We start from the raw sequence: 52,829 nt of genomic DNA, 5'->3' as shown, positions 1-52,829 counted from the left end.
GATCCACCGCTTCACCCCGTTGAGCACCCAGTGATCACCATCACGCACCGCCCGCGTCGTCATCGACGCCGCGTCACTGCCCGCCTCCGGCTCCGACAGACAGTACGAGAACATCCCCTCACCGGCGGCCACCGGCGGCAGGTAGCGACGCCGGAGTTCCTCGGAGCCGGCCAGCAGCAGGGGCATCGTGCCGAGCTTGTTGCCGGCCGGGATGAGGGCCGACGAGGCGCAGGCCCGCGCGACCTCCTCGATGACGATCGCGGTGGCCAGGGCGTCCGCGCCGGCACCGCCGTACTCGACGGGGATGTGCGGGGCGTGGAAGTCGGCGGCCCGCAGCGCGTCGTAAGCGGCCTGCGGGAACTCGCTGTTCTCGTCGGCGGTGGCGGCGTGCGGCGCGACCCTGGCGTCGCACACCGCCCGGACGGACTCCCGGACCGCGTCGTGCTCCTCGGGCACCTGGTACGCCTCGAACACCACAAACCCCCTAGTCAACAAGCTGACGTTGATAATACCAGCCGGTCGGTATGTAAAACATCCCTTGAGTTGCCCGGTCCGACAGGGTTAGATACCCACCAGTCGGAATGTGGGAGGCCGGATGACCCGCGCGGTCCGGACAGGCATGGACTTCGTCTCCGCGCTCGACCGGGGCAGCCTCGGTGGCCTCGCCCGGTTGTGCGCCGCCGATGCGACCTGGTGGGTGGACACCGGCCCCGACCGACGCGGCGGCGACCCGGTCCTCGCCCCGCACGGCAGCGGGCGCTTCCCGTTGCACGGCGTCATGCGGATGGACGACAAGCTCGCGTTGATGCGGTCCCTCGGCCCGAAGGCGTTTCCGACCGGCTGCCGGCAGATCCCGCGCCGGGTCATCGCCGGGGACGACACCTGCGTCATCGAGGTCGAGGGGTACGGCGTGCACGCCAGCGGCCTGGAGTACGCCAACCGCTACGGCTTCGTCTTCGACGTGAACCCCGCCGGAGCCGTCGTCGCGGTCCGGGAGTACCTCGACACCAGCCACGCGCAGCACGTCGTGGGCGGCGGCGCGGCCGTCGCCCGCAGCAGCCTGGACGACCGTCCGGCCCGCCGCGCGCCCGACCTTGCCGACGCGCCCACGGCACTGGTGACGGCGCTGGCCCCGTGGCCGGCGCTGGCCCGGGGCGACCTCGACGCGTTCGGTGCCCTCTTCACCGCCGACGCCACCTGGTGGACCGACTCCGGCCGCCGCCGTGACCTCGGCCGGCAGCACCGGTGGGGCGACCTCGACGCCAACGGGCCGTTGCACGGGCGGGTCACCATGACCGGCAAGCTCGCCGCGATGCGGGCGCGGCTGGCCGGCGGGGCGTACCGGTCGGCCGCCGTCGAGGTGACCGCCGAGCGGTGGGTCGTCGACGACACCCTGGTCGCCGTCGAGGCCCGGGGCGAAGCCACTCTCGGGGACGGCTCCCGCTACCAGAACCGCTACCTCTGGGTCGTCGACGTCCAGCCCGGGGGCATCGCCGAGGTCCGTGAGTACTGCGACACCCTGCACGTCGCCGACCTGATGGGCCACGACGCGGAGGTCGGCCGATGAGCCTGCCGTTCACCGACCTCAACCACGTGCTGACCACCACCCGGTCGGTCCGGCTGCGCCTCGACTACGACCGCCCGGTGCCGATCGGCCTGATCGGCGAGTGTCTGCAACTCGCGGTGCAGGCCCCCACCGGCGGCGGCGCCGAGGACTGGCGCTGGCTGGTCGTCGGCGACCCCGCCCGCAAGGCCGAGCTGGCGACGCTCTACCACGCCGCCTACCAGGAGTACGTGCACCAGCCGCTGCACAGCGCGGCGGGCACGGACAGCGACCTCGTCCGGGGCCGCCTCGGCGGTGTCGACGCCGACGGCACGGTCAGTGCCCGGACCGCACGCATCCTCGCCGGTGCCGAACACCTCGCGCGGAACATCGGCCGGGCCCCGTACCTCGTCATCCCCTGCGCGACGCGGCCCGACCCGGCCACCGGCGGCCCCGGCACCAACTCCGCCCTCTACGGGTCGCTCTATCCGGCGATCTGGCAGTTCAACCTGGCGCTACGGGCCCGCGGGCTCGGCACGGTGATCACCACCCTGCACCTGCACCACGCGGCGTCCGTCGCCGCGCTGCTCGGCATACCCGACGGCGCGGTGCAGATCACCATGCTGCCCGTCGCGTACACCGTCGGCACCGACTTCAAGGTCGCGGCCCGGCGGCCCGTCGACGCCGTCAGCTATCTCGACCGGTGGGGGACGCCGTTGCCCTACCGGGACAAGCCCGTCGACCGCCTCACCGGAGAGGACCACGGATGAGCAGCGCAATGATCACCGACATCGACGAGGTGTTGACCACCACCCGGGCGGTGCGCCGCCGGATGGACTTCGACCGGCCCGTCGGCCGGGCCGTCATCGAGGAGTGCCTGCGCCTCGCGCAGCAGGCGCCGATGGGCTCCAACCTGGAGGACTGGCGGATCGTCGCGGTCGACGACCCGACGCTCAAACGGCAGCTCTCCGAGCTGTACACCGAGATCTGGGACGCCACCGTCGTGCAGCCGCTGGCCGACGGCGAGGCGGCCACCACCGCCCGGTTGTCGCCGGGCGTCCGCGCCGACCCGCAGGCCCAGGCACGGCAGCACCGGGTCCTCACCGCCGTGAAGCACCTCGTCGACCACCTGGCGCGGGTACCCGTCCTCGTCGTGCTGTGCAGCACCAAGCCGATCCCACAGCGGCCGGTCGGCGGCACCGCGTCCGGCTACTACGGGTCGATCTTCCCGTTCGCCTGGTCGTTCCAGCTCGCGCTGCGCTCCCGGGGCCTCGGCTCGGTGCTGGCCACCGCCATGGCGCACCGGGCCACCCGGGTACGCGAGGTGCTCGGCCTGCCCGACGACTGGCGACCGGTCACCCTCGTCCCGGTCGCCTACACCCGGGGACTCGACTTCCGTCCCGCCGCCCGGGCCGACCTCGCCGACGTGGCGTTCTGGAACGGCCCCACCGAACCGGCCGGATCGGCGACGCGATGAGAGCCGCCCACGTCCTGACACCCTGCGCCGACGACCCGGTCGGCGCGCTGCGCGTCGGCGACCTCGCCGCCCCGGCGGCACCCCCGGGCTGGGTGGACGTCGACGTCCGGGCCGGCGCGCTCAACATGCACGACCTGTGGACGCTGCGCGGCGTCGGCACCGCACCGCACGACGGGCCCCGGGTCATCGGCAGCGACGCGGCCGGGGTCGCCGGGGGTCGCGACGTGATCGTCTACCCGGTGCTGCCCACCGCGCCGAACGGCCGGACCGTCCCGCACGCCACCCTGCTCCCCGACGCCGGCCACGGTGTCCTCGCCGAGCGGATCGTCGTGCCGGCGGCACACCTCGTCCCCAAGCCGGCCGGGCTGAGCTGGGCCGAGGCGGCCAGCCTCCCGACGGCCTGGCTCACCGCGTACCGCATGTTGTTCACCAGGGCGGCGGTCGCTCCCGGGCGGGTGGTCCTGGTGCAGGGCGCGGGCGGCGGGGTCGCCACCGCCGCGATCAGCCTCGCCGTGGCCGCCGGCGCCACCGTCATGGTCACCTCCCGTTCCCCGGCCAAACGGGAACGGGCACTGGCCCTCGGCGCGGCCGTCGCCCTGGACAGCGGCGCGCGGACGCCGGAACTCGCCGACATCGTCGTCGAGACCGTCGGCCCCGCCACCTTCGCCCACTCGACCCGCTCCACCCGGGCCGGCGGCACCATCGTGGTGTGCGGCGGCACGAGTGGCTTCACCGCCGAACTGGACCTGCCGCGGCTGTTCGCCCGGGAGATCAGCGTGCACGGCGCGACCATGGGCACCCTCGACGAGTTCGTGGCCCTGGTCGGTTTCATCGACACCCACCGCCTCCGGCCCACCGTCGACAGCGTCGTCGACCTCGCCGACATCCGCGTCCAGGCCGGCCGGATGCTCGCCGGCACCGGGTTCGGCAAGCTCTGCGTGAGCCTGACGTGACCTCCGTGGCGCTGACCCGGCGGGGGTTCGCACTCTGGGCGCGGATCGACCGTCCCGGGGCCGGCAACGCCTGCGACAGCACGGTGCTGGCCGGGCTCGAACGGTGGCTCGCCGCCGCGACCGACCCGGGCGTACGGGTGCTCGTGCTCACCGGCACCGGCCGCAGCTTCTGCGCCGGGGCCGACCTCGTCGAGGCCACCGGCCTGCTCGGGGACCTGCCGGCGCTGCTGACCCACCTCGACCGGGGCCGCCGCCTGGTACGCGGCATCCGGGCGGCCCCGGTGCCCACCGTCGCCGCGGTCAACGGGGCGGCCTTCGGCGGCGGTCTCGAACTGCTGCTCGCCTGTGATCTCGCGGTCGCCGCCGACAGTGCCCGCATCGGCGACCGGCACCTCGCCGCCGGGCAGGTCCCCGGCTGGGGGTCCAGCGTCCTGCTGCCCCTCGCCGTCGGCCCGGCGCTCGCCCGCCGCCTGCTGATCACCGGGGAGACCTGGTCGGCCGACGAGTCCGTACGCCGGGGACTGGTCAGCGCGGCGGTGCCCGACGATCACCTCGTCGGGCACGTCGACGCGCTGGCCGACGCGGTGGCCGCCCTCGACGTGACGGCGGCCCGGCGGATGCTGGGCCTCGCCCGCCCGGTGCCCGACGACGCGGCCTGGGACCGGGAGTGGGCGACCCTGACCGCACACGTCACCGCCCAGGCGGCCGCCCGCACCGGGTCGACGCCTCCGGCGGCGACCCCCGACTGACCCGTTCCGCACCGCGCCGGCCCGCCGGAGCAGGGCCGACACCCGTACCCACCACCCGAATTGGAGCACCCGGATGCGCACCACGAGGCGAACCACCATCGACACCCCCGACGAGCTGCTGGCACTGGTCGGCGCGGAGCTGGGGGTCAGCGCGCCGCAGGTGGTGACCCAGCAGCAGGTCGACCAGTTCGCCGACGTGACCGGGGACCACCAGTGGATCCACGTCGACGTCGAGCGGGCCCGGTCCGGGCCGTTCGGCAGCACCGTCGTGCACGGGTTCCTGACCCTGGCCCTCGTCCCCCGGCTGCTCGCCGACATCCTGGAGGTGCGGACCTTCTCGATGGGGGTCAACTACGGCCTGGACCGGGTCCGGTTCGTCCGGCCGTTGCCACCGGGTGTCGAGATCCAGGGCACCGCGACGCTGGTCTCGGCGACGCCGGTCGCCCCGGCGGGGGAGGGCTCGGCCGCCGGGGTCCAGGCCAAGGCGTCGATCGTGGTGGAGTTCGCCGAGACGTCGCAGCCCTGCTGCGTGGCGGAGATCCTGTTCCGCTACCACGCCTGAGGCCGCCGACCGACCCGCACCCGGGCTGACCGGGTGAGGGCGTTCACCCGGTCGCCGGCCGGCGCTCCTCCGGTTGGGCCGCCGGCCGGGGCTGACCCGGAAGGCCGCCGGCCGGGCTCACTCGGAAGGCCGGCGGCCGGGGCTCACTCGGTCGCCGGCCGGGACGGCGTGACGAACCGGCCCCGGTAGAACGACAGCGCCGGCACGTCGGTCGGCTTCAGGTGCACCTGGTCCACGTCGAGCAGGATGATCACGTGGTCGCCGCTGGCGATCACCTCGTCGCGCCGGCCGGCGAGGATCGCCGGGGTGTCGGGCAGCAGCGGGACCCCGTCGGGGCCGGGCACCCAGGAGACCCCGGCGAGCCGCTGCGCCCCGGTCAGGCCGGAGGTGGCGAACCGGCGGGCCACGTCCTGCTGGTCCTGACTGAGGATGTGGATGGCGATCCGGTCGGAGCCCATCAGCACCGGGAAGCTCGACGAGAAGGTGGTGACGCAGAACAGCACCTTCGCCGGCTCCAGGGAGACCGAGGTGAACGAGTTGACGGTCAGCGCGGCGACGGCGCCCTCGGCGGTCACCGCGGTCACCGCCGTCACGCCGGTGGGGAAGTGTCCGCACACCTGGCGGAACTCGGCGGAGTCGAACAGGGGCTCGGCCATCATCGGTTCACCGCCGGGTCGCTGGAGTCGTGGTCGGGGCGGAGCCCGTCTTCGAGCTGGATGAGGCACAGGGTGTGGCCGCCGGGGTCCTTCACCAGGTGCAGCCGCCCGTGCGGGGTGTCGACCGGCCCGACCGTCGGTGATCCACCGAGGGCGGTCACCCGGGCCAGCGCGTCGTCCAGGGACGCGACGGCGAAGTAGGTGATCCACCTCGACGGGATGAGGTTCGGCCAGGCGTTGTCGAGTTCGAGGACCCCGGCGACCGGCACGTCCCCGAGCGTCAGGAGCGTGTAGGGCCGGGCGGTCGGGGAGTCGTCGCGCTGCCGGGTGGTGTAGCCGAACAGGGCGCGGTAGTAGGCCACCGACGCGGCGGGTTCACCGGTGTCCAGTTCGTTCCAGCACAGCGCGCCGACCGAGTTGACCGCCTGGACGCCGACGCGTGACTCACCCTGGTAGAGGCCGAAGGCCGCGCCGAACGGGTCGACGACCGCCGCGCCGGTACCGGCCGCCGGCAGGTAGCGGGGTGGCGAGACCAGCTCGCCGCCGAGCGTCACCGCCTGCCGTGCGGACGCGGCGACGTCGTCGACGGCGAAGTAGGTGAGCCAGCCCCGGGGCCGGTCGCCGTGCAGTGCGGCGGCGTCGGAGATCCCGGCGACGTCCCGCCCGTCGCGGCTGCACATCCGGTAGGTGGTGGCGCCGAGGCGTTCGGCCCGTACGGTCCAGCCGAGCAGCGCGCCGTAGAACGCCTCGGCCTGCTCCGGGTCGGGGGTGCACAGCTCCACCCAGACCGCCTCGCCGGGTTGGAATCGTGGTCTCATCCGGCTGCTCCCTGGGTGGCCGGGCCCGCGACGATCGTGCGTGCCGAGATGTCGTACGCCTGGTCGGCGGTGCCGGTGGTCAGGCTCGACTCGATCACCTCGACCACCGCCCGCAGGGTGGACCCCGGCACGGCCAGCAGGGTGTCGACGAGGTCGTCGACCGCCCGGTCCAGCTCGTCGGTGGCGACCACCCGGGCCACCAGGCCCCAGTCGAGGAGTTGGTCGGCGGTCGCCGTCGCCGCGCCGGTCAGCAGGTGGTAGGCGTGTGGCCGGGGCACCGACCGGGCGATCGTGTGGCCGACGCCGGCCGGCGCGAAGCCGTACCGGGCCTCCGGCAGGGACAGTTGGGCGTCGGCGGCGGCGACCGGCAGGTGTACGGCGCCGAGCAGGCCGACGCCGAACCCGATGATCCGCCCCCGGACGGCGGCGACGACGGGCACCGGCAGTTGCCGGATGCGCTGTAGTGCGGCGTCGCTGGCGCGCAGGTCGGCGGCGACGGTCTCCCGGGTGGCACCGGCCAGCGCGGCGAAGGAGGAGGTGTCCCAGCCGGCGCAGAAGTGCCGGCCGGCCAGGTCGAGGCGGATGAGCACGCAGCGCGCGTCGGCGGCGGCGGTCTCCAGGGTGTCGACGAGGTCGTGCAGCGTCGCGGTGTCGAAGCAGTTGCCGCGTGCCGCGTTGTCGTAGCGGATCCGGGCGAGGCGGCCGTCGTGCCCGGAGGTGCGGGTGATGGTCACCGCGGTATCATACATACCGGTCGGTATGAATACAACGGTGCTGGCCGGCGGCCCTATGTCACGTGAATGTCACGAGCGGGATACCCGGCCGACCCGTTGACTTGATACCGGCTGGTCGGTACTTTGTGGCGAACGTCACCGCCGCCTCACGCGGAGACATGACGGGTCCATCGCAGTGAAGGACACCCATGATGATCATGAAATCCCTGCGCTCCCGGCGCTTCCTGGCATTGGCCGCCGCGCTGACCGTCGTGGGCGCCGGCCTCACCGGGTGCGGCGGCTCCGACTCCGACGACTCCGGCGCGTCGGGCACCGCCCCGATCCGGGCGCTGCTCGCCGCCCAACCGGCGACCCTCGACCCGATCGTCGGCGCGCGCTCCGCCCAGATCGTCTGGGCGACGATGCTCGAACCCCTGATCAACACCGGTAGCGACCTCGCGCCGACCAACACCGGCCTGGTCACGAGCTGGACCCGTACCGACGCCACGACCTGGACGTTCAAGGTCCGACCCGACGTCAGCTTCAGCAACGGCGAGAAGGCCGACGCGGCGGCGGTGGCCAACACCATCACGCTCACCCGCGACAGCGCGGCCTCGCAGCTCAAGTCGTACTTCGGCAACGTCACCGCGATCGAGGCACCCGACGCCACCACCGTCGTGGTCAAGACCAAGACCCCGCAGTACGACATCCCCGACCTGCTCACCACCGTCTACCTGGTGCCGCCGAAGTACTACCAGGAGAAGGGCTCGGAAGGCTTCGCCGCCGCACCCGTCGGCACCGGCCCGTACGTCTGGTCCGGCGCGAACGCCGGCCGGGACATCTCGGTCAAGCGCAACCCCGACTACTGGGGCACCAAGGCGACCAACGAGGGTGTCACCTTCACCTGGGCCAACGAGGCCGCCCAGCGGCTCGCGCTGATCCAGAGCAAGAGCGTGGACGTCTCCTTCGACCTGCCGCCGGCCCAGGCCAGCGCCGCCAAGTCCGCCGGCGTGGAGGTGGTCAGCACCGAGACCGCCATGAAGATCATCGCCTTCCTCGACTCCACGAAGGCGCCGTTCGACGACCCCAAGCTGCGCGAGGCGGCGGCCCTGGCCATCGACCGCGACGCCATCGTCAAGGGCATCTTCGACGGCCAGGCGGTCGCCGACGCCGGCCTGCTCAACGTCAAGCCCGGTCAGCAGCCGACGCAGAGCGTCACCGCCGACGCCGCCAAGGCCAAGGAACTCCTCGGCGGGGCCACCCCGACCGTGCAGATCACCTACCCGGCGGCCCAGTACACCAACATCGAGGAGGTCTCCCAGGCCGTCGGTGGCAGCCTGGAGAAGGCCGGCTTCAAGGTCAGTTACGTGCCGCTGGACTACGGCACGCTGGTCAAGCGGATCGTCGGCCGCCAGGTGCCCGGCCTGTCGATCTTCGCCGGGGTGCCGAACGTCGCCGTGCCCGACTACTTCGTCAGCGGCTTCATGAAGACCAAGTCGATCACCGGCAACTGCCCCGACCCGCAGATCGACACCCTGGCCCAGCAGGCGCTGGAACAGAACGACGCCCAGCAGGCCGCCCCGCTCTACGAGCAGCTCAACACGATCGGCGTGGTCCAGAAGCACTGCTACGTGCCGCTGTACCGGCAGGTGTTCAACTACGCGACCGGCCCCGGCGTCTCCGGCGTGGTGTTCGGTCCGCTGAACACCGTGGACTTCACGAAGGCGACCCGCTGACGATGTCCGAGGCAGCGGAGACGGGGGTGCCGGGCGACCTCGCCCGGCACCCCCGCACCCCGGAGTCGGACACCCCCGTGCTGGAGGTCGACGACCTCGTCGTCGAGCACCGCGACGGCGGCACCGGCGCGCTCTTCCGCGCCGTCGACCAGGTGTCACTGCGGATCGGGGCCGGCGAGAGCGTCGCCGTCGTCGGCGAGTCCGGCTCCGGCAAGACCACCCTCGCGATGGCCGCCACCGGGCTCGGCCCGCGCGGCCGGGGCGACATCCGGCTGCTCGGCCACTCGCTCGCAGCGGTCAGCCGCACCCAGCTGCGTCGGCTGCGCCCCGAGGTGCAGGTGGTCTTCCAGGACCCGCACGGCTCGCTCGACCCCCGCCAGTCGGTCCGCTCCGGGCTGCGGGAACTGCGGGCGCTGCAACCCGAACGGACCTCCTGGATCGACGACGCCGACCTGCTCGGCCGGGTCCGGCTCGCCCCGGACCTGCTCGACCGCTACCCCCACCAGCTCTCCGGGGGCCAGGCGCAGCGGGTCTGCATCGCCCGCGCGCTGCTGATGCGCCCCCGCCTCATCGTCGCCGACGAACCGACCTCCGGCCTCGACGTCTCCGTGCAGGCCGACGTGCTGGCCCTGCTACGGCAGATCCGGGCCACCACCGGCGCGGCGCTGCTGATGATCAGCCACGACCTGGCCGTGGTCCGTTCGCTCTGCGACGTCGTGCACGTGATGTACCGGGGCCGGGTCGTCGAGGCGGGACCCTGCGACCGGGTCTTCGGCACCCCCGAGAACGACTACACCCGCGAACTGCTCGCCGCGATGCCCGGCGCGCGCTGGAGGTCCCGCCGATGAAGGCCAGCACCGTACGCCGCGTCGGCGGCCGGCTCGCATCGCTGTTCGCCTCGCTACTCATCGCGCTCAGCCTGGCGTTCCTGCTCGGCCGGCTCTCCGGCGACCCGACCGCCACCATCCTCGGCCCGATGGCCCCGCCCGAGCAACGCGAGGCGCTGCGCCACGAGCTCGGCCTGGACCTGCCCGTCGTCGTGCAGTACCTCGACTACCTCAAGGGCGTGTTCACCGGCGACCTCGGCCAGTCGTTGCAGTTCTACCAGTCCAACACCTCGATGATCGCCGACCGGCTGCCGTTCACCCTGCAACTGGTCGGTGCCGGCATGGCCCTCGCCCTGCTGGTCGGCATCCCGCTCGGGGTGCTCGCGGCCACCCGGGAGGGCACCTGGTGGGACCGGGGGGCCTCCACCCTCGCCCTGCTCGGCCAGTCCGTGCCGGTCTTCTGGTTCGGCATGATGCTGGTGGTGCTGTTCGCCGTCAAACTCGGCTGGCTGCCCGCCGGCCAGTCCGGCAGCCCGAAACACCTGATTTTGCCCGCGCTGACCATGTCGGTCTACCCGATGGCGCACATCGCCCGGCTCACCCGCGCGTCGATGAGCGACGCGCTGGCCGAGCCCTACATCGACTCCGCCCGCGCCCGGGGCATCAGCACCCGCCGGGTGGTGTGGCGGCACGCCTTCACCAACGCGATGATGCCGATCCTCACGATCGTGGTGCTCCAGACCGGCATCCTGCTCTCCGGCGCGGTCGCCGTCGAGTACGTCTACTCCTGGCCCGGTCTCGGCCAGCTCGCGTTGCAGGCCATCCAGTTCCGCGACTTCCCGCTGGTGCAGGCGATCGTGGTGTTCGGCGCGCTGGTGTTCGTGCTGCTGAACCTGCTCGTCGACGTCCTGCACTCGATCGTCGACCCGAGGGTGCGGTGAGCATGAGCCAACTCGAACTCGACCCGGTCACCGCCCCGGTGTCGCCACCGCGCCGGGCCGGCCGCCGGGCGCGTACCTCGGTGTTCTGGCTGGCCCTGCCGCTGGCGGTGACCGCCGTCGCGGTGTTCGTGCTGCCGCTGACCGGGCTGCTGCCCGACGGCGGCCAGGACCTCGACGCGACCCGCCGGCCACCCGCGTTCCTTTCCGGCGGCAGCTGGGCGCACCCCCTCGGCACCGACAAGCTCGGCCAGGACCTGCTCACCCAGTTCGTCTCCGCCGGCCGGCTGACCATCGTGATCGGCCTGGTCGGCGCGCTCGTCGCGATCGGCCCCGGCACGCTGCTCGGCCTGCTGGCCGGCTACTTCCGGGGCTGGGTCGACCGGGTCATCTCGATCCTCATCGACGCCCAGCTCGCCCTGCCGTTCATCCTGGTCGCCCTCGCCATCATCGCCAACCGGGGCAGCTCCCTGCCGGTGCTGTTCCTGGTGCTGGCGCTCACCGGCTGGGCGGTGTGCGCCCGGGTCACCCGCGCGGCGACCATGGCCATCCGGGAACGCCAGTTCGTCGTCGGCCTGCGCGCCGCCGGCGCGTCCGAACCCCGGATCGTCTTCCGGCACATCCTGCCCAACCTCGCCGGCACCATCGTCGCGCTCGGCACCCTCCAGGTCGGCACCGCGATCCTGGTCGAGAGCGCGCTGAGCTTCCTCGGCCTGGGCGTGGTGCCGCCGATGAACAGCTGGGGCTCGATGCTCGCCTCCGGCCAGGACGAACTGAGCCAGGCCTGGTGGATCGCCTTCTTCCCCGGGCTCGCCATCACCGTGCTGGTGCTGCTGGTCAACCTGCTCGGCGACGCGCTGCTCACCCACCACGACCCGCGGAAGAGGCGGCGATGAGCGCACTGCTGACACTCTCCGGACTGTCCATCACCGCCCGGCTCGCCGACGGTGAGCTGCGCCTGCTCGACGACGTCGACCTGGAGATCCGCCGGGGCCAGATCGTCGGCGTCGTCGGCGAGTCCGGCAGCGGCAAGACCACCCTCGCCCGCGCCGTCGTCGGGCTGCTCGACCGCAACGTCCGGGTCGACCAGGGCACCATCGCGGTCGCCGGTGAGCAGGTGGTGGCCCCCGGCGTCGACCGCACCGGCCGGGTCCGGGGCAGCGCCGTCGGCATGGTCTTCCAGGACGCGTCCCGGTCGCTGAACCCGCTGCTGAAGGTCCGCACCCAGCTCGCCGAGGTGCTGCGCCGCCACGTCCGGGACATCACCCGCGCCGAGGTGGAACGCCGCTCGGTGGAGGTGCTGGCCCAGATGCGCATCGACGACCCCGGCCGGGTGCTGGCCAGCTACCCCCACCAGCTCTCCGGCGGCCTGCGCCAGCGGGTCGCCATCGGGCTCGCCGTCGTCACCCGCCCCGCGCTGGTGATCGCCGACGAGTGCACCACCGCCCTGGACGTCACCACCCAGACCAAGGTCGTCGACCTGTTCCGCACCCTGGTCGACGAACTCGGCATCGGCCTGCTCTTCGTCACCCACGACCTGATGCTCGCCAGCGACCTGTGCGACCGGATCGCGGTGATGAGCGGCGGGCGGGTCGTCGAACAGGGCGACGCGCTGACCGTGCTGGACCACCCGCAGCAGGAGTACACCCGACGCCTGCTCGCCGCCATCCCCTCGTGGAGCTGAAGGAGAACCCGCGACCCATGCCCGACCAACCCGGCATCGACGCCTACGCGGCCTACCTCCCGGCGTACGCGCTCGACGACACCAGGCTCGATCCGACCGCGCCGGCCCGTGCCGGCGGCCGTGCCCGCAGCGTCGCCGGCTACGACGAGGACGCCGTGACCATGGCCGTCGAGGCGCTGCGGCACGTCGCCGCCGACACCCCGGCCGGGCGGCACCTGCTGCTGGCCACCACCAGCGCCCCGTACGAGACGAAGACGTCCGCCGGGGTGGTCCACGAGGCGCTGGGCCTCGACCCCGGCGTCACCGCCCTCGACCTGCGCGGCCACCGGGCCGGCGCGTCCGCCCTCGACCTGGTCCTGCGGGGTGTCGCCACCGCGGCCCTGGCCGACGTGCGCACCACCCGCCCCGGGGCCCCCGACGAGCTGGCCCAGGGCGACGCCGCCGCCGCGTTCGTCGGCGGCGGCCAGGCCGCCGTGCTCCTCGCCCGCGCCGGCCACACCACCGAACTGCTGGACCGCTGGCGGCTGCCCGGGGAACGGCACGACCGGGTCTGGGACGAACGGTTCACCGCCGAGATCCTCGTCGCCGCCGGCCTCGACACCGCCCGCCGGGCCCTGGCGCAGGCGTCCCTCGACACCGTCGACCAGGTCGTCGTGTCGTCGTCGAACCCGCGTGCGGCGGCGGCGCTACGCAAGGCGCTCGGCGGCACCGGGCAGGACGCGACCGTCGAACGGGCCACCGGCTTCACCGGCGTCGCCCACCCCGGGCTGCTGCTCGCGGACGCCCTCGACGAGGCCGAACCCGGGCAGACCATCCTGCTGCTGTCGGCCACCGAGGGTGCCGACGCGTTCGTGCTGCGGGTCGGCGACGGGGTCCGCGCCGCCCGGGGCGGGCCGACCGTCCGCGCCCAGCTCGCCGCCCGGCAGCGCCTCGGCTACGGCCGATACCTGCGCTGGCGGGGACTGCTCGACGTGCAGGGCCCGGCCCGACCGGCCGCCCCGGCCCCGGCCGCCCCGCCCATGCACCGCCGGGCCGGCTGGAAGTACCGGCTGGAGGGCAGCCGCTGCGACGCCTGCGGCCGGGTCACCACACCCCCCGGCCGGGTCTGCGCCTCCTGCGGCACCGCCGGGTCCGGCACCGCCCCGGTGTCGCTGCGCGACCGCACCGCCAGGGTGGTCTCGGTGACCCGCGACCACCTGACGACCATGCCGGAACCGGAGGTCGCGATCGTCGTCGCCGACGTCGACGGCGGCGGCCGGCTCAGCGCGTACGCCACCGACGTGGCACCCGGCGACGTGGCGGTGGGGATGGCGATGGACCCCACCTTCCGCCGGCTCTGGACCACCGACTCGATCCACAACTACTTCTGGAAGCTCCGCCCGGCACCCGCCGACGCCGCGCCAGGGAAGGACACCGCCGATGGCCAGTAGGCGCACCACCCACGACGTCGCGATCGTCGCGATGGGCTGCACCCCGTTCCGGGACCACTGGAACTCCTCCGCCGACGACCTGCTCGTCGACGCCGTGCAGGAGTGCGTCGGGTCGCTGCCCGACGTCACCCTCGGCGACGTCGACGCGTTCTGGGTCGGCACCCAGGGTTCCGGCCTGTCCGGGCAGACCCTGGCCCGCCCGCTACGGCTGACCGGTAAGCCGGTGACCCGGGTGGAGAACTACTGCGCCACCGGCTCGGAGGCGTTGCGCAACGCGGCCTTCGCGGTCGCCTCCGGCGCGTACGACATGGTGATGGCGACCGGGGTGGAGAAGCTGAAGGACTCCTCGTACTCCGGGCTGTCGGCGGTGTTCCCACCCGCCGACGGCACCGACGTCGACTGGACCGCCCCGGCCGGCTTCTCCCTGCTCGCCCCCGCCTATCAGGCGGCGTACGGGATCGACGAGCGACAGATGCGCGCCGCGATGACCCGGGTCGCGGTGAAGAACCACGCCAACGGCGCCCGCAACGACCGCGCCCAGTTCCGTCGGGCCGTGACCGCCGAGACGGTGGAGCGGTCCCCGCGCATCGCCGGGCAGCTCGGCGTCATGGACTGCTCGGGCGTCTCCGACGGCGCTGCGGCGGCGATCCTGGTCCGCGCCGAGGACGCCCACCGGTACACCGACAAACCGGTCTACCTGCGCGGGATGAGCTTCGTCGCCGGCTCCGGGGCCGGGCTGGCCGCCGACGGCTACGACTTCACCACCTTCCCCGAGGTGGTCACCGCCGCCCGTGAGGCGTACGAGCAGGCCGGGGTGACCGACCCGGCGACGCAGATCTCGTTGGCCGAGGTGCACGACTGTTTCACCCCGACGGAGGTGGTGCTGATGGAGGACCTCGGCTTCTCCGCCCGCGGCAAGGCGTGGCGGGACATCCTCGACGGCCGCTACGACGCCGACGGGGCGTTGCCGGTCAACACCGACGGCGGGCTCAAGTCGTTCGGCCACCCGATCGGCGCGACCGGGCTGCGGATGATGTTCGAGTGCTTCACCCAGCTGCGCGGGGAGGCCGGGCCCCGACAGGTGCCCGACGCCCGGCTGGCGGTGGCCCAGAACCTCGGCGGGCAGCCCGGTTCCTGCGTCGCGTTCGTGGCGGTCCTGGGGAACGAGCGATGAGCGCCCGGGTCACCCTCGACGGCCGGGTCGTCGTCGTCACCGGCGCGGGCAACGGCATCGGCCGGGCGCACGCGACGACCCTCGCCGCCCGGGGCGCGTCGGTGGTCGTCAACGACCTCGGCGGAACGGTCGACGGCTCCGGTTCCTCAGGCGCCGCCGAACAGGTCGTCGCCGAGATCCGCGCGGCCGGCGGCGCCGCCGTCGCCTCCACCGACTCGGTGGCCACCGCCGCCGGTGGTGCGGACCTGGTCGGCCGGGCCATCGACACGTACGGCCGGCTCGACGCGGTCATCCACAACGCCGGCATCCTGCGGGACCGGACGCTTGCCAAGATGTCCGACGAGGACGTCAGCGCGGTGCTCGACGTGCACCTGGCCGGGGCGTTCCACGTGCTGCGGCCCGCCTGGCCGCACCTGGTCGCCCAGGGCTACGGCCGGATCGTGCTGACCAGTTCGTCGTCCGGCCTGTTCGGCAACTTCGGTCAGGCCAACTACGGCGCCGCCAAGACCGGCCTGATCGGGCTGATGAACGTGCTCGCCCTGGAGGGTGCCCGCCGGGGCATCCTGGTCAACGCGATCGCGCCGACGGCGGCGACCCGGATGACCGAGAACCTGCTCGGCGAGTTGACCGACCGGTTCGACCCGCAGCACGTGGCCGCCGTGGCGACCTTCCTCGCCTCGGAGCAGTGCCAGCTCAACCGGCACATCCTCACCGTGGGCGGCGGCCGGGTCGGGCGGATCTTCCTGGGCGTCACCCCCGGCTGGTACGGCGGGCCCACCCCGGCCTCGCCCGACGACATCCTCGACGCGGTCGACGAGATCTGCCGACTCGACGACTTCATCGTGCCGGACAGCGGCGCCGACGAGGTCACCCTGATCCAACGGGTCCTCGGCGGGCCGTCCGGACCGTCCGCCTGAACCGCGAACCCCATCGGAAGGCAGGCATCATGCCGGTCAGCGAAGTGCACCACGTGGCGATGACCGTCTCGGACGTCGACCGCGCCGCGGACTTCTACGAACGCGCCCTGGGCTACCGCCGGACGCTGCGTACCGACGTCGGCGGGCCGGGGATCGAGGTGTCGCTGGGGTTGCCCGCCGGCACCACCGGCCGGGTCCAGTACCTCCAGGGCCCCAGCCGGGTCGGCCAGCTCGAACTCATCGAGTGGAACGGCGTGAAGACCCGCACCGCCACCGCCGGTCACCTGGAGCTGGGCACCTTCCTGCTCAGCTTCGAGGTGCCCCTGGACGAGCTGGACGACCTGCACCGGCGGCTGACCGAGTTGGGCGCGCAGTGCCTGAGCGCGCCGAATCGGGTGCTGCTGGACAACTACGGGTACATCACCGCGTTCGCCGCCCGCGACCTCGACGGCAACCTGCTGGAGTTCGTGTCGCTGCCGTCCCGGGAGGAGATCCTGGCCCGGCGGCGGGGGAGCGGCGACTGATGGGCGGCAGCAACTTCACCGAGACCCTGCGCCGCCAGGCGTTGCGCCGCGCCGACGCCGAGGCCCTGGTCGACGGGACCACCCGCTGGTCGTACGCCGAGCTGGACGCCGACGTGGACCGGCACGCCGCCGCCCTGCGCGACGCCGGCATCGCCGACGGCGACCTGGTCGGGGTGCTGGGGCGCAACACCGCCACCTACGTCATCGAGTTGTTGGCGCTGAGCCGGCTCGGCGCGGTCTCGGTGCCGCTGAACTGGCGGCTGCACGCCAACGAGCAGGCGTACGTCATCGACCAGGCCGGCGTCGCCGGGCTGCTCTACGACGACGACTTCGCCGCCGACGCCGCCCGGCTGGCGGCCACGACCGGGCTGCGGACGCTGGTCGCCAACGGCGACACGGTCGTCGGCGACGCCCGACGGCTGGCCGACCTGCTCGCCGGTCAGCCGCCGGGCGTCCGGGTCGCCGACGCCGACAAGGGCCCCACCGACGTGCACCGGCTGCTCTACACCTCGGGCACCACCGCCCGCCCCAAGGGGGTGGTGCACACCTGCGGGAACCTCACCGCGAACCACTTCGCGCAGGTCCTCGAACTGGAGTTGACCGCCGCCGACCGGATCCTCGTCTCCGCGCCGTTGTTCCACGTCAGCGGGCTGGAGGCGCCGGGCCTGGCGACGTTCGTCGCCGGGGCGACGATGGTGCTCACCCCGACGTTCAAGCCGACCGACATCGCCCGGATCGCCGCGCAGGAGCGGATCACCGGCCTGGTGCTGGCCGCCCAGATCCTGTTCGGGCTGCTCGACCTGGACGACCCGCCGGACCTCGGTGCGCTGCGCTACCTGCTGTTCGCCGGGGTCGCGCCGAGCGTGCGGCAGGAGGTGAAGCGCCGGCTGCCGCACGTCCGCCTGATCGACACCTTCGGCATGACCGAGCTGTGCAACGGCGTCTGTTACCTCGACGCCGCCCACGAGCAGAGCAAGCTGGGCGCGCTCGGGGCACCGTTCCCCGGGGTGCAGATCCGCATCGTCGACGAGCACTTCCGGCCGGTCGGCCCGGACATCGAGGGGGAGATCATCGTCCGGGGGGAGAAGGTGTCGCCCGGCTACTGGAACGACGACGAGGCCAACCGGCGCAGCCGGCGCGACGGCTGGTTCCGCACCGGCGACGTGGGGCGGATCGACGCCGACGGCTACCTGTGGTTCGTCGACCGCCGGGCCGACCTGATCAAGTCCGGTGGGGAGAACATCGCCAGCGCCGAGATCGAACGGGTCCTCGCCCAGCACCCCGACGTCGCCGAGGTCGCCGTGATCGGAGTGCCCGACCCGCAGTGGGACGAGGTGCCCAAGGCGTTCGTCATCCTCCGTGGCGGCGCGAGCGCCACCGCCGAGGAGTTGCGCGCGCACTGCCTGGCCGAACTGGCCCGCTTCAAGGTCCCCCGGCATGTGCAGCTGGTGACGTCGTTGCCGCGCAACGACTCCGGCAAGGTGCTGAAGAAGGCGCTGCGTGAGGCGGCGGTGTCCGGGTGAGCACCGCGAACCTCGCTGCGATGCTGGCCGGTAACGCCCGCCGGTTCGCCGACGCCGACGCGCTCGTCTTCGCCGACCGCCGGTGGACCCACCGGCAGCTCGACGACGACGTCAACGCCCTGGCCGCCGGTCTGGCCACCGAGGGGGTACGCCGGGACGCCCGGGTGGCGGTCGTCGCGGACAACGTCCCCGAGTTCCTCATTCTCTGCCTGGCCCTGGCGAAACTCGGCGCGGTCGTGGTCCCGCTGAACTACCGGCTCACCGCGGGGGAGCTGGCCCGGTTGCTGGCGCACGCGCGGGTCGGGGCGGTCGCCACCGTGCCGGAGTTCGCCGCGCTCACCGCCGCCGCCCTCGCCGACCTGCCGCAGGTACGCCGGTTGGCGTTGGAGCCGATCGACGGCTGGACCGACGTGCGGGCGCTCGTCGCGGCGCACCGGGGCGCGCGGGTCGCCGACGCCGACCTCGACGACGCGGCCCTGCAGCGGATCGTCTACACCTCCGGCACCACCAGCCTGCCCAAGGGGGTGCTGCTCACCCACGGCAACGTGAACCGGAACATGCACGCCCAGATCGTCGAGCTGGGGCTGCGGCCGACGGACCGGATCCTCAACGTCGCGCCGCTCTACCACGTCGGCGGCACCGACCTGCCCGGCTTCGGTATCTGGCACGTCGGGGGCGCCATGGTGCTGCACCGCCGGTTCGTGCCGGCGGCGGTGCTGCGGGCGATCGAGACGGAACGGATCACCGGCATGGTGGTCGCGGCGACCATGCTGGACCTGGTCCGCCGCGAGCCCACCGCCGCGGCCGCCGACCTGTCGTCGGTCCGCTGGCTGATCTTCTCGCAGGTCACCTCGGCGCTGTTCGGGGTGGCCCGAGGGCTGTTCCCGAACGCCCGGCTGATCGAGGGGTACGGCCTCACCGAGACGTGCAGCGGGCTGACCTACCTCGACGCCGCGCACCAGGAGTCCAAGCAGGGGTCGGTGGGGCTGCCGGTGCCGTGGGTCCAGGTCCGGGTGGTCGACCCGGACGGTGCGGACGTGCCGGTCGGCGTGCCCGGTGAGGTGGTCGCACGCGGGCCGAAGGTGAGCCCCGGCTACCTCGACGATCCGGCGGCGACCGCCGCCGCGTTCCGGGACGGCTGGTTCCACACCGGTGACATCGGCTGTTTCGACGCCGACGGCTACCTCTACATCCGTGACCGGCTCAAGGACATGATCCGCAGTGGTGGGGAGAACATGTCCAGCGCCGAGATCGAGAACGTGCTGGCCGACCATCCGCTGGTGCTGGCCGCCTCGGTGGTGGCCGCCCCGCACCCGGTGTGGCAGGAGGTGCCGGCCGCGTTCGTGGTGGCCCGGCCGGGGTTGACGCCCGAGGCGCTGATCGCGCACGCCGGGCAGCGGTTGGGTCGGTTCAAGGTGCCCAAGGAGGTCTACCTGGTGCCGGAGTTCCCCACCAACCCGTCCGGCAAGGTGCTCAAGCGTTCCCTGCGGGAGCTGCGCTCGACCCTGCGCCCGGACTGGACGTACGACGACGCCCGGCGCGACTGAGCCGGTCGTCGGGTCGGGCGGGCCGCCCCGGCGTCACCTGTCGGTGGCGGCGTGGCGGAGCAGGGCGAGGGTGTGCACCAGGGCGAACCGTCGGGTGCCCCGGCCCAGCTCGTCCCACGGCTTCTTCCAGGTCATCCGCCGGGCGACGTCCCACGCGGTGTCACCGTCGCGGGCCAGGCCCCGGACCGTCGCGACCTCGTCGCGGTGGAACGCGGCGAGGGCCTGCGCGCGGGCGGCGACGTCGCGGTAGGGGAACTGGTGGGCGGGGCAGGCGATGGCGGCCCCGAGGTCGCCGATGCGGGCCAGCGTGCCGAACAGGTCGGCGGCCGGGTCGTCGTCGGGGCGACTGACGATGGCGAGTTGGGTGGGCCCCTCGGCCATCATCGTGTCACCGGTGAAGACCAGCCCCCGGGAGTCGACGTAGACGGTGTGGCCGTAGGTGTGCCCGGGAGCGGGCAGGGCGCGGACGGTCACGTCGCCGAAGCGGAATTCGGTGTCGTGGTCCACGGCCACGTCGAGCCGCAGGTCCTCCCGGTGCACGGCGACGGCGACCGCGTCGGCGTACATGGCGGCGACGACGTCGGGCGGGGCGCCGGTCAGGTCGAGTGCGGTGCGTACCTGCTGCAGGAAGGTGCCGCGCCGTCGGTGCATGGTGGCGAAGTCGTCGGCCGCGCCCATCACCACCCGCGCGCCGGAGGCGGCGCGTACCCGGTCGGCGAAGCCGACGTGGTCGGGGTGGTTGTGGGTGAGCAGGACCGCCGTGATGGTGTCGACCCGCTGGCCGATGGCGGCCAGCGACCGTTGGAACGACGCCCAGCAGCTCGGGTGGTCGTAGCCGGCGTCGACGAGGACGGGGCCGTCGCCGGTGGTGATCAGGAAGACGGTGATGGACCGCAGCGCGCTGCCGTGCAGGGGGACCGGGATGGCCCAGACACCGTCGACGACCTGGGCGGGGACCGGCACCTGGCGGGCCCGCCAACTGGCGGCGTGGGCGTCGATCGCGGGTCTGGACATCGTCGGGAGGCTCCCTTACTGTGGGACACCAACATACCGGATGGTCGGAATCTAGCTCAAGGAGTCCGATGAGCGAGGAGCGGACCGGGTTCCGGCTCTGGGCAGCCGCGGAACCGGACCTGTGCGCGATCGTGACCGCCGATGACCGGCGGATCTCCTACGGTGACCTGTTCGCCGAGGTCAACCGGATCTCGCACGGGCTGCGTACCCACGCGGGCCTGCGGCCCGGCGACACCGTCGCGGCGGTGATGACCAACAGCCCCGGCCTGGTCGCGCTCTATCTCGCGGCCATGCAGTCCGGGCTCTACCTGGTCACCCTCAACTACCACCTCACCGCGCCCGAGGTCGGCTACATCCTCGCCGACAGCGCCGCCCGGGTGGTGGTGGGCTCCGAGCGGGTCGAGGACGTGGTGGTCGACGCCGCCGGTGCCGCGCCCGACATCCAGGTCTTCGTCGACGGCGCGCCCCGCACCGACCGGGCCCGACCGCTCTCGGCGCTCACCGCCGACATGCCCGCCACCAGCCCGGCGCAGACCCCGGCCGGGTCGCTGATGATGTACACCTCCGGCACCACCGGCCGGCCCAAGGGGGTCAAGCGTCCGCTCAGCGGCGTCGACGCGGACACCGGCGCGCTGACCTACGTCTGGTTGTTCCGGGAGTTCGGCATGGAGCGCGACGCGTTCGCGTCCTGGCTGGTGTCGGCCCCGATGTACCACTCGGCCAACATCACCCCGGCGATGGGCGCGCTGCACGCCGGCGGCACGATGGTGCTGATGGACGGCTGGACGCCGGAGGGCTTCCTGCGCCGGGTCCAGGAGCGGCGGGTCACCGGCACCAGCATGGTGCCGACCCACTTCTACCGGTTGCTGCAGCTGCCCGAGGTGGTCCGCGACCGCTACGACGTCTCCTCGCTGCGCTACGTGCTGCACGGCGCGGCACCCTGCCCGCGCGAGGTCAAGCAGCGCATCCTCGACTGGTTCGGCCCGGTGGTCTACGAGTACTACGGCTCGACCGAGGTCGGCACCACCGTCGCGCGACCCCACGAGTGGCTGGCCCACCCGGGCACGGTCGGCCGGCCGGCCTCGATCTCCACCCTGCGCATCCTCGACGAGCTGGGCAACGAGGTGCCCGTCGGGCAGACCGGCATCGTCTACATGCGCCAGGGCGACGACCGGGTCGAATACCACAACGATCCCGGCAAGACCGACGGCGCGCGCCGCGACGGCCTGCTGACCGTCTGGGACGTCGGCCACGTCGACGCCGACGGGTTCCTCTACATCACCGGCCGCGCGGCCGAGCTGATCCTGGTCGGCGGCGTCAACGTCTACCCGGCCGAGATCGAGGCGGCGTTGATCGGCCACGACTGGGTGGCCGACGTCGGGGTCGTCGGCACGCCCGATCCGGAGTTCGGCGAGGTTCCCCAGGCCCATGTCGTGCTGGCCGACACCGCGCCCGACCCGGAGGAGGCACTGGCGGAGCTGCGCCGTTACCTCACCGAGCGGTTGGCCAAGCCGAAGCGTCCGCAGTCCTACGTCGTGCGCGACGCGCTGCCCCGCGACCCGAACGGCAAGCTCTACAAGGCCCGGCTCACCCGCGCCGGACAGGCCGGCGCGTGACCGGCGACATCGACGACCAGGTGGGAGGTGGGCATGGACTTCGCTGACAGTGACACCGACCTGGCGTTCCGGCGCGAGGTCGGCAGGTGGCTCGACGGGGCGCTGGCCGACGTGCCCGACCAGGAGGAGCTGACCCAGGACGAGCGGGAGCACTGGTCGCGGGTGTGGCAGGACCGGCTCTGCGCCGGCAACTGGGCCGGGCTGTCCTGGCCGGTCGCGCACGGCGGCCGGGGGATGGACGCGCTGGCGCAGGCCGTCTTCAACGAGGAGGCGGCGGTACGCGGTGCGCCGTACCCGCTCAACGGGGTGGGCATGATGCTGGCCGGGCCGACGATCATCGCGCACGGCACCGACGCCCAGCAGGCCCGGCACCTGCCCGGCATCCTGCGTGGCGACGAGTACTGGTGTCAGGGCTTCAGCGAGCCCGGCTCCGGGTCGGACCTGGCCAGCCTGACCACGGCGGCGACCCGGGTCGACGGGGGCTGGCGGATCAACGGGGCCAAGATCTGGACGTCCAACGCGCACAACGCGTCGAAGTGCCTGCTGCTGGCGCGCACCGACCCCGACGCGCCGAAGCACCGGGGCATCACCTACTTCCTCGCCCCGATGGACGGGTTCACCGTCCGGTCACTGGTGATGATCAACGGGGACACCGAGTTCAACGAGATGTTCCTCGACGACGTGTTCGTCGCCGACGACGACGTGCTCGGCGGGGTCGGCAACGGCTGGACCGTCGCGCTCACCACGCTCGCGTTCGAACGCGGCAGCATGGCGCTGAACCTGTGGGTGTGGGCCCGCCAGGCGGTGGACCGGCTGATCGACGTCGCGGTCGAGCGGGGCGTGGCCGACGACAGCGCGTTCGCCGACGCGGTGGGCGCGTTGCAGTGCGACGCCGAGGCGGTCCGGATCGGGTCGATGCGGATGCTGGGCGAGAGCCGGGCCGGCGGCGTACCCGGGCCGGAGACCTCGGCGCTCAAGAGCCTGTGGGCCCGGGTGGTGCAGCACGCCAACCGGCTCGCCGTGCAGCTCGACGAGGCCGGCGGGGTGCTGGTCGACGGCGACGGCGCCGCCGCCCGGATGCGCCGCTACCTGCGGGCCCGCGCCCACACGATCGAGGGCGGCACGGAGGAAGTCCAGAAGTCGATTCTCGCGGAGCGGGTGTTGCGCCTGCCCCGCTCACGCTGAGCGGAGTGGTCTGGTGCGTGCGACATTCACCGAGGAACAGCGGGAGATCGGTGCGACCGTGGGCGCGCTCGCGGACGCCGACCGGGGCACGGCCCGCGAGTTGCAGTCCGGCCCGTGGCGGGCCCCCGCGGCTGACGGTCCGCTGCTGCGCGACTTCGGGCTGCTCGGGGTGCCCGAGCCGGCCGGTGGCATCGGGTCGGGCCTGATCGACCTGCTGGTCGCCGTGGAGGCGCTCGGTGGGCGGTTGGTGCCGAGCCGGTTCCCGGCGCATGCGGCGGCGGTCCAGCTGCTCTGCGGCGAGGAGCGGCGCACCGGTCCGCTCCCCGACGAGGTGCTCGACGGTCGCCGGGTGCTCACCCTGGCCGTCGACGTGCCGGGCAGCTCCGGGTGGGCCGACGGGGTGGCGCCGGACCCGCTGGTGCGGACCCTGGTGCCGTACGCGGCGCAGGCCGACGGCGTCGTCGCCCTCGGCCCGGACGGGGTCTGGTTCGCCGACCCGGTCCGGACCACCGCGCGGCAGTCGGTGGACCCGTCGGTGCCGCTGTCGGACCTGACGGTGGCCGTACCCGAGCGGACACAGCCAGCCGGAACCGGCCCGCTGCGGGCCGCGCTGGTGGTGGCGGCCGAGCTGTGCGGGGTGGCGCAGGGGGCGATCGACCTGGCCGCCGAGCAGGCCCGGACGCGCCGGCAGTTCGGTCAGGTGATCGGCGCGTTCCAGGGGGTCGCGTTCCCGCTGGCCGAGGCGGCTACCGCCCGCAAGGCGGCGTGGGACCTGACCCTGTACGCGGCGTGGGCGGTCGACACCGGTCGCCCGGACGCCGGGATCCAGGTGCACGCCGCGAAGGCGGCGGCCGGGCAGGCGGCGGTGTTCGCCGCGGAGCGGTGCATCCAGGTGCACGGCGGGATGGGCATCACCATGGAGGCTGACCCGCACCTGTTCCTGCGCCGGGCGTTCGTGCTCGACGCCCGGTGCGGTCGGGGGTCGTGGCACCGGCGACGGACCGGGGAGTTGCGTATCCGGGCACGTCGGGCCGGGCGGGGCTGACCTGCGGAAGTCTTGCCGGGCACCCACCCGGGCAGTAACATACCGGCTGGTCGGAATAAATGAGGAGAAGGCCGTGAAGTTCGGAATCATGAACCTGTTCCCGGTGGCCGACGGCGCATCGGACCACCAGGTGCTCCGAGAGACCCTCGACGAGATCCAGCTGGCCGACGAGCTGGGCTTCGACTCGATCTGGCTCGCCGAGCACCACTTCTCGAAGTACGGCATCCTCGGCAGCCCGGTTAACTTCGGCATGGCCGTCGCCGAGCGGACCCGGCAGATCACCATCGGCACCGCCGTCCTGGTCCTCCCGCTGCACCACCCGCTGCGGCTGGCCGAGGACATCGCCGCCCTCGACGTGCTCAGCGGCGGCCGGGTCTCCATCGGCGTCGGCCGCGGCTACCAGCCCGCCGAGTTCGCCGGCTTCGGGGTGCCCCTGGCGGAGTCCAAGCAGCGCTACCAGGAGACCCTGGATATCCTGCGGCTCGCGCTGTCGCAGGAGAACTTCTCCTACCACGGCGAGATCTTCCACTACGACAACGTCACCACCTACCCGAGGCCGTTCACCCCCGGCGGGCCGCCCATCCTGCAGGGCACGGTCTCCCCCGAGAGCTTCCGGGAACGCGGCGCGGTCGGCGAGTCGATCATCACCTCACCGAACTTCACGCCGTTGGGCATCATGCAGAAGAACTTCGCCCTCTACCGGCAGAGCATGCGGGACAACGGCTTCGACATCTCCACCTACGACCTGCCGTTCATGCAACAGGTCTGGTGCGGCGACGGCGAGGAGGGCCTGCGCGCGGCGGCCCAGGCGGCGATGAACTACTACAAGTCCGTCGGCAAGGTCATCCCCGGCTCGGAGGACGCCATCGCCCAGGAGCGGTCCTACTATGCGGCCGTCGCCAAGAACATCGAACTGCTGACCCTGGAGCAGACGCTGACCCACGGCGGCAACTTCGGCTCCGCCCAGCGCGTCATCGACACCATCGAGATGCTGCGCGAACAGCTCGGCATCAACCACTACATCGGATGGCTGCGGATCCCGTCCCTGGACCGCAAGGCCGCGCTGCGCTCGATGGAGGAGTTCGCCGACAAGGTCATCCCGCACTTCCGGGCCCAGGACCGCGCCGCCGAGCGGGTAGCCACTCCTGAGGCGGTCGCCGGGTGAAGATCAGCTGTTTCCTGAGCGCCCAGTTCGACCCGTCGGCGTCGGCCACCGAGGGCATCGACGGCGTACTGGCCCAGGCCGCCGCCGCCGAGGCGGCCGGCTTCCACGCCGTCTACCTCGGCCACCACTACCTGGCCCGGTCGGCGTTCGTCCAGCCCATCCCGCTCGCCGGCTACCTCGCCCACGCCACCTCCCGGGTGCGGATCGGGTTCGGGGTCCTGCTGGCCCCGCTGCTGAACCCGGTCGCCCTCGCCGAGGACCTCGCCTCCCTCGACCTGCTGTCCGGTGGCCGGTTGACCGTCGGCATCGGCGCCGGCTACCGCCGCCGCGAGACCACCGCGTTCGGCGTCGCCTGGGAGGACCGGCTGCGGCGACTACGGGAGTACGTGCCGATGCTGCGCGCCCTGTGGAACGGCGAGACGATCGACGCCGCCGGCAGCTGGGGCGAGGTCCCCGGCGCGTCCCTGGCGCTGCGCCCGGTCCAGCCCGGCGGCCCACCGCTGTGGATCGGCGCGTTCGCCGAACCCGCGATCCGCCGCGCCGCCCGGCTGGACGCCCCATGGCTGATCGGCCCCAAGGGCGACGACGCCGAGCTGGCCCGGCTGCTCGGCATCTACCGGGCCGACCTCGCCGAGCGCGGCTTTTCCCCGGACCGGGAGTACCCGATGAGCCGCGAGGCGTACCTCGGCGACAGCTACCCGGCGGCCGTCGCGGCCGTCCGTCCGCACCTGCAACGCCAGTACGCGGGCTACAAGTCGTGGGACGACGCCCAGTCCCTCGACCTCGACCGGTACCTCGCCGAGGACTGCCTGGTCGGCTCGGCCGACGAGATCGTCGCCAAGCTGCGCCGCTGGGAGAGCGAGCTGGGCATCACCGAGGTCTCGCTGCGTCACCAGTTCGTCGGCGCGGGCCAGGACGAGGCGATGGAGCAACTCGCCCGCTTCGGCGCGGAGGTCATCCCGAGGCTCGCCGCGACCGCCCCCGGGGTGACCCGGTGAGCGCCGGTGGTCCAGCGGGCGTCGGTGGTCCAGCGGGCGTCGGTGGCCCGGTGAACGCCGGTGGCCCGGTGAATGAGGGTGACCCGGTGAGCGCCGGCAACCTGGTCGGCATCCTGGAGGGCCGGTGCGCCGACCGGGCCGACCTGCCCGGCCTGTACGGCGAGGACGGCAGGTCGTGGACTTTCGACCAGATCGACCTGCTCGCCGGGGGTGTCGCCGCCGCGCTGCGGGCCGAGGGCGTCGGCCCCGGCGACCGGGTCGCCTGCTACCTGACCAACGGGCCCGAGATCGTGTTCCTGCTCTTCGGGGCCTGGAAGATCGGCGCGGTGCCGGTCACCGTCAGCAGCCTCTACAACGCCGCCGAGCTGGCCGAGTCGGTGGCCAAGACCGCGCCCCGGCTGCTGCTGGTCGACGACCGTCGCCCCGACGTGGTCGCCGCGTTCCTCGCCACCCGGGCTGCCGCCGGAGACGCCACCCGGGCCGCCCCCGGGGACGACGACGCCGACGGCACCGGGGCGGGTGACGTCGCCGCAGGTCTCCCGGTGCGCTCCGTCACGGCGTCGCTGGCCGGGGTGCCGGCGTTGCCGTGGCGGCGGGAGGTGCGGGTCACCGGCGTCGAGGTCGGGCCGGAGGCCGAGGCGTGCATCCTGTTCACCGGCGGCACGACCGGACGACCGAAGGCGGTCAGCGTCACCCACGGCGGGACGCGGGAGTCGCTGATGCGGCTGGCCCGGGTCACCACCGGCACCGGGGCCGAGGGCACCGCCGCGCCGGACGCCAGGCCGAACCTCATCGCCCTGCCGCTGTTCCACAGTGGCGGCCAGCACGCGCTGCTGTTCGCGTACTTCGTCGGCCGGTCGGCGGTGGTCTGGGAACGCTTCGGCGTCGACCGGCTCGCCGACCTCATGGCGCGGTTCGGGTTCGACAACCTCTTCCTGCTGCCCACCATGGTCTTCGACATCGTGCACGCCGACCGGGACCTGCCGTTCACCGGGGTCAAGTCGGTCCTGGTGGCAGGGCAGGCGATCTCCTGGCCGGTGCGGCGCGCGTTCGAGGAGCGCTACCGGGTGCCCATCCTGGTCAACTACGGCTCGACCGAGGCCGGGCACATCGCCGGCTGGACCGGCCGGGACATGAAGGCCGGCCGGTGGAAGCCCGGCTCCGCCGGCCGGGTCTACCCGGGCGTCGAGTTGGAGATCCGCGACGACACCGGCACCGCGCTGCCGTCCGGCGCGCAGGGTGAGGTGGTGGTCCGCTCCGCCCTGACCCGGGGGTACGTCGACGACGACGCCGCCTCGGCCGAGCTGGTCCGCGACGGGTGGGTGCACACCGGCGACATGGGCTACGTCGACGCCGACGGGGTGCTCTTCCTGGTCGGCCGCAAACGGGACATGATCAAGTGCGGGGGTTTCCAGGTCTGGCCCGAGGAGATCGAGGACGAACTGCGGGCCCATCCGCTGGTGCGCGACGTCCGGGTGCTCGGCCGCCCGGACGACCGGCTGGGTGAGATCCCGGTGGCGCTGGTGGTCCGGGCCACCGACGGCACGGTCGACGACACCGACCTTTCCGCGCGGCTCGTCGCGTACGCCCGGGAGCGGCTGGCCCACTTCAAAGCCCCCCGGCGCATCGAGTTCGTGCCGGCCCTGGAACGCAGCGCCACCGGCAAGATCAGCCGCGTGGCGGACCCGGCGGCGCAGCCGGCCGGGGCCGGGGCGACGGTGCCGTCGCCCGACCCGACCGACGCCGACCGCGCGGCGGCCGCCGCACCGGCGGCGGACAGCATCGCCTCCGTGGCGGTGTCCCGGCCGGACGACGGCCGGACCAGCCGACCGACAGCTAGGGGGAGCCGATGAGGTTCGGCATCATGGCGTCGCACCAGTACCCACCCGGCGACGACCTCCGCAGGCACCTCGACGACCTGTTCGGCACTGTCGAACTGGCCGCGGAGCTGGGCTACGACTCGGTGTGGACGATCAACCACTTCCAGTCCAACCTGGCCACCCCGCAGCCGATCTCGATGCTGGCGAGCCTGATCCCGCGCTCGGGGGACATGCTGCTCGGCACCGGCATCCTGCTGCTGCCGATGTTCCACCCGGTGCACGTCGCCGAGGAGTTCGCCACCCTGGACCACCTCTCCGGCGGGCGGGTGGTCCTCGGCGTCGGTGCGGGCTACCGGGACAACGAGTTCGCCGCCTTCGGCGTCGACCCGGAGAGCCGGTTCCGCCGGTTCGACGAGAGCCTGCGGCTGATCCGGGCGCTGTGGACCGGAAAGCCGGTCACCCACGACGGGGAGTTCTATCCGCAGGTCGACGCCACCATCGGCATCCCGCCGCTGACCCCGGGCGGCCCACCGATCTGGATCGGCGCCGGGGGCAAGAAGGCGGTCCGGCGGGCCGCCCGGCTCGGTGACGCCTGGTACGCCCCGGGCAACTCCCCGAGCCGCCGGTTCCTGCCCGAACACCTGGCCGTCTACAACGAGGCGCTGGCCGAGTACGGGCGGGACCCGGCGACGGTACAGCGGCCCGTCGGCGTGGAGCTGTACTGCGCGCCGAGCACCGAACAGGCCGTCGCGGAGGCGCTGCCGCACGCCCGGGTCGAGTACTCGACGTACGCCGAGTACCCGGCGCTGCGCTGGCAGCGGGACCGCTTCGACGAACTGGTCCGCAACACGCTGCTGCTGGGCTCGCCCGAATTCCTCGTCGAGCGGATCAGCGCGCTGCGGGACCTGGGCTTCGACCACCTGATCTTCCGTCCCGGGTGGCTCGGGATGCCGACCGACAAGCTCCGCGCCTCGCTGCGGCTGTTCGCCACCGAAGTGATCCCCGCCTTCCGTACCACCTGACCTAAGGAACCCGCCGTGAAGAAGACCGAAGCCGAGCTGCTGGAAAGCCAGTGGGACGTCGAGAACATGGAGGTCGACCCCGAGGTCCTGGCGAAGTACGTCCGCTACGACGTCGACGAGGAGCGGGCCGTCGCCACCATCACCTTCGACCGCCCGGAGCGACTCAACGCCATCCCGGTGGCCGCCTTCGAACGCGTCGGCGACCTGGTGAAGGAGGCCGAGACCGACGACCGGGTCAAGGTCATCGTGTTCACGGGGGAGGGGGAGCACTTCGGCACCGGCGCCGACGCCGCCGAACTCGGCCACTACATCGGCTACAAGACCGGCACCGACAAGGCGTCCCGGCGGCGACCCGCCCAGCGGCAGCGCATCCTGCCCGACCGCAACGTGCTCAGCTCCGGCTTCACCCGGCCGATCATCGAATCGCTCAAGGCGACCATCTGCCAGGTGCAGGGCTACTGCTACGGCGGGCACTTCCAGATCGCGCTCTCCGCCGACATCGTCATCGCCTCCCCGGACGCCCGGTTCACCCACCCGGCGTTCCGCTACCTGGGGCCCGCCCCGCAGGACATGTACCACTGGATCGAGAAGGTCGGCCTGACCACGATGAAGGACGTCATGCTCACCATGCGGGCGATCGGTGCCGAGGAGGGCGAACGCAAGGGCCTGGTCACCAAGGTCGTACCCCGTGAGGACCTGCAACGTTGGGTCGACGACTACGCCGACGCGATCGCGGTGATGCCGCTGGACTCGCTGATGATGGGCAAGTCGATGATGCAGGTGGTGATGGAGGCCCGGGGCAAGGGTCTCGGGGCGATGACGGGTTGGGTCGGGCACGGCTGGGCCACCAACGTCAGCTTCGCCGAGGGGGACTGGAACTTCCTCAAGGAGCGCCGGGAGAAGGGCATCGGGCAGGCGCTGGCCGACCGGGACCGGCTCGTCGCCCCGTACTTCCGGCTCAGCGACAGCCGGTCGCGGGAAGAGTAGGCGACGGCGTGAAGTTCGGCATCCTGCTCGACCACCAGTACGCCCCCGGCGACGACCTGGGGCGGCGCATCGGTGAGACCGTCGAGTACGTCCAGCACGTCCGCGACCTGGGGTACGACTCGGTCTTCGGCATCCACCACTACCTGTCGTCGCTGAGCACCCCGCAGCCGCTGCCGCTGCTGAGCCGGCTCATCGACCACTCCGGGACGATGCAACTCGGCACCGGCATCCTCATCCTGCCCCTGGGCCACCCGGTGCACTGGGCCGAGGAGATCGCCACCATCGACCAGATGTCCGGCGGCCGGTTCGTCCTGGGCATCGGGTCGGGCTACCGGGACGCCGAGTTCACGTCGTTCGGTATCGAACGGCGTACCCGGGTGTCCCGGATGAACGAGGCCCTCGCCGTGATGCAGCAGCTGTGGACCGGGGAGCCGGTGCACCACGAGGGCAAGCACTTCACCCTGGACGGGGTGCGGTGCAGCGTGCTGCCGGTGCAGCGCCCGCACCCACCGGTCTGGGTGGGCGCCAACGGCCCGACCGGCATCGCCCGGATCGCCCGGCAGGGGCTGCCCTGGCTGGCCCCGTCCAACGTGCGCCGCAACTGGGCCGTCGGCAACCTGGCCGACTACCGCGAGCAGCGACGGGCCGCCGGCTTCGACGAACGGGACGCGGTCTTCCCGATCCACCGGGACCTGTGCGTGGCAGACTCCGCCGAGGCCGCGTTCGCCGTCGCCGGTGACGCGGTGAAACGCTCCTACGGCGAGTACGTCCAGTACGGCATGGACTTCTTCGAGTCGCAGTGGGACGCGATCAAGGAGAAGGCGCTCTTCTTCGGCTCGCCCGACGACATCGCCGCCAAGATCCAGGATTTCGCCGACGCCGGCTACAACCACTTCGTGTTCCGGGCCCAGTGGCTCGGCCTGCCGATCGAACGGTCGATGGAGATCGTCGAGCGGTTCGCCCGCGAGGTCATGCCGAGGTTCCGTCCATGAGGATCGGTCACGTGATCGTCCCCGCCGACGACCTGGACGCCCAACTCGCCTTCTACACCGCGCTCGGGTTGACCGTGAAGTTCCGCGACGGCGACCGGTACGCCGCCGTCACCGACGGCACGGTCACCATCGGCCTCGCCGACGCCACCCAGCAACCCGTCGCCGGCCGCACCGTGCTCAGCATCCAGGTCGACGACCTCGACGCCTGCCTGGCCGACCTGATCGCCGCCGGCGCCACCGCCACCGACCCGGTGACCGGCCCCCACGAACGCCGGGCCCTGGTCACCGACCCCACCGGCAACCCCCTGACCCTCTACCAACCCCACCCCTGACCCACCCCCACCCCCAAACCCAAACCCACCCCTGACCCACCCCCACCCCCAAACCCAAACCCACCCCTGACCCACCCCCACCCCCAAACCCACCCCGCCCCACCCCCGCCCCCCGCCCCTGCTCCGGTGATCAAGAGAAAAACGTCAGGAATGATCTCCACGATGACGTAAACCTCTTGATCAACTGACGCAAATCTCTTGATCACCGCGACGGCGGGGTAGGGCGTGGGACGGAAGGGGGGCGGCGGGACGGAGATCGGGGCGGGCGGTGGGACGAGAAGGAGACGTACGTGAGTGTGAGTGACGAGCTGCGGGACCGTACCGTCGGCGTGCTCGGCGGGACCGGGCCGCAGGGGCGGGGGTTGGCCCGGCGCTTCGGGGCGGCCGGGTTGGACGTCGTGCTGGGGTCGCGGGACGCCGGGCGGGCCGCGCAGACGGCCGCCGGGTTGCCCGGCCGGGTCCGGGGCGGGTCGAACGCCGACGCCGCCGCGCAGGCCGACATCGTGGTGGTCGCGGTGCCGTGGGACGGGCATGCCGAGCTGGTCACCACGCTCGCCCCGGCGCTGGCGGGGAAGATCGTCGTGGACTGCGTGAACCCGCTGGGCTTCGACAAGCAGGGCGCCTATGCCCTGCCCGTCCCGGAGGGCTCCGCCGCCCAGCAGGCCGCCGCGATCCTCACCGGGTCACGGGTCGTCGCCGCGTTCCACCACGTCTCCGCCGTACTCCTGGAGGACCCGGATCTCGACACGGTCGACACCGACGTGCTGGTGCTCGGCGACGACCGGGAGGCCACCGACCTGGTCCGGGCGCTCGCCGACACCATCCCGGGGGTACGGGGCGTGTATGGCGGGCGGCTGCGCAACGCGCACCAGGTCGAGGCGTTCACCGCCAACCTCATCTCGGTCAACCGGCGCTACCGCGCCCACGCGGGCCTGCGGATCACCGACGTGTGATCCGGTCCCGGCAGAGGGAGCAGACGGCACGGATCTCCCCCGGACCACCGCCGGGGTCACGGTCACCCGGTTCGCTGGCCCCGGCGTTGCACGTCCGCGTCGGGGCGGCGTCGGGGGGCGCGGGGCGACGGGGTCGCTCAGTACGCGTAGGTGACTGAGACGGTGGCGTTGGGGCAGCCCCCGGCCAGGCTGGTCAGGGCGCTCCTCTCGACGCTGTCCACGGTGAGCCGCCAGCGGATCTTGGTGGCCACCCACTCGGTGACGTACCGGCACCGGGCGGCGGCGTACGGCGGCAGCCAGCTGGCCGGGTCCTGGTCGCCCTTGGACTGGTTGACGTTGTCGGTGACGGCGGCCAGCGGGCGGCTGTCGCCGAGATCGTTGGCGTACGCCTGGCGGCGGCTGGTGCTCCAGGTGCGCGCGCCGGAGTCCCACGCCTCGGCCAACGGCACCATGTGGTCGATGTCGAGGTCACCGGTGGCGGTCCAGGAGGCGTCGTCGTAGTAGGAGTACCAGCGTCCTCCGGTCAGTGTGCAGGTGCCGGTGACGGTGGGCGCGCTGACCGCCTCGGCGAGCAGCACCTCGTTGCGGGTGGTGCAGCCGTCGCCGTCGGCGTCGATCCAGTGCGGGAAGAGGTCGCGGCTGTAGCCGGTGCGGTTCTCGGCGGCGACGGGCAGGCCGGCGACGGCGGTGGTCAGCGGGGCGGAGTAGCCGGCGGCCTCGGCGGGGTGGGCGAGGCCGAGCGTGGCGGCGAGGACCGCGGTGGGGATGGTCGCGGCGGCACGCAGGCGTCGGTTCATGGGTGCTCCGTCCGGTCAGATGCTCCGTTGCCACATGTATAGACGGAAGTCGAATGGTCGGTCTACCGGTCGTTGCGTGAACGGTGGCGGAAATCGCCGGTCAGCGTCGGGCCGGCAGCCGACCCAGCTTGTCCGGGTTGACCACCAGCAGGAGCCGTTCGATGCCCCGGGCCGAGGTGTCCACCGTGATCAGGGTGACCGGGCGGTCGGTGGCGACCAGCACCGCCGGGCCGCCGTTGACCTCGACCAGGTCGACCGTCGTCGCCCGCCAGTACTTGCGTCGCACGTTGTCCAGGAAGTTCGTCACCCGGGCCACCCCGCACACGTCCAAGCGGGCCGCGTGTACCCGGCCGCCGCCGTCGGCACGGGCCACCACGTCGGCGGTGAGCAACCGTTCCAACGTGGTCAGGTCGCCGTCGCGGGCCGCCCCGAGGAACGCCCGGGTCAGCTGCCGCCGTCGCTGCGGCGGGGCGGGCGCGGACCCCGCCACGGCGAGGTGCCGCCGGGCCCGACTGGCCAGCTGCCGGGCGTTCGGCTCCGACGTGCCGAGCACCTCGGCGATCTCCCGGTACGGGTAGTCGAACGCCTCGCGTAGCACGTACGCGGCCCGTTCGGCGGGAGCCAGCCGTTCCAACAGCAACAGCACCGCCACGTCCAACGCGGCCGCCCGTTCCGCACCGAGGGTCGGGTCGGCACTCGTGTCGACCGGCTCGGGCAACCACGGCCCCACGTACGTCTCCCGGGTGGCGCGGGCGGAGGTGGCCGCGTTCACCGCCAGCCGGGTGGTGGTCGTGGTGAGGAAGGCCGCCGGGTTGCGTACCCCGCTGCGGTCGGTGCCCTGCCAGCGCAGCCACGCCTCCTGCACCACGTCCTCGGCTTCGACGACGCTGCCCAGCATCCGGTAGGCCAGCCCGAACAGCCTCGGCCGCACGTCGAGGAACGCGGCCAGGTCGGCCGGTGCGACGGCCGGTGGCTCGTCGGCGGCGGCCCCGGTCGTCATGGACCCACCGTAGGCGGTACGCCGCGGGGGCCCGACGTCACCCGACGCCGGGCCCCCGCAACGGGTCAGCGTGCGCGCCACTGCGCCAACCGGGTGCCACCGGTACGGGCGGCGTCGCCGAGCGGGACCAGCGACTGCTCCGCCAGTAACGCCCCGAAGTAGCGCCCCTGCGGGTCGGTGACCACCGGCCGGGGGTCACCGGCGGCGGTCAGCGTCTGCCGGCCCAGCTCGTCCAGGCGCAACCGCTGCGGCCCGGCCAGCTCCACGATCCCGTCGACCGGTGCGCCGGCCGCGATCTCGGCCAGCGCCGTCACCACGTCGTCGGCGGCGATCGGCTGGATCAGCGCGGGCGGCAGGCGTACCTCGTCGCCCGCCACGGCGGACTCGACGATGGCCGGCACGAACTCGAAGAACTGGGTGGCGCGCACCACCGTCCACGGGATGTCCGCCCCGGCGATCAGCGCCTCCTGCGCCACCTTGGCCCGCATGTAGCCGCTGTCCGGGATGCGGTCGGCGCCGACGATCGACAGCGCCACGTGGTGCCGTACGCCGGCCTTCGCCTCCGCCTCCAGCAGGGTGCGGGTGGACGTCTCGAAGAACGTCAGGACGGCGGTCTCCTCGAACGACGGCGAGTTCGACACGTCCACCACGACGTCGGCGCCGTCGAGCGCCTCGGCCACCCCCGCGCCGGTGAGCGTGTCCACCCCGGTACGGGGGGAGGCGGCCACCGTGTCGTGGCCCTGCTGCCCGAGCAGCGCCACCAGCCTGCTGCCGATCAGTCCGCTGCCCCCGATGACGACGATCTTCATGGTCGGTCCACTCCCTGTCTGCCCGTGGCGGTCCCACCGCCCCTGCACCACCAACGACCGGGCAGACCCCCGATCCGTGACAACTCCGGCCCGGCACGCCGTCCACCTGGCGGTTTGCCGAACGCAGTCGGGCCGCCGACGCCACCCACGCGGGTCGCTGGCCTGCGGTCACCCGTCCGTCGCCGCGCTGCTGTACCGGTCACCCGTCCCTCGCCGCGCTGCTGTACCGGTCACCCGTCCGTCGCCGGGCTGCTGCCGCCGGTCACCCCCGTCCGTCGCCGGGCCACCCCGCCGGGCACCCCGTCCGTCGCGGGGACGCCGTGCTGTGTTCCGTCGGCTGTTCGCGCACCGGGTAGCGTTCCCGCGGTGGGTGCGCCGGCACCCGGGTGAGGAGACACCATGGCGGGCACGACGACGGTGGAGGTTCCGACCAGTGACGGCGCGGCCGAGGCGTACCTGGCCCGGCCGGACGGGGACGGGCCGTTCCCGGCGGTGCTGTTCTTCATGGACGCCTTCGGGTTGCGTCCCCGGCTCGCCGAGATGGCCGAGCGGATCGCCGCGCGGGGTTACCTGGTGCTGGTGCCGAACCTGTTCCACCGTGCCGGTCCGATGCCGCGCGTCGACCTCGCCGACCTGGCCGATCCGCAGCGGCGCGGCGAGCTGTTCGGCCGGATCGTGCCGCTGATCACCGCGCTCACCCCGGAGCTGGTGGCCCGGGACGCCGGGGCCTACCTGGACTTCCTCGCCGCCCGCGACGACGTCGCGGCCGGGCCGGTGGCGATCGTGGGGTACTGCATGGGTGGTACCAACGCGTTGCGGGCGATCGAGGCGCACCCGGACCGGATCGCGGCGCTGGCCAGCTTCCACGCCGGCCGGGTCGTCACCGACGCGCCGGACAGCCCGCACCGGGGAGTCGGCACGGTCACCGGTGAGCTGTACTTCGCCCACGCCGACCGGGACGATTCGATGACCGCCGACGACATCGCGGCGCTGGAGGGGGCGCTCGACGCCGCCGGGGTCGCCTACCGCTCCGAGGTGTACGCCGGAGCCCCGCACGGCTTCACGATGGCCGACACCGCCATGTACGACGAACAGGCCGCCGAGCGGCACTGGACGGCGTTGTTCGACCTGTTGGAACGGACCTTCCGGGGATCGGCGCGGCGTTCGGATGACGGTCCCCACGCGAGCGCATGACAGTCGCGTGACATTTGGTCCGTGGCGTCCCGTCGTGGTTTCACCGCCCGCCCACCCGGGGCAGAGTCCAGATCGACAGCGACTCGCGGAGGGACGACACACGTGGAAGTACAGGGCTTCTTCACCGCCATCATCATCGGTCTGATCATCGGTGCCCTGGGTCGCCTCGTGGTGCCCGGGAAGCAGAAGATCTCGATCCTGCTGACCCTGGCCATCGGCGTGGTGGCCGCGATCCTCGGCACCCTGCTCGCCGGCGCGCTCGGGGTGGACGACACCCGGGGTATCGACTGGATCGAGCTGTTCCTCCAGGTGGCCTTCGCGGCCGTCGGCGTCGCCGTTCTCGCCGGCACGTACGGCCGACGTCGGCACTGACCCGCACCCCCTCGCGTCGGCCCGCCCTCTCCCCGGGGCGGGCCGACGCGGCCGTTTCGGGCGGGTGGCGGTTCGGGTACCCCCGGGGGTATATTGGTGGCAGGAGGTGCACCGTGAAACTGCGACCGGAGATGACCGGCGACGCGTTGACCCGGCTCAAGCGGGCCCGGGGTCAGCTCAACGCCGTGATCGAGATGATGGAGAACGGCGAGGACTGCCGGGAGGCGTTGACCCAGCTCGCGGCGGTCTCCAAGGCCATCGACCGGGCCGGCTTCAAGATCATCGCCTCCGGGATGCGGCACTGCGACGCGGCGCGTGGGCGCGGTGAGACTCCCGAGATGACCGAGGCCGAGCTGGAGAAGCTCTTCCTGGCGCTGGCCTGACCCGCGAACGGCACCCCGCCCGGCCCGCCTGAGCGCGCTCCGGGCGGGTACTCCGTACCCCCGGAACACGAACACCCGTCTGCCCGTTATATACCCCCAGGGGTATAAGTGAAAAGAGAGGTTTGTCATGACTGTTGAGGTGACGGTGCTCAGCACGTCCTCCCTCGGCGACCGCAGCTACCTGGCCTCCGACGGCCGGGTGGCGGTCGTGGTCGACCCGCAGCGCGACGTCGACCGCATCCTGCGCCTGGCCGGCCAGCGCGACGTCCGGATCACCCACGTGGTGGAGACCCACCTGCACAACGACTACGTCTCCGGCGGCCGGGAACTCGCCCGGCTCACCGGGGCCGAATACCTGGTGGCCGCCGCCGACCAGGTCGGATTCCCCCGGACCCCGGTCGACGACGGCGACGAGGTGCCCGTGTCGGACACCCTGCGGCTGCGGGTGGTCGCCACCCCCGGCCACACCTTCCACCACCTGTCGTACGTCCTGGACACCGTCACCGACGACGGCTGGCAGCCGGTCGGCGTGTTCACCGGCGGCTCCCTGCTGTTCGGCACCACCGGCCGCACCGACCTGCTCGGCCAGCAGCACGCCCACGAACTCGCCCACCGCCAGCACACCTCCGCCCGACGGCTGGCCGACCTGCTGCCCGACGGCACCCAGGTCTGGCCCACCCACGGCTTCGGCAGCTTCTGCTCCGCCACCCAGGCCGACGCCCCCGACTCCACCATCGGCCGGGAACGGCAGGTCAACCCGGTGCTCCGGCTCGCCGCCGACGACTTCGTCACCGACATCCTCGCCGGCCTGGACGCCCACCCGGCGTACTACGCGCACATGGGGGCCATCAACGCCGCCGGTGCGCCGCCGATCGACCTCACCCCGGCGACCCGCGCCGACGCCGGGCAACTGCGCGAACGGATCGCCGCCGGGCAGTGGGTGGTCGACCTGCGGCACCGCAAGGCGTACGCCGCCGCGCACCTGGCCGGCACGGTCAGCCTCGGCCTCGACGGGCCGATGTCCACCTGGCTCGGCTGGCTGATCGACTGGGGCACCCCGCTCACCCTGCTCGCCGAGACCCCGGAACAGATCGCCGAGGCCCAGCGGGAACTGGCCCGCATCGGCATCGACCGGCCCGCCGCCCAGGCCACCGGCGGCCCCGAGCGGTGGGCCGCCGACCCCGGACAGCTCCGCGAGCAGCCCACCGCCGACTTCGCGGCCCTGGCCGCCGCCCGCGTCGGGAACCCGCCCGCCGGGCTGCCCGCCCCGCAGGTCGTCCTGGACGTGCGGATGACCAACGAGTGGACGGCCGGGCACCTCACCGACGCCGTACACGTCCCGCTGCCCGAACTGTCGGCGCGGCTCGCCGAGATTCCCCCCGGCGCGATCTGGGTGCACTGCGGCTCCGGCTACCGGGCCAGCGCCGCCGCGTCCCTGCTGGCCAACGCCGGCCGGACGGTGGTCGTCGTCGACGACCGGTTCGACCGGGCCGCGGCGACCGGCCTCACCCTCACCACCCCCGCCTGAGCCCCCGGCACCGGCCGGTGGCACACGTCCCCGCCCGGCACGCCGTCGGTCGGCCCGTCCCACCGGGACCCCACCGCCACCCTGACCCCACCGCCACCCCGGCGACCGTGACCCCCACCGCCACCCCGGCGGACCCGAAACGAGGAGAGATGGACCCTACCGACCCCACCCGCGAGGCCACCGTCGACACCGACACCCTGCGTGCCCTGGTCGACTCCGGCCGGGCACCCCGGCTGCTGGACGTCCGCACGCCGGCCGAGTTCGAGACCGCGCACATTCCCGGCGCCTACAACGTTCCGCTCGACCTGCTCCGCGAGCACCGCGACGAACTACGACGACACCTCGACGAGGAGGTGGTGCTGGTCTGCCGCTCCGGCGCACGGGCCGGCCAGGCCGGTCAGGCGCTCGCCGCCGCCGGGCTACCCCACCTGCGGGTCCTCGACGGCGGCATGCTCGCCTGGGAGAAGACCTCCGCACCGGTCCGGCGGGGCACCCCGCGCTGGGACCTGGAACGGCAGGTACGCCTCGTCGCCGGGTCGGTCGTGCTGGTCAGCGTCCTCGGTTCGGTGCTGGTGCCGGGCCTGAAGTGGGTCGCCGCGCTGATCGGCGGCGGGCTCACCGTCGCCGCCCTCACCGACACCTGTGCCATGGGCATGCTGCTGGGCCGGCTGCCGTACAACCGGGGTGCCGGATGCGACCTGGACGGTGTCGTCGCCCAGCTGCGCGGTGACACCGGACGGCAGGGGTGAGCGCCACCCTGCCGCTGACCGTCGGGTTGGCCGTGCTGATCGGGGTCAGCCTCGGCCTGCTGGGCGGCGGCGGTTCCATCCTGGCCGTGCCGCTGCTGGTCTACGTCGCCGACCTGCCGGTACGGGAGGCCATCGCCACCTCCCTGCTCGTCGTCGGTGTCACCAGCCTCGTCGGGGTGCTGCCGCACGCCCGGGCGCACCGGGTCCGTTGGCGTACCGGGCTGGTGTTCGGGCTCGCCGGCATGGCCGGGGCGTACGCCGGTGGGCGGCTTTCCGGTCACCTCCCGCCGACGCTCCTGCTCACCGGTTTCGCGGTGCTGATGCTGGCCACCGCCGCCGCCATGATCCGGGGTCGACGCACCACCGGGGAGGCGGCCGGGCCGCGCGAGCTGCCCCTGGCCCGGGTGCTCGCCGACGGGGCGGTGGTCGGGCTGGCCACCGGCCTCGTCGGGGCGGGCGGGGGATTCCTCGTGGTGCCGGCGCTGGCCCTGCTCGGCGGCCTGCCCGTGCCGGTCGCGATCGGCACCTCGCTGCTGGTCATCGCGATGAAGTCGTTCGCCGGCCTCGCCGGCTACCTCTGGACCGTCGACATCAACTGGCCGCTGGCGGCCGCCGTCACCGTGGCCGCCGTGCTCGGCAGCCTGCTCGGCGGGCTGCTCACCAGCCGGGTGCCGGCCGACGTGCTGGGCCGGTCGTTCGGCTGGTTCGTGCTGGTCATGGGCGGCTTCGTGCTGGTCCGGCAGCTGCCCGGCGGGGTGCGGGCCGACCCGGCGCTCTGGACCGGGCTGGCCGGCCTCGCGGTCGGTGCGGTGCTCGCCGCGCTGGCCTGTGCCCGCCGGTCGCCCGGCGCACCGGTCGGCGTCGACCGGGGGTCGACCCGACCCGCCGGCTGACCACCCTGTCCGGGGCGGGCACCGGTCACCGGGGGCGGCGCAGGTTGCGCATCTTCTCCATCCCCTGCCGGGACCGGATGCTCCGCAGCAGCTCGGTGGTCACCTTCCGGAAGTGGCTGCACTGCTTGCCGAACTCACCCACCGACTCGTCCTTGCACGACTGCAGGAGCCGGTCGGCGTACTCCAGCCAGCTCTTGCCCTCCCACGGGCACGGGCCCTCGATCGGGTCGGCGGACTGGGTCAGCTCCGCGGCCAGCAGGATCGCCCGGGCCATCAGGAACCGGGTGACCGGGGTGACCCGGCCGGCGAGGTGGACCTGCTGGAAGACCCGGCACCCGTCGAAGAAGTGGAAGGCCCGGCCGGCCTGCTCGGGCTGCCGGTGCAGCTCGGCCATCCGCAGGTAGACCGCACCGAGGCCACGCAGGAGCTGGACCTCGGTGAAGTTCTCCCGCAGGAAGTCGGCGATCGTCGAGTGGGCCTCGTCGGTCACCTCCCGGTCGGCCAGCGGATGCACCCGGGGGGAGGTGTCGAAGAGCTGGTGCAGCTGGTCGGCGAACCGGCTGCCCTCGGCGATCCGCCACACCCCCGGATCGGCGAGGCTGGTGACCACGGCGTCGCCGCTCCACCGCCGGTTGAGCATCGCCGCGACACCGGCGGTGTAGCCGTCGCTGCTCATGATCTCGCCGGCGACCTTCTCGACGTCGGCCCAGTCGATCTCCCGGGCCAGCTCCAGGTCGACCCGGGTACGCAGGATCACCAACTGCTCCAGGAACGGCCCCTCCCGTTCCTCGGCGGCGAGCAGCTCACCCGCCTCGACCAGCAGCGGACGGGGGTCGGGATCGTTGCGGGGCCAGGAGAACTGGGCGTAACCGACCACCGCCTCCACCATGGCCAGCCCGTGCCGCAACCGTCCCCGACCGTCGGGGGCGGTGACGGTCAACCGTCGGTAGGCCTCGATCGCCCGCCGGTACTCCCAGATGTAGCGGTGGAACTCCGCCCGGACCTCCAGCACCCCCGGGTGGTCCGGCCAACGCTGCTCGGCGGCCCGGATGAGATCCCACACCGCGCTGTTGTCGACGTCGTTGCGTCGGGTCACCCCCTGCTCGTCCCGGTAGGTCTCCAGCACCCCCAGCCACCGCCGGTACTGCCGCTCCAGCCCCACCTCCATCTGCAACAGCTCGATGGAGTGGCTGAACCGCCGCAGGTGACCGTCGAGCTTGTCCCGGCGCACCCGGTAGAGCCGACCGATGTTGGTCAGCCGTTCCTGATGCGGGATGCTGCTGACGTCGCGCCCCTCCGGGGTGGAGGCGGCCAGCAGGTTGCCCTCGTTGCTCCACCGGGCCCGGTGGCACCACAGGTCGAGCACCGCGTGGTGCCAGGTGGTGTGCTCCTGGTCGGCCAGCCAGGACTGCACCTCCCGGATCCGACGCAACAGCTTCTGGTCCCGGACCCGGGTACGGGGTGCGTCGCCGCGTGCCGGCGTGTCCACCTCGGCCCGCCAACCCCCCAACTCGCGTTGGATGCGCAGCTCACGCAGCAGCGACTGGGCGCCCGGCTGGTCGCCGTGCGCCCGTCTGGCGCACTCCAGGGCGGTCTCGGCCTCGGTCGTCGCGTCCCCGAACCGGTTGTTGCGGCGCAGGCAGTGCGCGACGAACAGGTGCACCTCCGCCTCGATGCCCGGCAACAGCGCGAACTCCCCGGCGGTCAGCACCAGGGCCATCGTCTGCTTCGCGGCCTCCAGTTGGCTGACCACGTCCGGGTCGCCGCGGTGCACGGCGTGCAGCAGCCGCCACACGTACATCCGGGTGTCGCTCGGCCACCGGCCCGGCGAACCCCACGACGACGTCAGCGCCTCGACGACCCGCCGGCCCGTCGCCGACTGGTCGGCGAAGGTCGGCTGCTCGGCGACCAGCAGCGTCGCCACCCCGCACAGTCGCATGCTCCACAGACCCCGGTCGCTGTCCGACGCGGACAGGGCCAGTCCCTCCTCGACCGCGGCCGTCGCCTCGGACAGCGTCGTCACCCGGTCGGCCAGGCGGTGCTGCCCCCGGGCCCGGCCGCACAGCAGCCGGTGGCGCATCTGCAACACCGCGAACCGGTCCCGCAGGGTCACCGGTTCGGGCATCAGGTCGAACAGGGCGAAGGCGGTGCCGAGCGCGGCCTGCGAGTCGGTGACCCGTCCCGAGGTCAGCTGGAGGTCGACGGTGTTGAGCAGCCAGGAGATGGCCACGTTGATCAGGTCGGGTCGGCTGCCGCCGGCCGCCCGGGCGCACTCGGCCAGCACCGGCGCGGCCCGCTCCCGGGCCGGCAGCAGGCTGGTCCCCGCCCGCAGCCGACGGCCACCGATGAACAGCGCGGTGTCGATCGACTTCAGCAACCGGTGTGACAACGCGTCCCGGTCGGCCTGCCCGATCGCCTCCGCGACGGCGTCGGCGGCGGCCACGAACGCTTCGCGTACCTGCTGGGTCTGCCCGGTGGCCCGCATCGCCTGGTTGAGCTGGGCGGCACCGGCGACCACCGGATAACCGGAGGCGCGCACCGGCCGCTCGGAGCGGGTCTCTCCGCCGTCCGACGGTGACTCGGCGTCGGCCGGCGTGCCGACCGGGTCGGCGGCGGACGGCGCGGTCGCGGCCTCCAGCAGCACCGGGCTGAACGCCGCGTCGCCGGAGTGCGCGGCGGCGAGCTTGGTCAGTGTCTCCCGCAGCCGGGGATACCCGCCCACGGTCTCGTCGAGGCAGCCGATCGCCCGGTCGATGCCTTTCATGACGTGCCGGTCGGCGTTGGCCGGGTGCCGTTGCCGCTGTGTCAGCACCGCCATGACCAGGGCGAACATCGCCTCGGCGACCGGTTCGTCGAGCTGGTCGGGGGTCAGTTCGGCGCCGTCGACGAGGGCCCGGCCGTAGACGTTGCCGCCGCCGGTGCCGCGCAGGGTGGCGGTCAGCGCGTTGCTCAACGCGTGCCGGGTCGACCGGCCCAGGTCGAGCCAGAGCGTGCCGTCGTGCTCCTGCTGGGTGAGGATGCGCGCCTCGACCAGGTGGTGGGTGGCCATCGCGGTGAGCCCGCACCCCATCGACTCGAGCAGCTCGGAGGACATCCACAGACCGTCGGTGACGGCCCAGGCGGTCAACACGGCCAGCGCGCCCGGTCGACCCCGTCCGCCGTCGGTGCCGGTCCACAGCGCGAAGCAGTCAACGTCCCGCAGACCCGCGCCGACCGTCGCGGCGGAGCGGCGCAGCAGCGCGTCGACCAGGTGCTCGACACCGGCCTGTTCGATCCGCTTGTTGAGCACGTCGTTGGCGAGCTCGTCGATCCCGTTGTGCAGCACCCCCGGCAACCGGACCAGCTTGTCGTCCAGCTCCGTCCAGAGCCGCCCCTCGGCGAGCCCGGCGATGGTCAGACCGCCGCCGTACACCGGGTCGGAGAGCACCTGGTCGACCAGCGCGGTGGCCTCGTCCTCGCTGAGTTCCCGCAGCTGGATCACCGGCAGGTAGCGCAGCCGGCCGTCGCCGCTGACGCTGACCGGTGCCCGGGTCGCCACGATGACCAGCGCCTGGTCGAACACCGGCAGCTCCAGCAGCCGCTCCAGCTCGGCCCGGACCACCTCCGGCGTGGTGCCCAGCCGGGACCCCTCCACGAACAGGATCAGCCGACGCCGGTGCAGCTGCTTCTGCAACTCGTCGACCAGGGTCAGCCGGACCGCCTCCGGGTAGTCCACGCCGTAGTCGGTGACGTCGTCGATGGTCACGTCGAGTTCCCGGGCGAGCACCCCGAGGACCGGCTCGGGCGCACTGCTGTTGGGAATGTCCAGCCGCAGCAGGGCCACGTCGGCGACCCGGTCGGCCTGCTCGGCGAAGCGGGCCAGCACCTCGTCGACGAAGTACCGCTTGCCCGCGTGCCGGGGCCCGACGACCGGCAGGACGGCACCCTGCTTCCCCAGGCTGGCCGCTCCCCGGGCCAGCTCCGGGACCCGGCCCTCGAACGGCACCTGACGCGTCGGCCAGGCACTCTCGAAACCGGCCCGGTCGCTGTGCTCACCGGAGACCCCCGGCGGCCGGCGGGGGAACGGCACCGGCCGTTTCTCCGGCGGTCGCCAGGCCACGTTGCGCACCCAGCCCCGGTCGAACTCGGCCGGGCTCCGGGCCGGTCGGGGATAGCCCGCGCCGGCCAGCAGATCCCCGGCCTCCCGCAGCACCTCCGCGGGCGTCAGCCACTGCGCCGCATCCGCCCGGCCGTGGGCGAGGACGTCCAGCAGCGCCCTGGTGAACGGGGTGTGCAGCTCCTCCGGGCCGGCGTCCAGCGCCGGCCCGCTGCGGACGGCCGCCAGCAGTTGCCAGCCGCTGAGTTCCTCGTCCACCCGGAACGGCTCCGCCGGCAGGGCGGCGCTGGCGTTGCCCGCGTGACAACAGTCGAGGATCAGCAGCCGGTGCCGGGCACCGGCCCCCTGCGCGGCGGCCACGAAACCCTCCACCGGGAACTCGGTGCCGGGGTTGTCGGTGGCCTCCCGGGGCAGCAGCCGCATCGACCGGCCCACCCGGACGGCGTGGCCGGCGTAGTAGACCACCAGCACGCCGTCCTCGCCGACCAGTTGCGCCGCGTCCTCGACGTAGCCGGCCAGGTCGTCGGCCGACGGGTCGTGCACCACGTTGATCCGCCGCCTCGGCAGGCCCCACACGGCGGGGTCGGCGAACGCGGTGGCCAACGCCTCGATGTTGTCCCGCGCGGCAGGCACGGTCAGCGCCAGGTGGTCGTACCGGCTGACGCCCAGCAGGACGGCGCGGGACTTCGTCGGGTCGAAGCGTGGTTGGTGCGCAGTGGTCACCGCAGGCCCTGCCGGAGCACCGCGATGACGTCCTCGGCCGAGCCGCTCGCCTCGATCTTCACCTCCCGGGTGCCGTCCGGGCTGTCGGTGAGGGTGACCGTGACGGTGGTCTCCGCACCCCGGCGGGCGCCGCGTCGGGCCTGGAACCAGTCGTACACCGCCTGGATCACCACGGGCAGCAGGACGTCCTGGCCGACGAACTCCAGCACCTCGGCCGCGCCCAGGGTGCCCGGTTCGGGGGCGGTGTGCAGCAGCCGGACCCGGGCGTCACGCAGCTCCGGATCGGCCGCCAACTCGTCGCGAAGGTCGTGCACCGGCGACTCGTCGGAGGCCGAGACGGAGAAAATCAGACGCATGCCGCCATCATGGCCCACGTCCTCGCGCGCTGTCAGCCGCCGGACGCGTTCCTGTCGTCCTGTCGACACAGTCACCCCGACCGTCCACTGCGGCCGGTCCCGGTGACCGAGGTGGTGGGACGCCGGACGGTCCCTCGTGGAGCGCGGTCGCGGCGTCCCGCCTCACGGCCGCCGGGCCTCGGACGAAGGCGTAGGCGCGGTGGCCGGTGGGTGCTCGGCGGGCCCGCCGTCGCCCTCGGCGGGGGGGAACGCCAGCGCCACCGTCAGGTCGAGCACCGTGCCGGGCTCGTGCAGCCGGTCGCCGTACAGCTCGCGCAGCCGACCCATCCGGTAGCGGACCGTCTGCGGGTGCACGAACAGGTCGGCGGCGACGTCGTCGCGGCGGCCCTGGTGCAGCAGCCAGGAGCGCATCGTCTCGGCCAGCCGCGCGGCGGTCGCCGGGGAGAGGTCGGCCAACGGCGCGAGCACCTGGGCGCGCAGGTCGGCCAGCGCCTCCGGGTCGGTGTGCAGCACCAACCGGGCGAGGTGCTGCTCGGTGTCCAGCGCGGTGCCGTCCGCCGGTCGCGGCACACCGAGCATGAGCGCCTTCAACACCCGCTGGTACGACCGGGCGACCGCGACCCAGGGGCGGGCCGGCCCGAGCACCGCGCGGTGCCCGTGCAGCACCGTGCCGAGCTGCCGACGCCGGCTGCCGTGCATGTCGGGTACGAGCAGCAGCGTCTCCTCCTCGGCCCACTGCGCCCCGGGCAGGTCCTCGCCGCTCTCCAGGGTGTGCGGGGGCAGCACCGCGAGCACCCCGCGCAGGCTGCTGCGGGGCAGCACCACCACGGTCAGGGTCTGCGGCGGGGACCATTCGGCCCGTTCGGCGCTGCGCCGTAGTACCTCCTCCGGATCACCGGCGAGCAGGTGCTGGGTGAGCCGGTCCAGGTCGCGCCGCCGGGCCCGGCCGACGTTGGCCAACTCGTCGGAGTGGCCGGCGACACTGGCGGCGGAGAGTTCGTCGATGTAGGCGAACATCAGCTCGGCGAACTCGGCGACCGTCTCGGCGGACAACCCGCTGCGCACGGTGGTGGTGGAGACCTCCCGCCAGGCCACCCGGGCCCCCACCCGGTACGCGGCCAGCAGCGCGTCCATGCTCCGGCCGGCCCGCGCCTCCCCGGCGCCCAGCGCGTACGCGGCCTCCAGCGCCCGGCTCAGGGGGGTGCTCGGGTCGGCCGCCCCGGCCCGCTCGATGAGCTGGAGGAAGGTGCCCAACGCCACCCGTACCGCGTTTTCGATCTTCTCGCGCATCTGGCCGGTGAGGGTGCCGGAGTAGGCGGTCACCTCGGCGGTGATGGTGGTGACGGTGTGCGCGGCGACCATCGGCAGCCGGCCGCGTAACCGCTCGGCCACCTGGGCGTCGAGCTCCAGTCGACCGCCGAGCTGACCGGCTGCCCCTGATTCCGGCATGTTGTTCCCTCCGCACAAGTTACCGCATCGGATTCACCTTCCTTGGTCAAGATGTTATGCGGAATAGCGAGGACTCTGGGGTCATGACCACCACCGTCCCGCATCCCCCGGCGAAGACGTCCGTCCGGGACCGGCTCCTGCGGTTGGCCGAGACGGTCACCACCCCGCTGCTGCCGGCGGACTACCTCGACCTGGTCGCGCCGCTGCGCGCCGGGGCCGCCCTGCGCGGGCGGATCGTCGCCGTCGACCGGGAGACCCGGGACGCGGCGACCCTCACCATCCAACCCGGCCGCGACTGGCGTGGCCACCTCCCCGGCCAGTACGTCCGCCTCGGCGTCGACGTCGACGGGGTGCGACAGTGGCGGGCCTACTCGGTGACCTCCGCCCCGGACCGTCCCGACGGCCTGATCAGCGTCACCGTCAAGGCCATCCCCGACGGCCGGGTCAGCAACCACCTGGTCCACCGGACGCGGGTGGGCACCATCGTCCAGCTCGACCAGGCGACGGGCGACTTCGTCCTGCCCGACCCGGTCCCGGCCCGGGTGCTCTTCCTCACCGCCGGCAGCGGCATCACCCCGGTGATGGGCATGCTGCGCTCCGGCGTGCCCAGCCGGGCCGACGTGGTCGTGGTGCACTCCGCGCCGACCCCGGACGACGTGGTGTTCGGCGGGCAACTGCGTGCGCTGGCCGCCCAGGGCGGCATCCGGCTGGTCGAGCGGCACACCGACCGGGACGGCCTGCTCGGCGTCGACGAGCTGGCCGACCTGGTGCCCGACCACCTCGACCGGCAGACCTGGGCGTGCGGCCCGGTCGGGATGCTCGACGCGGTGCAGGAGCACTGGGCGGCGGCCGGCGTCGCCGACCGGCTGCACACCGAGCGGTTCCGGCCGACGGTCATCGCCCCCGGTGAGGGTGGCACCGTCACCTTCACCCGGGCCGGCCTCACCGTCGCCGCCGACGGCGGCACCCCCATCCTCGACGCCGGTGAGGCCGCCGGGGCGCTGATGCCGTCCGGTTGCCGGATGGGCATCTGCTACGGCTGCGTGCTGCCGCTGCGCCAGGGCGCGGTGCGCGACCTGCGCGACGGGACCCTCACCACCGCGCTGCCCGGCGACGGTGTGCTCATTCAGACCTGCGTGTCGGCGGCGGCCGGTACCTGCGACATCGATCTCTGACCAGGAGGCCGGACGTGACCGTCATCCAGCACAAGCCCGTCAACCCGATCGCCCACCTGAGTGCCGAGGACATCGAGATCCTCGGCAAGGAGCTCGACGCCATCCGGGACCGGGTGCTCGCCGAGCGCGGCGAGAGCGACGCCGCTTACATCCGCAAGGTGATCAAGACGCAGCGGACGCTGGAGATGAGCAGCCGCGCGGTGCTGCTCTTCTCGCTCTTCCCGCCGGCCTGGGTGGTCGGCACCGCCGGCCTGGCGGTGGCCAAGATCCTGGAGAACATGGAGATCGGCCACAACATCCTGCACGGCCAGTACGACTTCATGCGCGACCCGAAGATCCACTCCACCACCTGGGAGTGGGACCACGTCTCCCCGGCCGAGCAGTGGAAGCACTCGCACAACCAGCTGCACCACACGTACACCAACGTGCTGGGCAAGGACAACGACCTCGGGTACGGCATCATGCGGGTCGACGAGGACCAGAAGTGGTACCCGATGCACCTCGGCCAGCCGCTGTGGAACTTCCTCAACGCCTGCTTCTTCGAGTACGGCATCGCCGCGTACGACCTGGAGCTGGGCCGCAACCTGCGCAAGGGCCGGCACAAGACCCCCGAGTTCCGGGCCCGGCTGCGCGGGGTCGGCCGCAAGATCCGCCGCCAGGTGCTCAAGGACTACGTCATCCACCCGCTGCTGTCCGGCCCGTCCTTCCTCAGCACCCTGGCCGCCACCTTCACCGCGAACCTGATCCGCAACCTGTGGAGCCACTCCGTGATCATGTGCGGGCACTTCCCCAACGGGGTGGAGACGTTCTCCAAGACCTCGATCGAGGGGGAGACCCGGGGTGAGTGGTACCTGCGGCAGATGCTCGGCTCGGCCAACATCAGCGGCAGCCGGCTGATGCACGTCATGACCGGCAACCTGTCCTTCCAGATCGAGCACCACCTCTTCCCCGACCTGCCCAGCAAGCGCTACCAGGAGATCGCCCCGCAGGTGCGGGCACTGTTCGACAGGTACGGGCTGTCCTACACCACCGGCCCGCTGCCCAAGCAGGTCGCCTCCGCCTGGTGGAAGGTCATCCGGCTGTCCCTGCCCAACCGTGGGGCGGCCCGGCCGACCACCGACGAGCGCCCGGCCCGCGCCCTCGCCACCTCCGGCGTCTGACCCCGCGGCCGGGCCCGCCGCGTGGCCCGTCAGCAGCCGGTCCAGCGCACCGGGGTGAGCCGGTCACCCACGGTCCAGCCGACCACCATGCCGTTGTCCGCGATCGCGCCCGCCCGGACGAAGCGGATCTTGTTGGTCACCCCGGGCAGCGGCGTCACCCGGTCACCGTGCCCCACCGCCGACTCGCCGAGCACCACACCGCTGGCCGTCACGCCGTAGATCCGCCACCCCACCGCCGGATGGACCGGCGTCGCCGCCCCGGTGCGCAGGTTCCAGCGCTGAGGGGTCCCGTCGCCCTCCTCCGGGGTGTCGTCCACCCCACCGGCGGCCCAGTCACCCCGGCCCGCGCTCGCCCAGGCGCGGGGTTTGCCGGGCACGCTGAGCCAGCGGATGCCGCCGTCGGGGCGACGTACCCAGCCCGCGTAGCTCGGCGGTCCGGACGGCCCGACCGAGGTGCCGACGACGCTGCCGTCGTCCAGGACCGCGTTGGCGATCCCGTCGGTCAGCGGCCCGACCGTCTCGACCGCATCCGGCCGGTCAGCCGGCCACCGCAGCGGGAGCTGGGTCTCGGTGGCCTCCACCGAGCCGTGTCCCACGATGTCGCCGCGTGCGTTGATCCCCTCGGCCCAGACGTTCGAGACGGTCCCCGGGACGGGTAGTTCGGTGAGCAGGCCGTCCTGGTAACGCCAGGGGCGGTACGTCGCGGACATGGACCCGTTGCCGATCACCACGCCGGCCGGGTTGATCCCGGTGACCTCTCCGGCCAGCGGGGTGTCCACGGCGGTGACCCGGTTGCCCTGCCAGAGCAGCAGGACCTGCTCCCACACCCCGTCGGTGATCCGGGTGCCGATGCCGGCGACGAACCGGCCCGTCGGGTCCACCGCCTGGGCCTCGCCGTGCGTCACCCCCGCCGGCAGCGGAAGCGGATGCAGCGCGCAGTACCGCAGGCTGTCCCGGCGTGGGTCGGCCGCCGCCGTCCCGGGCAGGCCCAGTGCCGCGGTGAGCAGGCCGACCGCAGCCCCGGCGAATACTCGTTGACCGATCATGGTGGCTCCTTCGGACGTGGTGGTCCCGGCATCCGCCCGGCCCGCCACGTCGGCCGGACCCGGCGCGACCGGCGCGGGTGGGTCCGGCGTACCGGCCCGCCCCGGTGTGTCGGCCGGGCGGACCGGACGACGGTGCTGCCTGTATGACGGTCGGGGTCGGGGCCGGGTTACGCGGTGTCCGATACGCGACCGGCCCCGCCGGGCCGTCCCGCGTCGGACCCCGCCGGGCCGTCCGGGGCGGTGCGCGATCATGGGGGTACGCGGCGGAGGGAGTGAGATGGCCTACGTGTTCCTGCTGATCGCGATCAGCGCCGAGGTGGGCGGCACCAGCCTGCTCAAGGCGACGCAGGGGTTCACCCGGCTCTGGCCCACGGTCGGGCTGGCCGTCGCCTACCTGCTGGCCTTCGGGATGCTCGCGCTGGCCGTCCGGGACATCCCGGTCGGGGTGGCGTACGCGATGTGGTCGGGGCTGGGTACCGCGGCGATCGTCGCGATCGGCGCGGCCTTCCTCGGCGAGCCGTTGAGCGCGTCGAAGGTGATCGGGGTGGGCCTGATCATCGGGGGAGTGGTGGTACTCAACCTCGGCGGGGCGCACTGAGCCGGCCGCCTCGCCCTCCGGCCCGCAGCCGGGGGCCGCTGGCGGGGTGCGTGCGGGTCGGCACCGGATCGCCCGGGTCGGCACCTCCCGGTGCCGCCCGGTGGGAGCGGCGGCCGGTGCGACGCCACCGGGGAGGCGGCGGGACCCGGGCCCACACGGCGGGCCCGGGTCCGTGCGTGGTTACCGGCGTCGGCTAGCGGCGGCCTGCGGAATGCCGGTGCACCGCCTGCCGTCCCCGCAGGAACGCCAGCACGATCACCACCAGCAGCGCGACGAGACCGATGATCGCCAGCCAGCGGACCGCCTCCAGGAGCAGCCCGAGCAGGATGAGCGCGCCGCCGACGACACCGACGACGAAGAGCATGGCCCGCATGTCCACCTCCTCTGACAGCACTGACCGGGCGGCATTCCCGTTTGCCGCCGCCGTACGCCTCGACGGCGTCGCGTCGCGTGCCCCGTGGGCGGTGCGCCACCTCCCGGTGGGCCGGCGTGGCCGGTGCCGGACCGGGCCCGAGCCGACCGGTGCCCCTGGGCCGGCCGCAGCGGTGGGACGGGCGTCGGGCGGGTCGCCGCAGGCTCAGCGCCGGGCGACGTAGACGGTGTTGGCGGACTCCCCGCCGGTCAGCGGGTTGGCGAACGGGACGACGTGGGCCTGCCAGGTGGGGAACACCTCGGCGAGGACCCGGCCGAACGCGTCGTCCGGCGGGTCGTCCGACCAGAGCGCGAACACCCCCTCGGGCAGCAGCAGGTCGGCCAGCCGGCGGAGGCCGTCAGGGGTGTAGAAGGCGGCGTGGCTGGGGTGCAGCACGTTGCGGGGGGAGTGGTCGACGTCGAGCAGCACCGCGTGGAAGCGGCGGCCGGGCTGGTCCGGGTCGAAGCCGACGCCGGCGGCGACGGTGGCGAAGAAGTCGGCCCGCACGAACCGGGTCCGCGGGTCCGGGGCGAGGCCGGCGGCGAAGGGGAGCAGTTGGCGGCGGTGCCAGTCGATGACGTCCTCGACCGTCTCCACCACCAGCACCGAGCGCACCCGGGCGTCCTCCAGGGCGGTACGCGCGGTGTAGCCGAGGCCGAGGCCGCCGACGACCACGTCGAGCGGCTCGTCGGCCAGCGGGGCCAGGCCCAGCCGGGCCAGTTCGATCTCGGCGACCGGAAAGAGGCTGGACATCAGGTACTCGTCGTCGAGCTTGACCTCGTACACGTCGACGTCGAGTGCGGGGTCGCGCCGTCGGCGCAGGCTGATGGCGCCGATCGGGGTCTCCCGCCAGGCCAGTTCCTCGAATCGCACGCCCACCCGGCCACCCTTCCACCGTCGTCGTGCCGGGATGCTACCGGGGCGACCGGTTCGGACCGGTGTCGGCTCGCGCACGCCCGCCGGACGGGGTCCGCCCCGGCCGGCTCCCGGCCCCCGCCGGTCGGCGACGGAGGGTCAACGGGACATCGACACAGCGCATATCCTGTCCGCCGAGGACTCGCGGAAGGGACGCCATGCCGTCGCGGCAGGACCAGCTCCACTCCTACCAGTTCACCGTGCAGCGGGCCGTCGCCGCCCTGGTCATGCGGGAGACCGACCCGGCGCGTTCGCCGTTTCGCCGGTTGGCCGG

52 protein-coding genes (1 of these 52 only partly in view) are annotated in these 52,829 nt (G+C 73.2%); 38 read left to right on the top strand and 14 right to left on the bottom strand.

The window, feature by feature from the left end:
- Positions 1 to 474 (bottom strand): acyl-CoA dehydrogenase family protein (locus JQN83_RS08235; RefSeq protein WP_208566492.1); only part of this gene is annotated, 474 nt, incomplete at its 3' end.
- A gap of 121 nt (positions 475 to 595) precedes the next feature.
- On the opposite strand from JQN83_RS08235, the gene JQN83_RS08230 reads away from it, so the two are divergent.
- The 6 genes from JQN83_RS08230 to JQN83_RS08205 all read left to right on the top strand — a co-directional run bounded on the left by JQN83_RS08230 (position 596) and on the right by JQN83_RS08205 (position 5,284).
- Positions 596 to 1,567, top strand: a complete 972-nt coding sequence (locus JQN83_RS08230) for a nuclear transport factor 2 family protein (RefSeq protein WP_208566433.1) — start codon at positions 596 to 598, stop codon at positions 1,565 to 1,567.
- Complete coding sequence (locus tag JQN83_RS08225; protein WP_208566432.1) at positions 1,564 to 2,313, top strand: nitroreductase family protein; 750 nt, start codon at positions 1,564 to 1,566, stop codon at positions 2,311 to 2,313. Before JQN83_RS08230 ends, JQN83_RS08225 begins: the two co-directional genes overlap by 4 nt.
- Complete coding sequence (locus JQN83_RS08220) at positions 2,310 to 3,020, top strand: nitroreductase family protein (protein WP_208566431.1); 711 nt, start codon at positions 2,310 to 2,312, stop codon at positions 3,018 to 3,020. Before JQN83_RS08225 ends, JQN83_RS08220 begins: the two co-directional genes overlap by 4 nt.
- Complete coding sequence (locus tag JQN83_RS08215) at positions 3,017 to 3,973, top strand: zinc-binding dehydrogenase (RefSeq protein WP_208566430.1); 957 nt, start codon at positions 3,017 to 3,019, stop codon at positions 3,971 to 3,973. The genes JQN83_RS08220 and JQN83_RS08215 overlap by 4 nt, the downstream gene beginning before the upstream one ends.
- A gap of 5 nt (positions 3,974 to 3,978) precedes the next feature.
- Entirely contained in the window at positions 3,979 to 4,722 is a 744-nt protein-coding gene (locus tag JQN83_RS08210) for an enoyl-CoA hydratase/isomerase family protein (RefSeq protein WP_208566429.1), read from the top strand.
- Positions 4,723 to 4,795: 73 nt separating this feature from the next.
- Positions 4,796 to 5,284, top strand: coding sequence for a MaoC family dehydratase (locus JQN83_RS08205; RefSeq protein WP_208566428.1), 489 nt, complete (start codon positions 4,796 to 4,798; stop codon positions 5,282 to 5,284).
- A 143-nt stretch (positions 5,285 to 5,427) separates the two neighbouring features.
- Here the strand turns inward: JQN83_RS08205 and JQN83_RS08200 are convergent, their stop codons facing one another.
- From JQN83_RS08200 to JQN83_RS08190, 3 genes are read right to left on the bottom strand one after another with little or no spacing between them, the layout of a single operon-like run.
- On the bottom strand, positions 5,428 to 5,940 hold the full coding sequence (locus tag JQN83_RS08200; RefSeq protein WP_208566427.1) for a flavin reductase family protein: 513 nt from the start codon (positions 5,938 to 5,940) through the stop codon (positions 5,428 to 5,430).
- Entirely contained in the window at positions 5,940 to 6,758 is an 819-nt protein-coding gene (locus JQN83_RS08195) for a VOC family protein (protein WP_208566426.1), read from the bottom strand. The genes JQN83_RS08200 and JQN83_RS08195 overlap by 1 nt, the downstream gene beginning before the upstream one ends.
- Entirely contained in the window at positions 6,755 to 7,492 is a 738-nt protein-coding gene (locus JQN83_RS08190) for an enoyl-CoA hydratase/isomerase family protein (RefSeq protein ID WP_208566425.1), read from the bottom strand. Before JQN83_RS08190 ends, JQN83_RS08195 begins: the two co-directional genes overlap by 4 nt.
- A gap of 191 nt (positions 7,493 to 7,683) precedes the next feature.
- Here JQN83_RS08190 and JQN83_RS08185 point away from each other — a divergent pair, with 191 nt between their 5' ends.
- Genes JQN83_RS08185 through JQN83_RS08135 form a run of 11 tightly spaced genes read left to right on the top strand, consistent with a single transcriptional unit; the run spans position 7,684 to position 19,771 of the window.
- Positions 7,684 to 9,207 carry an ABC transporter substrate-binding protein gene (locus JQN83_RS08185; RefSeq protein ID WP_208566424.1) on the top strand — a complete coding sequence of 508 codons (1,524 nt, stop codon included), beginning with the start codon at positions 7,684 to 7,686 and terminating at the stop codon, positions 9,205 to 9,207.
- Between the two features lie 2 nt (positions 9,208 to 9,209).
- A complete protein-coding gene (locus JQN83_RS08180; protein ID WP_208566423.1) occupies positions 9,210 to 10,055 on the top strand; it encodes an ABC transporter ATP-binding protein in 846 nt (281 codons plus the stop codon).
- Complete coding sequence (locus tag JQN83_RS08175; RefSeq protein ID WP_208566422.1) at positions 10,052 to 10,975, top strand: ABC transporter permease; 924 nt, start codon at positions 10,052 to 10,054, stop codon at positions 10,973 to 10,975. Before JQN83_RS08180 ends, JQN83_RS08175 begins: the two co-directional genes overlap by 4 nt.
- Before the next feature lie 2 nt (positions 10,976 to 10,977).
- A complete protein-coding gene (locus JQN83_RS08170; RefSeq protein ID WP_208566421.1) occupies positions 10,978 to 11,868 on the top strand; it encodes an ABC transporter permease in 891 nt (296 codons plus the stop codon).
- Complete coding sequence (locus tag JQN83_RS08165) at positions 11,865 to 12,656, top strand: ABC transporter ATP-binding protein (protein WP_208566420.1); 792 nt, start codon at positions 11,865 to 11,867, stop codon at positions 12,654 to 12,656. The genes JQN83_RS08170 and JQN83_RS08165 overlap by 4 nt, the downstream gene beginning before the upstream one ends.
- Before the next feature lie 17 nt (positions 12,657 to 12,673).
- Positions 12,674 to 14,086: a zinc ribbon domain-containing protein gene (locus JQN83_RS08160; RefSeq protein WP_208566419.1), complete on the top strand. Its 1,413-nt coding sequence runs from the start codon at positions 12,674 to 12,676 to the stop codon at positions 14,084 to 14,086.
- Entirely contained in the window at positions 14,076 to 15,260 is a 1,185-nt protein-coding gene (locus tag JQN83_RS08155; protein ID WP_208566418.1) for an acetyl-CoA acetyltransferase, read from the top strand. The genes JQN83_RS08160 and JQN83_RS08155 overlap by 11 nt, the downstream gene beginning before the upstream one ends.
- Complete coding sequence (locus tag JQN83_RS08150; protein WP_208566417.1) at positions 15,257 to 16,177, top strand: SDR family NAD(P)-dependent oxidoreductase; 921 nt, start codon at positions 15,257 to 15,259, stop codon at positions 16,175 to 16,177. Before JQN83_RS08155 ends, JQN83_RS08150 begins: the two co-directional genes overlap by 4 nt.
- Before the next feature lie 29 nt (positions 16,178 to 16,206).
- Positions 16,207 to 16,701, top strand: a complete 495-nt coding sequence (locus tag JQN83_RS08145) for a VOC family protein (protein ID WP_067309619.1) — start codon at positions 16,207 to 16,209, stop codon at positions 16,699 to 16,701.
- Entirely contained in the window at positions 16,701 to 18,224 is a 1,524-nt protein-coding gene (locus JQN83_RS08140; protein WP_208566416.1) for a class I adenylate-forming enzyme family protein, read from the top strand. The genes JQN83_RS08145 and JQN83_RS08140 overlap by 1 nt, the downstream gene beginning before the upstream one ends.
- Positions 18,221 to 19,771, top strand: a complete 1,551-nt coding sequence (locus JQN83_RS08135) for a class I adenylate-forming enzyme family protein (RefSeq protein ID WP_208566415.1) — start codon at positions 18,221 to 18,223, stop codon at positions 19,769 to 19,771. The genes JQN83_RS08140 and JQN83_RS08135 overlap by 4 nt, the downstream gene beginning before the upstream one ends.
- A 33-nt stretch (positions 19,772 to 19,804) precedes the next feature.
- Here the strand turns inward: JQN83_RS08135 and JQN83_RS08130 are convergent, their stop codons facing one another.
- A complete protein-coding gene (locus tag JQN83_RS08130; protein ID WP_208566414.1) occupies positions 19,805 to 20,785 on the bottom strand; it encodes an MBL fold metallo-hydrolase in 981 nt (326 codons plus the stop codon).
- Between the two features lie 68 nt (positions 20,786 to 20,853).
- On the opposite strand from JQN83_RS08130, the gene JQN83_RS08125 reads away from it, so the two are divergent.
- From JQN83_RS08125 to npdG, 11 genes are all read left to right on the top strand, one after another.
- A complete protein-coding gene (locus JQN83_RS08125) occupies positions 20,854 to 22,401 on the top strand; it encodes an AMP-binding protein (protein WP_208566413.1) in 1,548 nt (515 codons plus the stop codon).
- A gap of 33 nt (positions 22,402 to 22,434) precedes the next feature.
- A complete protein-coding gene (locus tag JQN83_RS08120) occupies positions 22,435 to 23,586 on the top strand; it encodes an acyl-CoA dehydrogenase family protein (protein WP_208566412.1) in 1,152 nt (383 codons plus the stop codon).
- Between the two features lie 13 nt (positions 23,587 to 23,599).
- Positions 23,600 to 24,631, top strand: coding sequence for an acyl-CoA dehydrogenase family protein (locus tag JQN83_RS08115; RefSeq protein WP_208566411.1), 1,032 nt, complete (start codon positions 23,600 to 23,602; stop codon positions 24,629 to 24,631).
- A gap of 73 nt (positions 24,632 to 24,704) precedes the next feature.
- A complete protein-coding gene (locus tag JQN83_RS08110) occupies positions 24,705 to 25,796 on the top strand; it encodes an LLM class flavin-dependent oxidoreductase (RefSeq protein ID WP_208566410.1) in 1,092 nt (363 codons plus the stop codon).
- Positions 25,793 to 26,794 carry an LLM class flavin-dependent oxidoreductase gene (locus JQN83_RS08105; RefSeq protein WP_208566409.1) on the top strand — a complete coding sequence of 334 codons (1,002 nt, stop codon included), beginning with the start codon at positions 25,793 to 25,795 and terminating at the stop codon, positions 26,792 to 26,794. The genes JQN83_RS08110 and JQN83_RS08105 overlap by 4 nt, the downstream gene beginning before the upstream one ends.
- 86 nt (positions 26,795 to 26,880) lie before the next feature.
- Entirely contained in the window at positions 26,881 to 28,647 is a 1,767-nt protein-coding gene (locus JQN83_RS08100) for a class I adenylate-forming enzyme family protein (RefSeq protein WP_208566408.1), read from the top strand.
- Positions 28,644 to 29,636 carry an LLM class flavin-dependent oxidoreductase gene (locus JQN83_RS08095; RefSeq protein ID WP_208566407.1) on the top strand — a complete coding sequence of 331 codons (993 nt, stop codon included), beginning with the start codon at positions 28,644 to 28,646 and terminating at the stop codon, positions 29,634 to 29,636. The genes JQN83_RS08100 and JQN83_RS08095 overlap by 4 nt, the downstream gene beginning before the upstream one ends.
- Before the next feature lie 15 nt (positions 29,637 to 29,651).
- A complete protein-coding gene (locus tag JQN83_RS08090; RefSeq protein WP_208566406.1) occupies positions 29,652 to 30,623 on the top strand; it encodes an enoyl-CoA hydratase/isomerase family protein in 972 nt (323 codons plus the stop codon).
- An 8-nt stretch (positions 30,624 to 30,631) separates the two neighbouring features.
- Complete coding sequence (locus JQN83_RS08085) at positions 30,632 to 31,615, top strand: LLM class flavin-dependent oxidoreductase (RefSeq protein ID WP_208566405.1); 984 nt, start codon at positions 30,632 to 30,634, stop codon at positions 31,613 to 31,615.
- Positions 31,612 to 31,947 carry a VOC family protein gene (locus JQN83_RS08080; protein WP_208566404.1) on the top strand — a complete coding sequence of 112 codons (336 nt, stop codon included), beginning with the start codon at positions 31,612 to 31,614 and terminating at the stop codon, positions 31,945 to 31,947. The genes JQN83_RS08085 and JQN83_RS08080 overlap by 4 nt, the downstream gene beginning before the upstream one ends.
- Positions 31,948 to 32,237: 290 nt before the next feature.
- On the top strand, positions 32,238 to 32,900 hold the full coding sequence (npdG, locus tag JQN83_RS08075) for an NADPH-dependent F420 reductase (RefSeq protein WP_208566403.1): 663 nt from the start codon (positions 32,238 to 32,240) through the stop codon (positions 32,898 to 32,900).
- Positions 32,901 to 33,037: 137 nt separating this feature from the next.
- Here the strand turns inward: npdG and JQN83_RS08070 are convergent, their stop codons facing one another.
- The 3 genes from JQN83_RS08070 to JQN83_RS08060 all read right to left on the bottom strand — a co-directional run bounded on the left by JQN83_RS08070 (position 33,038) and on the right by JQN83_RS08060 (position 35,506).
- Positions 33,038 to 33,697 (bottom strand): HNH endonuclease family protein, encoded by a 660-nt coding sequence (locus JQN83_RS08070; protein ID WP_208566402.1) that lies wholly within the window; start codon positions 33,695 to 33,697, stop codon positions 33,038 to 33,040.
- A 100-nt stretch (positions 33,698 to 33,797) separates the two neighbouring features.
- The gene (locus JQN83_RS08065; protein ID WP_208566401.1) at positions 33,798 to 34,697 is read right to left on the bottom strand and encodes an RNA polymerase sigma-70 factor; all 900 of its coding nucleotides are present in this window, start codon (positions 34,695 to 34,697) and stop codon (positions 33,798 to 33,800) included.
- Between the two features lie 65 nt (positions 34,698 to 34,762).
- Positions 34,763 to 35,506, bottom strand: coding sequence for an SDR family oxidoreductase (locus JQN83_RS08060; RefSeq protein WP_208566400.1), 744 nt, complete (start codon positions 35,504 to 35,506; stop codon positions 34,763 to 34,765).
- A gap of 399 nt (positions 35,507 to 35,905) precedes the next feature.
- Between JQN83_RS08060 and JQN83_RS08055 the strand changes: the two genes are divergently transcribed.
- The 6 genes from JQN83_RS08055 (at position 35,906) to JQN83_RS08030 (ending at position 40,625) form a co-directional block, all read left to right on the top strand.
- Complete coding sequence (locus JQN83_RS08055; protein WP_208566399.1) at positions 35,906 to 36,700, top strand: dienelactone hydrolase family protein; 795 nt, start codon at positions 35,906 to 35,908, stop codon at positions 36,698 to 36,700.
- A 102-nt stretch (positions 36,701 to 36,802) separates the two neighbouring features.
- A complete protein-coding gene (locus JQN83_RS08050; RefSeq protein ID WP_204926518.1) occupies positions 36,803 to 37,072 on the top strand; it encodes a GlsB/YeaQ/YmgE family stress response membrane protein in 270 nt (89 codons plus the stop codon).
- Between the two features lie 113 nt (positions 37,073 to 37,185).
- A complete protein-coding gene (locus JQN83_RS08045) occupies positions 37,186 to 37,455 on the top strand; it encodes a metal-sensitive transcriptional regulator (protein WP_204926517.1) in 270 nt (89 codons plus the stop codon).
- Between the two features lie 127 nt (positions 37,456 to 37,582).
- A complete protein-coding gene (locus tag JQN83_RS08040; RefSeq protein ID WP_208566398.1) occupies positions 37,583 to 38,983 on the top strand; it encodes an MBL fold metallo-hydrolase in 1,401 nt (466 codons plus the stop codon).
- Positions 38,984 to 39,132: 149 nt separating this feature from the next.
- Positions 39,133 to 39,732 (top strand): rhodanese-like domain-containing protein, encoded by a 600-nt coding sequence (locus JQN83_RS08035; protein WP_208566397.1) that lies wholly within the window; start codon positions 39,133 to 39,135, stop codon positions 39,730 to 39,732.
- Positions 39,729 to 40,625 carry a sulfite exporter TauE/SafE family protein gene (locus JQN83_RS08030; RefSeq protein ID WP_208566396.1) on the top strand — a complete coding sequence of 299 codons (897 nt, stop codon included), beginning with the start codon at positions 39,729 to 39,731 and terminating at the stop codon, positions 40,623 to 40,625. The genes JQN83_RS08035 and JQN83_RS08030 overlap by 4 nt, the downstream gene beginning before the upstream one ends.
- A 25-nt stretch (positions 40,626 to 40,650) precedes the next feature.
- Here the strand turns inward: JQN83_RS08030 and JQN83_RS08025 are convergent, their stop codons facing one another.
- The 3 genes from JQN83_RS08025 to JQN83_RS08015 form a co-directional block, all read right to left on the bottom strand.
- Positions 40,651 to 45,444 (bottom strand): caspase family protein, encoded by a 4,794-nt coding sequence (locus tag JQN83_RS08025; RefSeq protein ID WP_208566395.1) that lies wholly within the window; start codon positions 45,442 to 45,444, stop codon positions 40,651 to 40,653.
- The gene (locus JQN83_RS08020; protein ID WP_208566394.1) at positions 45,441 to 45,800 is read right to left on the bottom strand and encodes an effector-associated constant component EACC1; all 360 of its coding nucleotides are present in this window, start codon (positions 45,798 to 45,800) and stop codon (positions 45,441 to 45,443) included. The genes JQN83_RS08025 and JQN83_RS08020 overlap by 4 nt, the downstream gene beginning before the upstream one ends.
- 162 nt (positions 45,801 to 45,962) lie before the next feature.
- Positions 45,963 to 47,249, bottom strand: coding sequence for a PucR family transcriptional regulator (locus JQN83_RS08015; RefSeq protein ID WP_208566393.1), 1,287 nt, complete (start codon positions 47,247 to 47,249; stop codon positions 45,963 to 45,965).
- Positions 47,250 to 47,332: 83 nt separating this feature from the next.
- Between JQN83_RS08015 and JQN83_RS08010 the strand changes: the two genes are divergently transcribed.
- Both JQN83_RS08010 and JQN83_RS08005 read left to right on the top strand, forming a co-directional pair.
- Positions 47,333 to 48,424 (top strand): ferredoxin reductase, encoded by a 1,092-nt coding sequence (locus tag JQN83_RS08010; protein WP_208566392.1) that lies wholly within the window; start codon positions 47,333 to 47,335, stop codon positions 48,422 to 48,424.
- Positions 48,425 to 48,438: 14 nt separating this feature from the next.
- Positions 48,439 to 49,584 carry a fatty acid desaturase family protein gene (locus tag JQN83_RS08005; protein WP_208566391.1) on the top strand — a complete coding sequence of 382 codons (1,146 nt, stop codon included), beginning with the start codon at positions 48,439 to 48,441 and terminating at the stop codon, positions 49,582 to 49,584.
- Between the two features lie 29 nt (positions 49,585 to 49,613).
- On the opposite strand, the gene JQN83_RS08000 is transcribed toward JQN83_RS08005, so the two are convergent.
- Positions 49,614 to 50,630, bottom strand: a complete 1,017-nt coding sequence (locus tag JQN83_RS08000) for a hypothetical protein (protein ID WP_208566390.1) — start codon at positions 50,628 to 50,630, stop codon at positions 49,614 to 49,616.
- 277 nt (positions 50,631 to 50,907) lie between these two features.
- Between JQN83_RS08000 and JQN83_RS07995 the strand changes: the two genes are divergently transcribed.
- Positions 50,908 to 51,228, top strand: a complete 321-nt coding sequence (locus tag JQN83_RS07995) for a DMT family transporter (protein WP_208566389.1) — start codon at positions 50,908 to 50,910, stop codon at positions 51,226 to 51,228.
- A 193-nt stretch (positions 51,229 to 51,421) separates the two neighbouring features.
- Here JQN83_RS07995 and JQN83_RS07990 read toward each other — a convergent pair whose 3' ends face one another.
- Positions 51,422 to 51,601, bottom strand: a complete 180-nt coding sequence (locus JQN83_RS07990) for a hypothetical protein (protein WP_208566388.1) — start codon at positions 51,599 to 51,601, stop codon at positions 51,422 to 51,424.
- A 204-nt stretch (positions 51,602 to 51,805) separates the two neighbouring features.
- A complete protein-coding gene (locus JQN83_RS07985) occupies positions 51,806 to 52,519 on the bottom strand; it encodes a polyamine aminopropyltransferase (protein ID WP_208566387.1) in 714 nt (237 codons plus the stop codon).
- 194 nt (positions 52,520 to 52,713) lie between these two features.
- Here JQN83_RS07985 and eccB point away from each other — a divergent pair, with 194 nt between their 5' ends.
- Positions 52,714 to 52,829: the 5' portion of a type VII secretion protein EccB gene (gene eccB, locus JQN83_RS07980; protein WP_208566386.1), read on the top strand. The gene runs 1,270 nt beyond the window's last position; 116 of the gene's 1,386 nt are visible here — the first part of the coding sequence; the start codon lies at positions 52,714 to 52,716; the stop codon falls past the right edge of the window.

Source organism: Micromonospora antibiotica (genome assembly GCF_017599305.1).
In the GTDB taxonomy this organism is placed as follows: Bacteria; Actinomycetota; Actinomycetes; order Mycobacteriales; family Micromonosporaceae; genus Micromonospora; species Micromonospora antibiotica.
The sequence above is the reverse complement of the archived record's forward strand: the minus strand, read 5'-3'. Positions and strand labels throughout refer to the sequence as shown.

What these genes read in the sequence shown, in the direction of transcription:
- JQN83_RS08230 (WP_208566433.1), top strand. Translation starts at nt 596, where the DNA reads ATGACCCGCGCGGTCCGGACAGGCATGGACTTCGTCTCCGCGCTCGAC.
- JQN83_RS08225 (WP_208566432.1), top strand. Translation starts at nt 1,564, where the DNA reads ATGAGCCTGCCGTTCACCGACCTCAACCACGTGCTGACCACCACCCGG.
- JQN83_RS08220 (WP_208566431.1), top strand. Translation starts at nt 2,310, where the DNA reads ATGAGCAGCGCAATGATCACCGACATCGACGAGGTGTTGACCACCACC.
- JQN83_RS08215 (WP_208566430.1), top strand. Translation starts at nt 3,017, where the DNA reads ATGAGAGCCGCCCACGTCCTGACACCCTGCGCCGACGACCCGGTCGGC.
- JQN83_RS08205 (WP_208566428.1), top strand. Translation starts at nt 4,796, where the DNA reads ATGCGCACCACGAGGCGAACCACCATCGACACCCCCGACGAGCTGCTG.
- JQN83_RS08200 (WP_208566427.1), bottom strand. Translation starts at nt 5,940, where the DNA reads ATGGCCGAGCCCCTGTTCGACTCCGCCGAGTTCCGCCAGGTGTGCGGA.
- JQN83_RS08195 (WP_208566426.1), bottom strand. Translation starts at nt 6,758, where the DNA reads ATGAGACCACGATTCCAACCCGGCGAGGCGGTCTGGGTGGAGCTGTGC.
- JQN83_RS08185 (WP_208566424.1), top strand. Translation starts at nt 7,684, where the DNA reads ATGATCATGAAATCCCTGCGCTCCCGGCGCTTCCTGGCATTGGCCGCC.
- JQN83_RS08180 (WP_208566423.1), top strand. Translation starts at nt 9,210, where the DNA reads ATGTCCGAGGCAGCGGAGACGGGGGTGCCGGGCGACCTCGCCCGGCAC.
- JQN83_RS08175 (WP_208566422.1), top strand. Translation starts at nt 10,052, where the DNA reads ATGAAGGCCAGCACCGTACGCCGCGTCGGCGGCCGGCTCGCATCGCTG.
- JQN83_RS08170 (WP_208566421.1), top strand. Translation starts at nt 10,978, where the DNA reads ATGAGCCAACTCGAACTCGACCCGGTCACCGCCCCGGTGTCGCCACCG.
- JQN83_RS08165 (WP_208566420.1), top strand. Translation starts at nt 11,865, where the DNA reads ATGAGCGCACTGCTGACACTCTCCGGACTGTCCATCACCGCCCGGCTC.
- JQN83_RS08160 (WP_208566419.1), top strand. Translation starts at nt 12,674, where the DNA reads ATGCCCGACCAACCCGGCATCGACGCCTACGCGGCCTACCTCCCGGCG.
- JQN83_RS08155 (WP_208566418.1), top strand. Translation starts at nt 14,076, where the DNA reads ATGGCCAGTAGGCGCACCACCCACGACGTCGCGATCGTCGCGATGGGC.
- JQN83_RS08150 (WP_208566417.1), top strand. Translation starts at nt 15,257, where the DNA reads ATGAGCGCCCGGGTCACCCTCGACGGCCGGGTCGTCGTCGTCACCGGC.
- JQN83_RS08145 (WP_067309619.1), top strand. Translation starts at nt 16,207, where the DNA reads ATGCCGGTCAGCGAAGTGCACCACGTGGCGATGACCGTCTCGGACGTC.
- JQN83_RS08140 (WP_208566416.1), top strand. Translation starts at nt 16,701, where the DNA reads ATGGGCGGCAGCAACTTCACCGAGACCCTGCGCCGCCAGGCGTTGCGC.
- JQN83_RS08130 (WP_208566414.1), bottom strand. Translation starts at nt 20,785, where the DNA reads ATGTCCAGACCCGCGATCGACGCCCACGCCGCCAGTTGGCGGGCCCGC.
- JQN83_RS08125 (WP_208566413.1), top strand. Translation starts at nt 20,854, where the DNA reads ATGAGCGAGGAGCGGACCGGGTTCCGGCTCTGGGCAGCCGCGGAACCG.
- JQN83_RS08120 (WP_208566412.1), top strand. Translation starts at nt 22,435, where the DNA reads ATGGACTTCGCTGACAGTGACACCGACCTGGCGTTCCGGCGCGAGGTC.
- JQN83_RS08095 (WP_208566407.1), top strand. Translation starts at nt 28,644, where the DNA reads ATGAGGTTCGGCATCATGGCGTCGCACCAGTACCCACCCGGCGACGAC.
- JQN83_RS08080 (WP_208566404.1), top strand. Translation starts at nt 31,612, where the DNA reads ATGAGGATCGGTCACGTGATCGTCCCCGCCGACGACCTGGACGCCCAA.
- JQN83_RS08070 (WP_208566402.1), bottom strand. Translation starts at nt 33,697, where the DNA reads ATGAACCGACGCCTGCGTGCCGCCGCGACCATCCCCACCGCGGTCCTC.
- JQN83_RS08065 (WP_208566401.1), bottom strand. Translation starts at nt 34,697, where the DNA reads ATGACGACCGGGGCCGCCGCCGACGAGCCACCGGCCGTCGCACCGGCC.
- JQN83_RS08060 (WP_208566400.1), bottom strand. Translation starts at nt 35,506, where the DNA reads ATGAAGATCGTCGTCATCGGGGGCAGCGGACTGATCGGCAGCAGGCTG.
- JQN83_RS08055 (WP_208566399.1), top strand. Translation starts at nt 35,906, where the DNA reads ATGGCGGGCACGACGACGGTGGAGGTTCCGACCAGTGACGGCGCGGCC.
- JQN83_RS08040 (WP_208566398.1), top strand. Translation starts at nt 37,583, where the DNA reads ATGACTGTTGAGGTGACGGTGCTCAGCACGTCCTCCCTCGGCGACCGC.
- JQN83_RS08035 (WP_208566397.1), top strand. Translation starts at nt 39,133, where the DNA reads ATGGACCCTACCGACCCCACCCGCGAGGCCACCGTCGACACCGACACC.
- JQN83_RS08020 (WP_208566394.1), bottom strand. Translation starts at nt 45,800, where the DNA reads ATGCGTCTGATTTTCTCCGTCTCGGCCTCCGACGAGTCGCCGGTGCAC.
- JQN83_RS08015 (WP_208566393.1), bottom strand. Translation starts at nt 47,249, where the DNA reads ATGCCGGAATCAGGGGCAGCCGGTCAGCTCGGCGGTCGACTGGAGCTC.
- JQN83_RS08010 (WP_208566392.1), top strand. Translation starts at nt 47,333, where the DNA reads ATGACCACCACCGTCCCGCATCCCCCGGCGAAGACGTCCGTCCGGGAC.
- JQN83_RS08000 (WP_208566390.1), bottom strand. Translation starts at nt 50,630, where the DNA reads ATGATCGGTCAACGAGTATTCGCCGGGGCTGCGGTCGGCCTGCTCACC.
- JQN83_RS07995 (WP_208566389.1), top strand. Translation starts at nt 50,908, where the DNA reads ATGGCCTACGTGTTCCTGCTGATCGCGATCAGCGCCGAGGTGGGCGGC.
- JQN83_RS07990 (WP_208566388.1), bottom strand. Translation starts at nt 51,601, where the DNA reads ATGCGGGCCATGCTCTTCGTCGTCGGTGTCGTCGGCGGCGCGCTCATC.